This window comes from Streptomyces sp. DH10, from assembly GCF_029813805.1.
Lineage (GTDB): Bacteria > Actinomycetota > Actinomycetes > Streptomycetales > Streptomycetaceae > Streptomyces > Streptomyces coeruleofuscus.
Genome location: NZ_JARVKU010000005.1, coordinates 401,496 through 458,024, shown reverse-complemented (window position 1 = coordinate 458,024; position 56,529 = coordinate 401,496). Strand labels below are relative to the sequence as shown.

Sequence of the window (56,529 nt, the reverse complement as noted above, 5' to 3'; positions counted from 1 at the left end):
CTCTCGGCGTCCCACAGCCCGACACCCCGCAGTCCGGGCGTGTCGATCAGCACGCCCCCGCCGGGCAGCGCGAGCAGGTTGCGGGTGGTCGTGGTGTGCCGGCCCTTGCCGTCGACGTCCCGGGTGGCCTGGACGGCCATGACGTCCTCGCCGAGCAGCGCGTTGGCGAGGGTCGACTTGCCCGCGCCGGACTGCCCGAGCAGCACGGACGTACCACCGCCGACGATCGCCGCGACCACGTCGAGACCGGCCCCGTCCACAGCGCTGACCGGCACCACCGGCACGCCGGGCGCGCTGGTCTCCACGTCCTGGACGAGGTGGGCGACGGTGACGGCGTCCGGCACGAGGTCGGCCTTGGTGAGGACGACGACGGGCTGCGCCCCGGACTCCCAGGCGAGCGCGAGGAACCGTTCGACGCGGCCGAGGTCGAGCTCGACGGAGAGGGGCACGGCGACGATGGCGTGGTCGACGTTGGCCGCGAGGATCTGTCCCTCGGACCGCTTGGAGGAGGTGGAACGGACGAAGGCGGTGCGGCGCGGCAGGTACGTGCGGACGTAGCGCGGGTTCCCGCCGGGTTCGACGGCGACCCAGTCGCCGGTGCAGACGACCCGCAGGGGGTCGTGCGGGGTGACGAACGCCGTGTCGGCGCGCAGCACCCCGTCGGCGGTGACGACATCGCACTGTCCGCGGTCGACCCGGATCACGCGTCCGGGCAGCAGTCCTTCGGTGGTGTAGGGGGCGAACTCGTCCGCCCATGCGTCGTCCCAGCCGTAGGGGGCGAGGGCGGCGGAAACAGATGAGGCAGAGCTGGCAGTCAAGGGTGACCTTTCCCAGGTCGGCCCCGGCCCGACAGTCGGTCGGATCAGCCGGCGGCCGTGGAGGTGGACTTGATGGATTCCTGGATGCGGGCAGCGCCCGTCGCAATGACAGCCATCGATCAACACCTCCTCGGTCCTCGGCTCTTGGTGATCCCTCGGCTCTTGGTGGAACGCCGTCACGGTATCCCGTCACGGCCGAGTCGCGTCAACTGCTTTTCGCGCAGTCCTGGCCGTTCAGCGTGAAGTCGTACGGCGGGGAGTTCTTGCCGCGCCAGGAGGCGATGAAGCCGAAGGCCAGGTCGCCGCCCGCGGGGACCGACTTGTTGTAGTCGGCGGCGGTCGCGGTGACGCGGGAGCCGTCCTGGGAGACGGTGGCGTCCCACATCTGGCCGACGTGCTGGCCGTCGCGGAAGGACCAGGACACGCGCCAGGAGTCGAGGGACTTGCCGCTGGTGACGCTGACGGTGGCCTGGAAGCCGTCGGGCCACTGGTTGACCAGGTCGTATTCGACCCGGCAGGCGGGGCTCTCGCTCTCGTCGCCCTTCGTGGGAGAGGAGGTGCCCTGCGGTTCGGTGTGGCGGCTGCTGCTCTCCGGTTTGGAGGGCTTCTCCGACTTGCTCGTGTCCTGGGTGGTCTTGCCGGCCGGCTTCGAGGTCGCGGGAGGCAGTGTGGGGGCGGACGGCAGGGGCGGGTCGGGGTTGGGATCGGCCACCGGCTGACGGCCCACGTCGCCGCGCGCCCCGAGGTCGTCGCCGGAGCCGCCGAACGGCATCATCGAGACGCCGAGCGCGAGGACGGAGACCAGGACGGCGGCGACGAGGAGGCCGTTGCGGGCGACGCGCGCCTTCTGCTCCGCGTCCTCCGGTCCGTCGTTCGCCTTGTCCGCCGGGCCGGGGCGGCCGGCGCCGAGCCGGACCTCGGCCGCGCGGCGGCGGCGCTCCAGGTAGGCGAGGCCGCCCCAGCCGATCACCCCGCCGGCCAAGGCTCCGGGCAGTCCGCCGCCGTGCAGGCGCAGACAGGCCGCGGCCTCGGCGCACTGGACGCAGGTGGCGAGGTGCCGGGAGAGGTCACCCGGCGTGTCGGCGGCGGAGGAGCGGGTGACGGCGTCCAGCAGCCGGGCGTAGCTGCGGCACTGGGCGTCCATCGGGGTGTCGAGGTGGTTGCGGTGGCAGCGGTCCCGGAACAGGGTGCGCACCTGCTGGAGTTCGTCGGCGGCGGTGGCCGGGTCGAGACCCAGGCGGCGGGCGACCACGGACAGCGGCAGCGCCTCGACCTCGGCCAGCCACAGCAGTTCCGCGTCGGCCTGCTGGAGGTCGCGCAGGCCGCGCAGCGCGAGCGGGCGCGTCAGGGGCGGGCCGGTGTAGCGGTCGGCCTTGTCCGAGTTGAGCCACAGGCGCAGGTCGGGGTCGAGTTTGTGGCCCTGCCCCTCCTCTTCCCAGGCCGCGGCCGTGGTGCGTACGGCGGTCAGCAGCAGGGGTATCCGGGGCAGCCGGGCCGCGCGGCGGCCGGCGCTGCGCAGGCGGCCGGTTTCGGCCGCGCGGGCCTCACGCGTGCCGTGTGCGAACGCCTCGCGGCCCAGCTGTGCGGCGGCGGTGGAGCCGGAGGTGCACAGGTCGGCGTAGGCGAGGACCGCGTCCCAGCACTCGGAGAACAGCGCGGCCTCGGCGGCGTCCTGAGGGGTCGGCAGGTCGGGCATGGGTCTCCTGCATCCACAAGCGAGGTCAACTCACCGTATTGGCAATGGAGTTGGGGGGAACCTCGAAGGCAGGGCAAGAGCTTTTCACGCCACCCACACAACTGACAAGCGCCCTGTTCAGATATCACGACAGGGCGGCGTACCCCCACGGCTCCGGCGTCTGTATGCCGTACGGGCACAACCGCCCTGCGACTCAACGACGTACCGCAATGATGCACGACGTCATCGAAGCGTTATCAAACAGCGGTGGGTTCGTCCGCCGGCAGGCTGTCCATGAAGGAGCTGACCGAGAAGACCGCGCGTCCGGCGCCGGGGGGACCGTAGCCGGGGGGCGAGGAGAGCCCGAAGTCCTCCATGGTCTGCCGGTACGCCTGGAGCAGGCGGATGTGGTACTCCAGGGGCGCGCCCTGGGGGTTGGCCTTGCCGAGCGGCGTCGTGGGCTCCGGGCACCAGGTGGTGAAACGGGGCGTGATGCCGTGCGACATAAAGAACCGCAGGCCCTCGGTGGTGGAGGCGATGGCCTCGTCGACCGTGGTGAAGCCGAACGGCTCGGCCATCTCCACGCCCGCCACGAAGTTGGGGATGACGTTGCGCGCGCCGAAGATGTCCGCCGAGTCGAGGATGCGCTTGTGCCATTCGTCGCGGCCGACGTAGCGCTCCTTGCCGGGGCAGTACATCTTGAACAGGTACTCGTCCCACACCTCGTAGTTGGGGTGGTAGATCTGCACGCCGTAGTCCCTGAACCGCTGGACGTCGTCGCGCGGCAGCGCCTGGGCCACGACCTTGCCGATCCAGCGGCCGGGGAAGCGTTCCTCGATGGCCTTGGCGTAGTGGCCGTAGAAGTCGGCCTCGTCGCGTCCGGAGACCGTCTTGGTGATGGCGCCGCCGGTGAGGGTGTAGGCGGTGGAGGCCTTCGCCGTGTCGTAACGGTCGATGATCTCCAGGGCCTCCAGGACCTCCTCGACGTCCTTCACCCCGGTGTACGGGCGCCCGGCGGCCTTGTGCTGGCGCCAGTTGTGGTTGATGTCGCAGTACTGGCACTCCTCCTTGGCGCCGAAGTACTGGCAGACCCGGAAGACGGTCAGGTAGATCAGGTAGCCCCACTGGATGGTGGGGGCCACCTCCATGACCGACTTCCCGCTGGCGAGCGTGTGCCGGTAGTACTCGGGCATCGGCGGCACGCCGACGTCGGAGATCCGCTTGCCGTCGAGGTAGAGACCCAGGACGCCGTCCTCGTTCGCGGCGACGCGGTACGGCGAGGCCGGGTTGACGCGCACCGAGACCACGGTCCGGCGCAGGTCGTACGGGCCGCCGGTGAGGATGATCTCCTCGGGCGGCCGGCGCAGTGCCGCCTCGCCCAGCTCGGGCAGGGTGCCGTGGTCGAAGGAGAAGATGAAGTACGACTTCGGTTTGACCTCGCCGCCCTCGTTGTCGCTGAGCGCGGACGGGTCGAAGGCCACGCCGCCGCGGAGCAGATCCTCCTTGAAGACGGCCTCCCGCGGAACATGCGGGAATCGCTCCATCAGATCCTCGACCAGCGCGGTACGGCTGCCGCTGCCCATCCCGTCTCTCCTCCCGGCTCGGACGTACGACTCCTCACGGTATGCCCATGGGTGTGCGAGGCCGGTACCGGGTCCCCCCCGACTCGGACGTATGCCCCTCATGTCCGCACGTTGCCACCGGCCCGCGATCCGCTGCGTGACGACCTGTAGCGTGCCAGCGCGCGGCGGAGCACAGCCGCGGGCACGAAGGAGCGGGGATGCCAGGAATAGGCAGCAGGATCACACCACTGAGCAGGATGGGCGGCCTGGCCGTCGACCCGTGGAAGTCGGCGCGGCGCACGGCCGGGGTGGCGGCGTTCGGATGGGCGTCCGCGGCGGCCATCACTGGCCTCGCGTACCTGACCTTGGGCTCGAAGGCGGTCCCCATCATGGTCGGGGTGGCCCTGTGCATCACCTTCGCCTTGTTCTTGCTCCTTCTCCACCGAGCCGTGTGGCTGACCGCACTGTCCGCGGCGCCCGCGTTGTTCGTCCTCGTCGGGGCCGTCCAGTACGCGCCCGAGGCGGCCCTGGAACAGCGTGGCGTGCGCGAGAGCGTGGTGATCGTGGCCGACAGCGCGGCCGGCACGTCGAGCGAGAACCATCGCTTCACCCTCCGGGGCACGGACGGAAAGGAGCTGGAGGAGAAGCTGGGGTTCGATGGCGACGCCTGGGCCCCGGAGGTGGGTGACCGGCTCGACGTCATCCGCGACCCCGAAGGCGCCGTCCCCATGGAACAAGCGGATGACGTCGATGCCGCGGGCCGGCTGGGCGGCCTGATCGGCGGCACGGTGACGTGGACGCTGATGGCGGTGCTGGCGGGCTGGCGTGGCCATGTCCGCCGACGCCGGGGGCGCGACTCCCTGGTGTACCAGCTCCTGTGACCCGGAGCGAGCGTGAGCAGCCCGACGCCGGGACCGATGCGCTCACCGGGGGGTGTCTCCTGCTGCTCGTGCTGCTGGCGGACGCGGGGGCCGCATTTCTGGTCGTCATCCTGCTCGCGGTACGGGGGTGGCGCCGGATGGGCGCCGACGCCGGGCAGCCCCCGGCCGACCCGCCGCCCCCGGACTGGACCCCACTGCTGTCCTTCGGGGCCCTGGCCCTGGCAGTGGGAGTGACGGGCGTCCTGCTGCTGCGGGTCGGGAACCGGTTCATCGGGGCGGTCCAACTGGTGCTGTGCGTCCTCCTCGCGGTCCACGCGCTGGGGTCATGGCCCTGACCCGGGAACGAAGCAAGGCGGGCTAGGCCGCGCGCTCCAGCGCCGCCAGGTCGACCGCGTACGCCGGTTTCCCGCCTGCCCGCAGCCGTTCCGCCTCCTCGGCGACCGTCAGTCCGAGGCGGGCCAGCTCGTTGCCCTGGGAGCCCGCGAGATGGGGGGTGACGAAGGCCCCGGGCAGGTCGTAGAGGGGTGAGTCGGCGGGGAGCGGCTCGGGGTCGGTGACGTCGAGGATCGCGGTCAGGCGCCCGGCGCGCAGTTCCGACACGAGGGCGTCGTGGTCGACCAGGGCGCCGCGCGCGGTGTTGATGAGCACCGCCCCGTCGGGCATCAGGGCCAGCTCGCGGCGGCCGATCATGTGGTGGGTCTCGGGCGTCTCGGGGGCGTGGACGGTGACGATGTCGGACGTGCGCAGCAGGTCGTCCAGCGGCAGCAGCGGGACGCCGAGCGCGGCGGCCTCCTCCTCGTCGACGTACGGGTCGGTCAGGGCGGGCCGCAGATCGAAGGGGCGGAGCAGTTCGAGGACGCGGCGGCCGATGCGGGAGGCTCCGACGACGCCGACGCGGCGGCCGTAGTTGCCGATGCCGGGGAGGACGCCCCAGCCGGACGAGGTGCGGGTGGCGCGCATCCGGTCGCGGGCCACGAGGACGTCCTTCCCCGCGAGCAGGATCATGGCGAGGGTGTACTCCGCGACCGGCAGGGCGTTGGCGGCCGCGGCCGAGGAGACGGCGATGCCGCGCCGCCAGATCTCAGGGGTGGCGAAGGACTTGACCGACCCGGCCGAGTGCAGCACGGCGCGCAGCCGGGGGGCCGCGTCGAGGACCGCCTCGTCGAGCCGGGGACAGCCCCAGCCGGTCACCAGGATCTCGGTCCGGGCCAGCGCCTCGCGCACGTCCGGGTCGGTGAAGTCCCGCGCCACGAGCGCCGGATCGATGTCCACCGACTCGCGCAGCCTCGCCAGCACCTCCGGCGGGAAGACCTGCGGCACGTTCTCGGCGGTCATGGCGAACAGTGCCTGGGGGCGCTGGCTCAAGGAGGTGACCTTCCGGCTCGGTGGCGCGCCGAGGGACGGTTCAGCGAGCCACGCGTGGATGGGCGGCCCGGGACAGAAACCGCTCTCTACAACTTCTCCACGGTAGGCCGAGCCGGGCGGCCGGAGCAATGGACGGCAGGAGCGTCGGACGGCACGGCGAGATAGGTTCCGGCCGGGGGCTCTCCCGGTCCCCGCTGTCTCGGGGAAGGACGACGCGATGAACGGGACCGTGACCAACTGGGCGGGGAACATCACCTACGCGGCCAAGGAACTGCACCGGCCGGGCTCGCTCACCGCGCTGCGCACGCTCGTCGCGGACAGCGACCGCGTGCGGGTCCTGGGCAGCGGACACTCGTTCAACGAGATCGCCGAGCCGGGCGCGGAGGGCGTCCTGCTGTCGCTGGCGGACCTGCCCCCGGAGGTGGACGTCGACACGGCGGCCCGCACGGTCCGGGTCGGCGGTGGCGTGCGCTACGCGGAGCTGGCCCGCCGGGTGCACGCCGAAGGCCTGGCCCTGCCCAACATGGCGTCGCTGCCGCACATCTCGGTGGCCGGGTCGGTCGCGACCGGCACCCACGGCTCAGGCGTGCTCAACGGCCCGCTGTCGGCGGTCGTGCGCGAGGTGGAGCTGGTCACGGCGGACGGCTCGACGGTGACCATAGGCCGGGACGAGGAGCGGTTCGGCGGAGCCGTCACCTCGCTCGGGGCACTGGGCGTCGTCACCGCGCTCACGCTCGACCTGGAGCCGGCGTACGAGGTGGAGCAGCACGTTTTCACCGAACTGCCCTTCCGGGGAATGGACTCCGGCACGTTCGAGACGGTGATGGCGACGGGATACAGCGTCAGCCTGTTCACCGACTGGGGTGCGCCGGGCTTCCGGCAGGTGTGGCTCAAGCGGCGCTCCGACCAGGCGCTGCCCGCCTTCCCCTGGGCCGCTCCCGCCACCGAGAAGATGCATCCCGTGCCGGGTATGCCCGCGGTCAACTGCACCGAGCAGTTCGGTGTGCCGGGGCCGTGGCACGAGCGGCTGCCGCACTTCCGGGCGGAGTTCGTCCCGAGCAGCGGGGCGGAGTTGCAGTCGGAGTACCTGCTGCCGCGCGGGCACGCCGTCGAGATGCTGCACGCGCTCGACGCGATCCGGGAGACCATCGCCCCGGTCCTCCAGACCTGCGAGGTGCGCACGGTCGCCGGCGACGACCAGTGGCTGAGCCCCTGCTACGGGCGGGACACCGTGGCGGCGCACTTCACCTGGGTCGAGGACACGCCGGCGGTGCTGCCGGTGGTGCGGCGGGTCGAGGAGGCGCTGGCCCCGTTCGCGGCGCGTCCGCACTGGGGGAAGGTGTTCACCGTGCCCACCTCCGCCCTGCGCGGGCTGTATCCGCGGCTCGGCGATTTCCGCGCGCTGGCGCGGGAGCTGGACCCGCGGGGGACGTTCGCGAACGCCTTCGTGCGGGATGTGCTGACGCACGCGTAGCGGGCCGGCTCTCCGGCCGTCCGGCGGCGGACGGCCGGAGGGTCAGGCCGTGGCGCGCGGCCGACCGGGTCCACCGGTGGACGTGGTGCGGTCGGCCTCGTCCTCGGCGAGCAGGGAGAGCAGCGACGCCACGGTCAGACCGGCCTCGGCGGGGTGCCGCAGCACCTTGCCGGGGTCGATCCGGTACGTGTTGGTGCGGCCCTCCCGGGTGTGGGAGAGATAACCGTCCTGCTCCAGGTCGGCGATGATCTTCTGGACGGCGCGTTCGGTGAGCCGGCAGTGAGCCGCGATGTCCCGGATACGGGCGTTGTGGTTGTCGGCGATGGCTGCCAGCACGCGGGCATGGTTGGTGAGAAACGTCCATCCGGTGTGTGGCTCGGGCACTCCATCCATGCTCCCAGTCTACCGACCAGGCGTACACGTATTCAAAAACACGTACTGTGTTTCATGTATTGATTGACGGGTGTGGGGTAGAGGGGCAACGCTGGTAGGTGAAGGAACGGCGAACAGACAAGGGAGAACGGGGCCATGCCGGACCCTGTGCACTCGGTGGCGGCGATCCCGCCCTGCATGGCGACCATCGACGTCATGCCGGACGGCGACCGGATGACCGTCACCGTGTGGGGTGAACTCGACCTGGGCAGCCGGCGGCTGCTGCCGGAACTGCACGACATCCTCACGCTGTCGGGCACCGGCATCGACCTGCGTCTGGACGCGGTCGGGTTCTGCGACTGCTCCGGGCTGAACACGCTGCTCGACCTGCGGATGCGTGCCCTCGACGAGGGCAAGACGGTCACCGTCCACTCCTGCGGCCCCGCGGTCGAACGCGTTCTCGACCTGACCGGCACCCGGGAGCTGTTCGCGGCCCCGGGACCGCACCCCGACGCCGTACACCCGGCCACCGACGAGCCCGGTCCGCCCACGGGCGACGGGGACCAGGACCTCCGCGCCGAAGTCACCCAGCTGCGACGGGCCATGCAGACCCGGCCGACCATAGACCTGGCCCGCGGCATCCTGATGGCCTCCTTCGGCCTGAGCCCCGAGGGGGCCTGGAGCGTGCTGGTCAGGACCTCCCAGAACACGAACACCAAGCTGCACCATCTGGCCCGGGACCTGGTGGACACCGTGCACGGCAGTACGCTGCCCGAGCCGGTGCAGCAGCAACTCGCGGCGGCCGTCGCGAGCACGGCTCCCCGGAGCGAGGCGCCGACGTGCCCGGCGCAGGCGCCCTCACCCGAGGCATCACGGACATCGCCTGAGGCATCACGGGACATCGCCTGAGGCATCATGAGCAGAGTTCGGCCAGCCATCACCGGTCCCACCCGGCCCTCACCTGGAGTGCACTTTATAAAGCCCCTTTCCTAACCCCTTGTCGAAAGTCCCGGCAGCCCATAGCCTTGCGCCGCGCCGGTGCCGAAGTCGACCCGGCCCGAGCCGGCCTGGGAAGGGATGGGCACCCCGGTGAAGCGCACATCACGTGACATCCGCACCGCGAACCGCTACGAGGTGCTGCGCCAGATCATCGCCGAGTCACCGACCTCCCGGCAGGAGCTGGCGGCCGCCACGGGGCTCAGTCTCGCCACGGTCGCCACACTCGTCGGCGAGCTCCTCGACCTCCGCATGATCACGGAGGTCGGCTTCGAGGACTCGGCCGGCGGCCGCCCCCGGGGCCTGGTCGCGGTCAACAGCTCGGGGGGCGCGCTGATCGGCGTCGACATCGCCGAGACGTACGTCCATGTCGAGCTGTTCGATCTGGGGCTGAACGTTCTGGCCCGCGCCGAGGAGGACGTCCGCACCGGCGAGAGCCTGCCGGAGCAGGTGGTGGGCCATGTGGCCGCCGCGGTCGGCTCGGTGGTCACCCAGGCCGGCATCGAGGGCGCCCGGGTGCTCGGGGTCGGGGTGAGCGTGCCGGGGCAGGTGGACCGCGCCACCGGCACCTCGGAGTACGCGCCCAACTGGGACTGGCACGACGTACCGCTGCTCGACCTGCTCACCGAACACATCGCCTATCCCCTGTACCTGGACAACCCGCTGCGCGCCAGCGCGGTGGCCGAGCTGTGGTTCGGGGCCGCGCGCGGGCGGGGGAACGCCGTGGTGGTCAACCTCGGGACCGGGGTGGGCGCCGGGCTCGTCCTGGGCGGCGGGCTGCACCGCGGGGTCAGCAACAGCGCCGGCGAGTGGGGCCACACCACGATGGTCCTGGACGGACGCCTGTGCCGCTGCGGCAACCAAGGCTGCGTGGAGACGTACGTCGGCGCGCGCGGCATCATGCTGAACCTGCGCGAGATCGGCCCCGACAGCGCGCTGCTGCACCCGGACGACCAGACGGCGACCATCGACGCGCTGGCCCGCGGGCTCGCGGCGGACGACCCGGTGGCACGCCGGGCCGTCCATGAGACCGCGCGCTATCTGGGCGCCGGCGTCGCCGACCTGGTGAACCTGTTCAACCCCGAGATCGTCGTGCTGAGCAGCTGGGTCGCCCGCACACTGGGCGAACCGCTGCTGCACGAGGTGCGCGAGGCCGTCGCCCGGCACGCGCTGCCGCGGCCGCTGGCCGCCACCGAGATCGTCCTCTCCCCGATCCCCACCGACCCGGTGTGCCTGGGCGCGGCGACGTTCGCGCTCGAAGGGGCGCTCCAGACCGTCGGGCAGAAGAACGGCAAACGCACCGCACCCGGGAGGAACCGCACCAGCGCCCCGGCGCCGTAGCGCGGAACCAACTCCTCCACACCCCCCGCGCGTTCGAAATCGCGAACCGGGCACAACGCTTCGAACAGACTTCGTCCAACCCCTTGCCGAAGCCTTAGCCGAAGCTCTAGCGTCCCGCACCGCACCTCTCTTTGAGCCATCTGGCGCGAGGCCCCCGGGCCGTGAGCCATCAGGCAGTGAGCCGCAGAGCCGCAGCCGCACTCGAGACAAGGACGTCAGCATGTCGGCATCGAGCAACATGAACTGGGACCGCCGTAACGTACTGCGGGCCGCGATGGGCCTGGCCGCCGCCGGCGGACTGGCCGCGTGCGGCAGCAACACCGGACGGGGCGGCGGGTCCGGTTCGGGCACCAACCTGGTGCAGATGTTCCACGCGTACGGCGAGGCAGGCACCGAGCAGGCCATCAAGCGGTACGCGAAGGCGTACAAGGACGCCAACGTGACCACGCAGTGGATCACCAGCTCGGACTTCGAGAGCAAGCTGTTCTCGGCGCTGCTCACCAAGAACGCTCCGGACCTCTTCGAGTTCCACCCGCAGATCCAGATGGTCAAGAGCGGCCAGGTGGCGGACCTGACCGACATCATCGAGCCGGTCAAGGACGACTTCAACCCGGCCGACATCAAGTCGCACACGGTGGACGGGAAGATATACGGCGTCCGCATGATCGACGACCCGCAGTTCTTCTTCTACCGCAAGTCGATGCTGGAGAAGGCCAAGGTCGAGGTGCCGACCACGCTCGACGAGCTGATGGAGGCCGCCGCCAAGCTCACCACCGGCAAGGTCAAGGGCCTGTACATGGGCAACGACCTGCACAGCGTGAACGACACGTTGATCTGGTCGGCCGGCGCCCAGCACCTCGACGAGAAGAACCAGATCGCCTACCACACGGACGGCGTCGTCGAGGGCCTGAAGAAGATGCGCCAGCTGTTCACCAGCGGCGACCTTCTCCTCGGCGCTCCGACCGAGTCCTGGGACCCCTCCTCGTTCAACCAGGGCCTGTGCGCCATCCAGTTCTGCGGCATGTGGGCGATGCCGGCGATCCAGGACGCGCTCGGCGACGACTGGGGCGTCTTCCCCTTCCCGAAGGTCACGGACTCTGGGAAGCCGTCCGTCTACAACGGCGGCTGGTCGATGTTCGTCAACGCCAAGGGCAAGAACGTCGACGCGGCCAAGGAGTACGTGAAGTGGCTGTGGATCGACCAGGCGGAGTACCAGGAGGACTGGGCCACCTCCTACGGATTCCACATCCCGCCGCGCACCTCGATCGCCGCGAAGGCCGACAAGCTCAAGTCGGGGAACGCCGCTGAGGGCGTCAAGCTCTTCAACGAGTTCGGGCACTTCGACAACATCGGCTGGACCCAGGCCATGCGCACCGCTTTCGAGGACGTCTTCGCCAACTGCGTCCGCAAGAACATGGACCCGGAGAAGGCTCTCGACAGGTGCGACACGGCAGTCAACCGCGAGCTCAAGAAGCTGTTCGGATAGGTCGCGGGACGGACCACGACATGTCGACGACCACCAAGCTCGACGTCCCGGGCCCCGCCACGGCCAAGGCCTCCCCGGCCAAGCCGCGGCGGGGTCTGCGGGGCAGCCCGGCCTTCACCTTCTGGCTCTTCACCGGCCCGTTCCTGATCGGTCTGGCGATCTTCGTCTACGCGCCGATCCTCTGGAGCCTGTGGCTCAGCTTCTTCGAAGCCCGCTTCACCGTCACGCCCGACAAGTTCGTCGGCTTCGACAACTACGTCTACATGCTGACGAACGACGACTTCGTCGGCTCGCTCGGTACCTTCACCGTCTTTGCCGCGTTCATCGTGCCCACCACCTGGGCGCTCTCGCTGGGGCTGGCCCTGCTGGTGAACCGGCTGCGCTTCATGCGGGCGTTCTTCCGGTCGGTCTTCTTCCTGCCGACCGCGGTCAGCTACGTCGCCGCGTCGCTCATCTGGAAGATGTCCATCTTCAGCGGGGTCCGCTTCGGCCTGATGAACACGGTCCTCGGCTGGTTCGGGGTCGAGAACATCGCCTGGCTGATCGACCCCAACCCGCCCTGGTACTGGCTGGTCATCGTGACCGCCCGGCTGTGGCTGCAGTCCGGCTTCTACATGATCCTGTTCATCGCCGCGCTGCAGAACATCCCGGACGAGCTGTACGAGGCCGCCGCCATCGACGGCGCCAAGTCGGGCTGGCAGACCTTCTGGCACATCACCCTGCCCCAGCTGCGGGCCACGTCCACCGCGGTGATCCTGCTGCTGCTCGTCGCCGCCTACCAGGCCTTCGACGAGTTCTTCAACCTGCTGTCGAAGACCACCTGGGGCCGCCCACCCCTCATGGAGCTGTACTACAAGGCCCTCGGTGAAAGCCAGGACTACGGCGCCGGCAGCGCGGGCGCACTCATCCTGACCGTGCTGATCTGCGCCGTGACCCTGCTCCAGGGCAAGATCATGGGCTTCGGAAGGGGGGACGAGTCCAAGTGACCACCATCATCCCCAAGGTGCGCAAGTCCGCACCGAAGTCGGACACACCCAGCCGGGTCAGGCGCGGCGGCGGCGTGATGAGCTCCACCGGCCTCTACATCGCCACCGGCGTCGCCGCCCTGCTCTTCCTGATCCCGTTCTACATCCTCGTCCGCAACGCCCTCTCCACCGACGCCGAGATCACCGGAGAGACCTGGAAGTTCTTCCCCACGGACATCCAGTGGGGCAACATCAGCGAGCTCTTCGGCGACGAGACGGTCCCCTTCGCCCAGACCCTGTGGAACTCGGCGGTCGTGGCCACCCTGCACACCGTCGGCGTCCTGCTGGTGTGCTCCCTCGCGGGCTACGGTCTGGCCCGCATCCCGTACAAGCACGCCAACAAGGTGTTCTACGCCGTTCTGGGAACCCTGATGGTCCCGACCGCCGTCACCTTCGTGCCGAGCTTCGTGCTCGTCTCCTCGCTCGGCTGGGTGGACACCTACCGCGGTCTCATCATTCCGGGCCTGTTCAGTGGTTTCACCTGCTTCCTCTTCCGGCAGTACTTCCTGGGGTTCCCCAAGGAGCTGGAGGAGGCGGCGCGCATGGACGGACTGGGTTACTGGGGTGCGTACTGGCGTGTCGTCGTACCCAACTCGCTGAACTTCTTCGCGGCGATGGCGACCATCACCTTCATCGCGGGCTGGAACGCCTTCCTGTGGCCGCTGGTCATCGGGCAGGACCCGAGTTCGTGGACCGTCCAGGTGGCGCTCTCCAGCTACATGACCAACCAGACCGTCGTCTTCCACATGATCTTCATGGCCACGGCCATTTCCATCCTGCCCCTGGTGTTCGTCTTCCTCTTCCTCCAGCGCTGGCTGGTGCAGGGGATCGCCCAGACCGGTATCAAGGGCTGAGCAAGGAGACCGATGTCTTTCCGCTCCACCTCCGTCGACTACGTCGAGGACGTCTCCCCGGGCAGCGGGGCCCTGCCGCCCCGCGCCTGGTACGCGTCCTCGGACGCGCGGTCCCTGTCCCTGAACGGCAGCTGGCGCTTCCGGCTGTCCGCGACGATCGACGCCGAGGACGACTCGTTCGCCGAGGAGGGCTACGAGGCCGGGGACTGGGCCGAGGTCACGGTCCCCGGGCACTGGGTCCTCCAGGGCGACGGGGCGTTCGGGTCCCCGATCTACACCAACCACCTCTACCCCTTCCCGGTGGACCCGCCGCACGTCCCGACGGAGAACCCGACCGGTGACCATCTGCGCGTCTTCGACCTGCCCTCCGACTGGCCGTCGGACGGCGCGGTGGTGCTGCGGTTCGACGGTGTCGAGTCCTGCGCCCGGGTGTGGCTGAACGGCACGGAGCTCGGCGAGTTCAAGGGCTCCCGGCTGCCGCACGAGTTCGCCGTCGGGCACCTGCTGAAGCCGGGCGAGAACGTGCTGGCCGTGCGCGTGCACCAGTGGTCTGCCGGGTCGTACCTGGAGGACCAGGACCAGTGGTGGCTGCCGGGCATCTTCCGTGACGTGACGCTGCTGCACCGCCCGGCGGGCGGCGTGGGCGACTTCTTCGTGCACGCCTCCTACGACCACACCACCGGCGAGGGCACCCTGCGCGTCGACTCCGACGTCGACGGGCGAGTGACCGTCCCCGCCCTCGGCATCGACGTCGCCACCGGCGAGTCGGTGACGGTCGCGGTCGAGCCGTGGACGGCCGAGACGCCGAAGCTCTACGACGGCGTGCTGGCCACCGAGGGCGAGCGGGTGCCGCTGCGGATCGGCTTCCGCACGGTCGTCCTGGAGGACGGGCTCATCAAGGTCAACGGCACGGCCGTCCTCTTCAAGGGGGTCAACCGGCACGAGTGGCATCCCGAGCAGGGCCGCGCGCTCGACCTGGAGACCATGCGCGAGGACGTGCTGCTGATGAAGCGGCACAACCTCAACGCCGTGCGCACCTCGCACTACCCGCCGCACCCGGCCTTCCTCGACCTGTGCGACGAGTACGGCCTGTGGGTCATCGACGAGTGCGATCTGGAGACCCACGGCTTCACCGAGCAGGACTGGCGGGACAACCCGGTCGACGACGACCGCTGGACCCCGGCCCTGCTGGACCGTGCCGCGCGGATGGTCGAGCGGGACAAGAACCACCCGTCGATCGTGTTCTGGTCGCTGGGCAACGAGGCCGGCACCGGGCGCGGGCTCACCGCCATGGCCGAGTGGATCCACGACCGCGACCCCGAGCGCCTGGTGCACTACGAGGGCGACTGGAACTGCCGCGACACGGACGTGTACTCGCGGATGTACGCCTTCCACGACGAGGTAGACAAGATCGGGCAGCGGCTCGACGGCGGCACCCGCAAGCGCCGCGAGCTGCCGTTCATCCAGTGCGAGTACGGGCACGCGATGGGCAACGGCCCCGGCGGGCTCGCCGACTACCAGGAGCTGTTCGAGAAGCACGAGCGGCTCCAGGGCGGGTTCATCTGGGAGTGGATCGACCACGGCGTCAAGCACCCCGAGCTGGGCTACGCCTACGGCGGTGACTTCGGCGAGGAGCTGCACGACGGCAACTTCGTCTGCGACGGGCTGGTCTTCCCGGACCGGACTCCGTCGCCGGGCCTCGTCGAGTACAAGAAGGTCATCGAGCCGGTCCACATCGAGGGCGACGGCGCGAACGGCCTCGTGCGGATCACCAACAAGCAGGACTTCGCCGACCTGTCCGCGCTGGCCTTCGAGTGGTCGTGCCAGGTGGACGGCGAGACGGTCGAGTCGGGTTCGCTGTCGGTGCCGGCGCTGGCGCCGGGCGAGAGCGCCGAGGTGAAGCTGCCGGAGCCGCCCGTGGACGGCCGGGGCGGCGAACGCCAGTGGACCGTCCGGGCGCTGCTCGCCGACGACACGCTGTGGGCCGCGAAGGACCACGTCGTGGCCTGGGGGCAGTTCGCCGCGGGGGCACGGCCGCTGCCGACCTTCCCCGCGACCGACCGGCCCGTGCGCGACGGGGACCGCTTCACCCTCGGTCCGGCCGCGTTCGACGCCCGCACCGGTGCGCTGCGGTCGATCGGCGGCGTCGAGGTGAGCGCCCCGCGGCTGGACGTGTGGCGGGCGCCGACCGACAACGACGACGGCGCGGAGTGGCAGACCGACACCCGCTACGGGATGCTGTGGCGCACGCTCGGCCTGCACCGCATGCAGCACCGCCTGGTCTCGGTCGAGGCGGGCGACGACGCGCTGACGGTCCGCACCCGGGTGGCGCCCGCCGCCCGCGAGGTGGGCCTGGACACGGTGTACCGCTGGACGTCCGACGGCGAGCGGCTGCGGCTGAGCGTGTCCGTGACGCCGGAAGGCGACTGGACGCTGCCGCTGCCCCGGCTCGGCGTCCGCTTCGGGCTGTCGGAGGCCGACCGGGTCGAGTGGTTCGGCGGCGGTCCGGGCGAGGCGTACCCGGACACCCGGGCGGCGTCCATGGTGGGCCGCTGGCAGTCGACCGTGGACCGGCTCCAGACGCCGTACGTCCGCCCGCAGGAGAACGGCGCCCGCGCCGACGTCCGCTGGGTGGAGCTCGGCGGTCTGCGGATCGAGGGCGACCCGGAGTTCTGGTTCACCGCGCGGCGCTGGACCACCGAGGAGCTGGACGCGGCCCGGCACCGCACCGACCTCACACCCGGCGACACGGTGTGGGTCAACCTCGACCACGGGCAGCACGGCATCGGCTCGCAGTCCTGCGGCCCGGGTCCGCTGCCGCAGTACTTCCTGAAGGCCGAGCCCGCGGAGTTCGCGTTCGTGTTCTCGAGCGCCAGGTAAGAAATCGATGTAAGAACTCGATTAATCGATTGACCCATTGATCGACATTCCGACAGGGTCGGGACGTCGTCCGCGGCCGGTCGGCCCTCGAAGCCGACCGGCCGCACCTGCGTTCCCCGCAAGGAAGTTGGTGAGCCGGTTGAGTGCCGCCATCGAGGTCCGGGGGCTGTCCCGCACCTTCCACACCACCGTCCGCCGTCCCGGTTTCCTGGGCGCCGTCAGATCACTGGTCAATCCCGAGCGGGTGGCCAAGCACGCCGTCTCCGACATCACCTTCGACGTGTCCCCGGGCGAACTCCTCGCCCTGCTCGGCCCGAACGGCGCCGGCAAGTCCACCACCATCAAGATGCTGACCGGCATCCTCACGCCCACGTCCGGCGAGGCCCGGGTCGCGGGCGTGGTGCCGTACGGGGAGCGGGAGCGCAACGCCCGTAACGTCGGCGCGGTGTTCGGGCAGCGCACCCAGCTGTGGTGGGACCTGCCGGTGCGCGAGTCGTTCGCGATCCTGCGGGACATCTACGAGGTGCCGAAGGCCGAACACGCCGCCCGGCTCAAGGAGTTCGACGACATCCTGGACCTGTCCTCGTTCTGGGACACCCGGGTCCGCCACCTCTCCCTCGGCCAGCGGGTGCGCAGCGACCTGGCCGCCGCCCTGCTGCACGACCCGCCGGTGGTGTTCCTGGACGAGCCGACGATCGGCATGGACGTGGTGGTCAAGGAGCAGGTGCGGGAGTTCCTGCGCCACCAGGTCGAACAGCGCGGCCGTACGGTGCTGCTGACCACGCACGACATGACGGAGGTCGAGCGGCTCGCCGAGCGGGTGGTGCTGGTCAACCACGGCCGGCTGGTCCTGGACGGCACCCTCGGCGAGATCCGCCGCAAGTTCGGCTCGACCTGGCAGGTGCGGGCCACGCTCGCCGACGCGCACACCGAGGTCGTACCGCCGCCCGGCATCACGCTGCTGCGGCACAGCGGCGCGCAGGTCGTCTTCGGCCCCGACGGGGCGGACGCGCCCACCGTCCACCAGGCGCTGAAGGCCGTGATCGAGCGGTTCGAGGTGACGGACATCGCCCTGGACGAGGCGGATTTGGAAGACGTGATGCGGGCCGCGTACGTGCACGCCGGGGAGGTGTGACGTGGCCGTGCCGCACGCCTGGCGCGCCGCCCGCGTCACCCCGCTCGGCGAGCTGAACGCGCCGCCCCGGATGACCGCCGTCGCGCTCCGGCTGGCCGTTCAGGTGGTGCTGGTCTGGTCGCTGTGGCGCGGCCTGTACGCGCAGACCGGCACGACCGCCGGCCTGAGCCGCGACCAGGCGGTCACGTACGCCGTGCTGGCCGTACTGGCGTCCCGGCTGCGGGAGCTGGACCAGTACGCGGGCCGGGACACGGTCCTCCAGCACATGCACTTCGGCACCATCGTCTACTGGTACCTGCGCCCGCTGCCGCCGCAGCGCTACTACGCCCTGCGGGCCGCCGGGGAGCAGCTGTACGGGCTCGCGTGGGCGCTGACGGGGTACGTGATCTGCCTGGGTGCGGTGGTCGTCGAGCCGCCCGGTTCGGCCTCGGTGGCCGGGGTGTTCGTGCTGAGCATGCTGCTGGGCCAGTGGGTCCTGTACTACGTCATGCTCGTGCTCGACCAGCTGTGCTTCTGGACGGTCCGCAACACCGCCGCGATGCTCATCCTGCTGTTCGCGCAGAACCTGCTGTCCGGGGTGTACGCGCCGCTGTGGTTCTTCCCGGACTGGTTCGTGACGATGAGCGCCTTCCTGCCCTTCCAGGCGACGCTGAGCGTGCCGCTGTCGCTGTACGTGGGGCGGATCCCCCTGTCCGACGCGGCCTTCCAGCTCTCCGTTCAGGCCGCGTGGGTCGTGGTGCTGGCGCTGTTCACCCGGCTGCTGTGGCGGCGGGCCGCCCGGCGCGTGATCTCGCAGGGAGGCTGAGATGTCGGTGAAGGCTCTGCGGATCGTGTGGCGCGTCACGGCGCTCAACTTCCGCGCGCAGATGGAGTACCGCACGGAGTTCCTGCTGATGATCGCGATCGGGGCGATCTGGCAGGTGTCGGTGATCGTGTTCGCCACGGTGCTGCTGTCCCGGTTCGCCGGGATGGGCGGCTGGGACAGCTCGGACGTGCTGCTGATCCCGGCGACCCGCATGCTGGCGCACGGTCTGTTCGTGCTGTTCCTGGGGCGGATGCACTGGGCCGGCCGGCAGATCCAGGAAGGCCGGGTCGACATCTACCTGATGCGCCCGATGCCGGTCCACCGGCAGATGCAGCTGGCCTTCTTCCCCACCAACGCCATCGGGGACCTCACGGTCGCGGCCGGTCTGATGGTGGGGGCGCTGTCCCGCAGCGAGCTGGACTGGACGGCGGGCCGCATCACGTATCTGATCGCGGCCGTGCTCGGCGGCATGCTCCTGGAGGCGGCCCTGTTCACGGTCGTGGCCAGCGCTGCCCTGCGCTTCCCGGCCGCCGACCAATGGGGCCGCTGGCTGGAGGAACTCCTCGGCACGTTCGGCAGCTACCCGCTGAACGTCCTCCCCAAGGCGGTGGGCGGCCTCCTGACCTACGGGCTGCCGCTCGCGTTCGTCGCCTACTTCCCGGCGGCGGTCCTGACCGGCCACGGCCACACCACCGGCGTGCCGTACTGGCTGGCGGCGGCGTCACCGCTGCTCGGGCTGCTGGGGTACGTGGGATCCCGGCTGCTGTGGCGGTGGAGTCTGCGGCACTACAGCGGGGTCAACGGCTGAGGTTCCGGTCCGGTCCGCGGGGTCGACGGGCAGATCGCGGCCCGACCCGCGGATCGGGGTGAACAGGGCGGTCACGGCGAGCAGGACGCAGGTGGCTCCGGCGGCCAGGGCCACCGGGGTCGTTCCCTGTTCCTCGGCGGCCCAGGTCAGCACGGCCGCGCCGATCGGTGCCGCCGCGTACTGAAGCGTCCAGAAGGCGGAGGTGACGCGGCCCAGGAGGTGCTCGGGGGTGACCTCCTGGCGCAGCGACATCGAGCAGGTGCCCGCCATGCCGGCGCAGGCGAGGAACGCGGCGCTCAGGGCCGCGACGACCGGCACGTCACGGGCCCAGCCGAGACCCGCGAAGGCCAGCCCGCACACCGCGACCGAGCCGGTCCACGTCGGGCCGAAGCCGAGGCGGCGACGGAACCGGGCCACGAGCAGGGCACCGGTGATGGTGCCGAGCGCGCCGACCGCCATGACGGTGCCGACCGTGCCGTCGTCATGGCCGAGATCGTGCTTGAGGTGGTAGATGACCAGGTCGTTCAGGCCGAGGGTGAGGAAGCTGAAAACGAACAGCAGGGCGGTGAGCGAGCGCAGCACGGGGTGGCCGTAGAGGAAGGCGACGCCGGTGCGCAGGTCCTGCCACAGGCCGGTGCGCTCGCCCTTGCGCTGCCCCGGCCCCTCGTCCGGTGCGCGCCTGCGGAACCGTACGAAGAACAGGCACGCGGCCGACACACCGAAGCTGGCCGCGTCCACTCCGACCGCCGCGGCCGGGCCGGACCAGGCGGCGACCACTCCCGCGCACAGCGGCCCGAGGACGCCCGCGGCGGCGGCCGTCGCGTTCAACCGGCCGTTGGCCTCGGTGAGTTGCCCGGTGCCGACCAGGCCCCGCACGACCGTGACGTAGCCGACCGCGAACAGCATGCCGACGGCCTCGCACAACGGCAGCACCACGTACAGCAGCCAGATCTGCGGGCCGAACAGCCACACCAGCGGGACCACCCCGTACAGCCCCATGCGTACGAGGTCGCAGGCGATGAGCAGCCGGCGCCGGTCCACCCGGTCCACCACGGCCCCGGCGAACACCGCCGCCACGACCGAGGCCGCCCCGCCCACCGCCGTCAGCAGACCCATCCGCGCGACCGAACCCGTGGCCTCCAGCACCAGCAGCGGCAGGGCGATCAGCGCGAAGGAGTCGCCGAGCACGGAGAGGGTCTGCGCGGCCCAGAAGATGCCGAAGTCACGCTGCCGCCACAGCGGGCGGGTGCCGGGTAAGCCCTCGTCGGCGACGTCCTCGCGCCGCGCCGCCCCGTGCGTCATGCCGTGCCCCTCCCGTGTCCCCGCTCCCCTGCCCCCGGCACCTTACGGCTCCCCGCGGCGACCGAGGAATACCGCACCCACCCGCATCCCGATGCCCGCGAACGCGCGCGAAAACCGATACCGGTGGGCGGTGCGGACGGAGTAGCGTCCGGACCGTGAGCTGATCTCTCCCGCGGTGTCCCGGACACCGCAGACGCGAACCCGACCCGTACCCCTGACGTTCCGCGGGGAGAGATCATCATGCACATCACCTTGGGCGACACTCCTGACGACACCCTGGCCGCCTTCATTCCACGGGCCGCCGCCGATCCCGGCGTCGCCGGGCTGGTGCTCAGCGGTTCCCGGGTCCACGAGGGCATGCCGACGGTCCACTCCGACTACGACCTGCACGTGATCCTCATAGACCAGCAGTCATCACCGCTCGCCGAGCTGGACTGGTTCCGCTCCGCCCATCTGGACCTCGTGGTCATTGCGCTGGCGGAGTTCCGCACGCGCGGCATGCCCGGCCGCCCGGACAGCTTCGCGCGCTACTCCTACGTCCACGCCGAGGTGCTGCTCGACCGGCTCGACGGGACCATCGCCCGGATCCTCGACGAGAAGCGGACGCTGGGCGAAACCGAGGCCCGGGCCGCCGTCGACGGCTGGCTCGACGCGTACGTCAACCAGACCTACCGCTCCCTGAAGAGCTACCGCGACGGCCGCCCCGCCATGGGCCATCTGGATGCCGCCGAGTCCGTCCCCTACGCCCTGGAGGTGCTCTTCGCCCTGCACCGCCGCGTCCGGCCCTACAACAAGTACCTCCGGTGGGAGCTGGAGCGGCAGCCGCTGGGCGAGCCCCGGTGGGAGGCGGGCCGGCTCCTGCCGGTCCTCCGCCGCATTCTGGCCGACGGCGACCCGCCCACCCAGCGCGCCCTCTTCACGGACATCGAGGAAGGGGCGCGCCGTGCCGGTCACGACCGGGTCCTCGACTCCTGAGGCGAGGACCTGAGGCTGCTGCGCCGGACCTGACCGGGCGTCAGTGGTCCGCGCAGCACGGGGTCGGGTCGGGGACCTCGAAGGGGACGAGGGTGCCGCCCGCGGCGGGCATGGCGGTCAGGACGAGTGCGCCGTCCTGCCACTGCGGGCGCACGTGGTCCCGTGTCGTCAGCGGCGTGCCGGGGCCGGGCGGGTCCGGAGTGCCGAGGACGGTCACGCGGTCGATCGCCGACCTGGCCAGCACGTCCGCGACCGTCAGGGTGCCGGTGAGCGAGGTGACGCCCGGGTAGAGCACCGCCCGCCCCCCCCGGGTCCGGTACGCCGGGCAGCACCTCGTGGCCCAGGCCCGTGAGCCGCTCCAGGGCGGTGCGCCGGAGCGGCTCGGAGGGCAGGGCGAGCGACAGGACCACGCGGGGGCGTTCGCCGCGCACCAGGTGGGTGCAGCCGAACACGTCCTCGGGGAGGGTGAGTTCGGCCGCCAGGGCGTGCAGCAGGTGGTCGGCCGCGCGCAACTCCCTGACTCCCGCGTCGACGGTGAGGGTGTACGGCGTCACGAGGGCAGGACCCACACGGGGTTGGAGTAGAACCACAGGTCGCGCCACGGGTCCGCGTCGCCGACGACGTCGAGGGCCGGGCCGGCCGGGTCGACGGCCGCGCCCATCGCGCCGACGGCGGACCGGTTGCCGTCGGTGCCGCGCAGCCGGAGGTACACGGGCCGTTCCACGCGGCCGAGTTCGAAGGTGAGGCGGATGACGCCGGTGGCCTTGCCGACGTCGTAGGCCTTGACGACCTTCGCGGTCGGGGCGGTGAAGGTGTCCCGGTCGGCGACCGGGCCCGTCACATCGCCCTGGATGACATCGACGCGGGCCAGCTCGGGGACGAATCCGGCCCAGTTGGGGCCGCCGGCCGGGGCGACGTCGACGGTCAGCGTGACCTTCGTGCCCTTCTTGACGTGGAGTGCGCCGCCGAGCGTGGCCCAGCGGCCGCCGCCCGTCACGCGCACGTCGAGGGCGCTGACGAGCTGCCCGTGGTCGACCCAGATGCGGCCGGCGCGGATGCCGTCCATGACGGCGGCGTACGAGAAGCCGTCGGCGCCCACGTGGGTACGGCTGTACTGGCCGGGCCAGTAGTCGCCCTGGGTGAGGTCGATCTTCCCGCCGTAGACCGGGTCGGTGTGCTTGCCGCCCGCCGCGTAGTCGCTGTCGGGGCCGCCGCGCACGGCGGTGTCGGCGTAGACCTGGTGGGAGTCGGAGTTGGCGGTGATCCACCAGGGCTTGCCCTCGGCGAGGAGGCTGTCCCACAGGCCGCCGACGGTGGCGGTCATCCAGTCGAACCCGCCCCAGGTGCGGTAGCTCTCCGGCGGGTAGCCGGGGAAGGAGTTGGCGCTGGGGTTGTTGTCGTAGATGCCGCGGGCGCGGGCCATGCCGAGCGGCGCGGGCAGGCCGGCGGCCTGGTGGCCGGGGGCGCCCTCGAAGCCGACGGCGATCCGGCGCCGGGTGCCGGTCGCGTCGCGCCAGGCGCGGATCTCGTGCGGGGAGTCGACGCCGCGCCGCGCCGGGTGGTTGGCGAGCATCAGCGCGTCCTTGACCTTGCGCCTCCTGACCTGGTCGGCGAGGAAGTTCAGGCCGGCGACGGCGAGTGCCTCGTTGGCGGGCGTGGAGTCGGAGGCGCCCTTGACGCTGCCGTCGTAGTCGGTCTCGAACTGCTTGAGGACGGCGACCTCGTTCCTGCCGGGGTGCACGAAGACCGTGCCGTGCTCGGCGGCCGGGATGTTCCACTCCAGGCCCTGGAAGACGAGGGTGTCCCCGTGGGCGTCGCGGGCCTCGCGGATGTCGGGGTTGACCTTCTCGACGCCGATCCTCGCGTGCGTGGCGTTGCCGTGGTCGGTGATGACCAGCCAGTCCATGCCGTGCCTGGCGCCCTGGCGGACCTGGTCGACGACGCGGTACTTGCCGTCGTTGCTGTACTGGGTGTGGATGTGGTGGTCGCCGGCGAGCCAGAGGAAGCCGTCCCTGCGGCGGCCGGTGGACGAGGCGGCGGCGGAAGAGGCCGCGGCGGGCGTCGCCGGAGCGAGGACGCTCCCGGCCGCCAGGCCCGCGCCGAGCAGACCGGCGCGGCGCAGCAGCGAGCGGCGCGAGCGCTGCTCGGGGGTGAGGGCCTCTTCGGGTACGGAGGTGTCGAAGGCGGCGGGCAGGTCCGGCGCGGCCTCGTGCGCGTGGTCGTGGCCGTGGTGGTGATGGCCGTGTGCGTGCCCGTGTCCCATGAAGCGCCTCCTGTGTGCCGCCGGCTTCCGCGGCTGCCTTCCGCGGCGCGTGACCGGCCGCGTGTGGAGGATCGGGGCACAATGTGAACGTTGAACGACCGAGGGATGATCGGCGGGCGACCCCGGAGCGGCGGATCACCTCGTCTTTCACTGTTTCCCCAACTGACCTTGTCAGCCACACTGGTTGCCACCAAATCTGAGCACCGTTCATGTTCCGCTCCGCCTCCCCCCTGACCGGAGACACCCCCACCATGAGACGACTCCTCGGCGCCCTCGCCGCTGCCGCCCTGACCCTCACCGGACTGACCGCGACCTCCGCGACGCCCGCCGCCGCCGCGGAATCCGGCACCTTCAACGTGCTGACGTACAACATCGCGGGCCTCCCCCTCGGGCTCGGCGACAGCGACCCCGAGGCCAACACCCCGCTGATCGGGCAGCGCCTCGGCCCGTACGACATCGTGAACGTCCAGGAGGACTTCAACTACCACGCCTCGCTGTACGCCAACGACAAGCACCCCCACCGCACGGCGACCAGTGGCGGCGCGGCCTTCGGTGACGGCCTCAACACCCTCTCGGACCACCCCTTCGAGGACTTCCAGCGGGTCAGGTGGAACAGCTGCACCGGCACCAACTGTCTGACTCCCAAGGGTTTTTCGCTGGCACGGGTGAGGGTCGCGGAGGGCGCCTTCGTGGACCTGTACAACGTCCACACCAACGCCGACTCGACCGACGACGCGCTGGCCGCACGCCGGGCCAACGTCGAGCAGCTCTCCGACTTCATCCAGGCCAACTCGGCGGGCAACGCGGTGATCGTCATGGGGGACACGAACACGCGGTACACCCGCACCGGCGACAACATCCGCACCCTGCTGTCCGAGAACGGCCTGACGGACGCGTGGGTGAAGCTCGTGAAGGGCGGTACGCCCCCGGCCCAGGGCAGCGACGCGCTGGTCTGTGACCAAGCGGCGCCGACGAACGACTGCGAGGTCGTCGACAAGGTCCTGTACCGGGGCAGCGAGCTGCTGACGCTCACCGCGACCCGCTACGCCAACGACTGGAAAGCCTTCCTCCGCTCGGACGGCAAGCACCTCTCCGACCACTTCCCGCACGCGGTCGACTTCTCCTACACGCTCAACTCGTCCCTGCGCGCGAGCGACTTCTTCGGCGGCCCGCACGGCACGGCCTTCAACGACGCGGACGACCTGCCGGCGACCCCCGCTCCCCGCACCCTCACCCTGCGCGGCGCCAACCGCCTGGACGCGGTGTCCCTGACCCACGACGGCGGTACGACTCTGACCCACGGCGGCACGGGCGGCACGGCGACCTCGCTGACACTGGCCTCGGGCGAGCACCTGACCTCGGTGAAGCTGACGCAGGGCCAGAAGGACGGCCGCACCCGGATCTTCTCGGTGTCCTTCACCACGGACAGGAACCGCACCCTGTCCGCCGGCACGGCCACGTCCGCCGCGAAGACCTTCACGGCTCCGTCAGGCTGGCAGATCGTGGGCTTCACGGGTCGCGCGGGCGGGGAGATCGACAAGCTGGGGGTGATTTACGGGCCGATCCGCTGACCCCGTACTACGCTCTTCCCTCATGCCCAGAGCCGGCCTCACCCCCGACCGCCTCGTCGCCGCCGCGGCCGACCTCGCCGACGAGGCCGGCCTGGACCACGTCACCCTCTCCGCCCTGGCCCGCCGCTTCGGGGTGAAGGACGCGAGCCTGTACACCCACGTCCGCAACCTCAGGGACCTGCGCACGCGGATGGCCCTCCTCGCGGGCGGCGAGATGATCGACCGGATCGCGGCGGCGGTCGAAGGGCGGGAGGCCGGCCGGGACACGCTCGGGGCCTTCGCCGGCGCCTACCGGGCCTACGCCCTGGAGCACCCCGGCCGGTACGCGGCGACACAGATCCGGATCGACCAGGACCTGGTCGCGGACTCCCCCGCGATGCGCCGCACGGCCGACGTCACCTACGGCATGCTCCGCGCCTACGGCCTGGAGGAACCCGACCTCACGGACGCCGTGCGCCTGCTGCGCAGCACCTTCCACGGCTACTGCGCCCTGGAGTCCACCGGCGCCTTCGGCGCGCCCCGTGACGTGCAGGCGTCCTGGGACAGGGCGATCGACGCCCTGCACGTACTGCTGGAGAGCTGGCCCCGCGAACAGAGGACGACCGATGCGTGACACAGCAGACTCCATAGCGCGGACCTACGCCCTCGGCACCGGGCCCTGGACCATGACACCGGTCACCCGGGGCGCACTGGGCCAGATCTGGAAGCTCACCGGAAACGGGTCCTCGTGGGCCGTGAAGGAGCTCCTCTTCGGCTGCGACGAGGCCCAGGTCCGCCGCGAGGCCGCGCTCCGGGACTCCGCAGCGGACCTGGGCATCGCCTCGCCCCGTCTCCACCCCGACCGCAGGGGCGCGCACGTCTCCCGCCCCGGCTCCCCGGCCGGGTCCTGGGTGAAGCTGTACGACTGGATCGACGGCACCCGGGCGGACGCGTCCGATCCGGACGTCCTGGACTGGTTCGGCCGGACCATGGCGCTGCTGCACCAGGCCGGCGAGGGCGCCGCCGAGACGCCGGACGACTGGTACGAGCGGTGTCCTGACGAGGCCGGCTGGGAGGACGTCCTCAAGAAGGTGCGGGACGCCGGTCTGCCGTGGGCGGACGAGCTGGGCCGGTTCGTCACCATGTCCGCGCCCCGGCTGGCGCACTGGGTGACACCGTCGGCCCCCGACGACCTGGTGACCTCGCACCTGGACCTCCAGCCCCAGAACGTCCTGATCGGCGCGGACGGGCCGGTCCTCCTCGACTGGGACAACGCCGGGCCGGTCTCGGCGGAACGGGAGTTCGCGCGGGCCGTGTACGTGTGGTCGGGCCGCAACGAGGTGGACATCGCGTCCGCCCGGCGTCTGGCCCGGGCCTACCGGGATGCCGGGGGCCGGGCCGTGGTCACGGGCCCGGAGTCGTTCTCGATGCTCTTCGCCACGGACCTGAACTACATCCATGTGCAGGCGGAGACGGCCGTCGATCCCGCCGTGACCGCCGCGCAGCGCGAGTTCGCGGGCGAGCAGGTCCTCACCTGCCTGCGCGCCCTGCCGGACCTCGCTGCCGTGTCGCTGCTGGTCGCCGCGCTCGACACCTAGCCGCCCTCGACACCTGACGGAACGACCTGCGGAAGGATCTGCGGAGCGACAACCTGCGGGGCGATCTACGGAGCGACCTGACGGGCCACTTCCTCGTACGACGGAGTCGGCCCCGCCGGCGTCCGGCCGGCCCGGATCTCCGCCGCCGCCTCCAGGGCCGCGCCCAGCGCCCGCCGGTACAGCAGCGAGCCGAGGCTGATCCGGCGTGCGCCGGCCTCGGCGAGGCGGGGGACGGAGGGGCCGTCCGGCGAGTAGAGGACGTTGAGGGGGGCGTGGAGGCGGCGCACCAGGGTGGCGATCTGCCGCAGGTCGGTGAGGCCGGGGACGAACAGGCCGTCCGCGCCCGCCTGTCGGTAGGCGTCGAGCCGTGCGAACGTGTCGGTGACGTCGCCGTCACCGAGCCAGTGGGTATCGGTGCGGGCGTTGACGAAGAGGCCGGGGACGGCCTCCTTGACCGCGGTGATCTTCGCCGCATGCAGGCCGGCGGGCCCGAGTCCGTCCTCCAGGTTGATGCCGACGACTCCCACGGCGTACAGCTCGCGCGCGAACTCCGCCACCTCGTCCGGGTCCTCGCTGAAGCCGCCCTCGGCGTCGACGGACACCAGGAACGGCTCCGAGCCGAGGGCGATGGCCAGCCGGAGCGTCTCCTCCCGGGTCGCGGCCTCGCCGTCGGGCAGTCCCGCGGCCGCGGCGACGCCCAGGCTCGTCGTCGCGACCGCCCGGAACCCCTGCCCCGCGAGGGCCCGGGCGGACGCGCAGTCCCAGGCGTTGGGCAGCAGGAGCGGCTCGTCGGCGTGGTGAAGGCCGGCGAAGGCGGTGGCCGCCCCGGCGTGCCGTGGCTGCTTCGGGTGAGCGGTCATGGGGCCACGCTAGGCGCGGATCACTTCGGCGCCGACCGAACCACGGCCGACGGGAGACCGTCTCGGCGCCCCACCCGCCTCAAGCCGTGAGCGGCGCCACCTCGACTCCCGAACCGTCCACCAGGACCCGGGCCCCGTCCCCGTCGCGCCAGCGGACCTCGACCGCCCCTGTCCCGTCCACCCGCACGGAGACCAGCTCCGCCAGCGGGACCGGGTCCGGCTCGCCCGTCAGCCGGGCCAGGGCGACGAACAGCGTGGCGCCGTCCCCGGTGACGCCGGTGAGTGCGTCGTCGAGGCCGGCCGCGGGCAGGAGTTCGGCCCGCAGGCCCTCCCCCGCCGGCCAGCCGGTGACCCGTACCGGCGTCCCGGGCTCCGCGCCCGTCACCAGGTGCGCCCGTACCTCCGCCGCCCCGTGCGCCAGCACCACGCTCGTCACCCGGGCTCCTGCGCCCGCCGTGTGCCGCGAGGCCACCCATCCCTCGCCGACGCCCAGCGGTTCGATCCCGGTGCGGCTCGGGTCGTTGCCGACGAGCACGCTGTTGTCGCAGGAGGGCGACGGGGCCGTCACGGTCGAGTAGGCCAGGCGCGTGTAGTACGGGTCGTAGCGGACGTCCTCGCTGCCGTGGTTGTGGAGGCGGACCACACCGTCGGAACGGGTGGACTGGAGCAGCCAGTTGGGAGGACCGACGGGGGTGACGGCGTTCGCCCGCTCGACCGGGGCGGGTTCCTCCGCCGCCGTCCACACCTCGTGGCCGGGCGGCAGGAGCAGGCCGAGGAAGCCCTTGCTCGCCCAGTACGGGGAGGCCGGGCCCGAGTAGCCCTGGAGGACGGACTCGTCGGGGCCGTGCCAGCCCAGGGACAGCAGGCCCCGGTCGTCCACCGCGCCCCGGTCGAGGAAGTAGCGCAGGGCACCGGAGGCCAGGCGCCGGGTCTCGCCCGGGGAGAGCGGCGTACGGCCGGTCAGGGCGCCCAGCCACAGCGGTGCCGTCGTCGCGAAGCGGTAGGTGAGGGAACGGCCTTGGTGCATGGGGGCGCCGTCGCCGCCGAACAGGCGGGCGTAGTCGGAGAGATGGCGTTCCAGACGTGTCCCGTACAGCTCCAGCAGGCGCTCGTCCCGTTCCAGCCAGGCGTGCAGCACCGGGTAGAGGTGCATGGCCCAGCCGTTGTAGTAGTCGAACTTGCGGCCGTCGCCGTCGGTGTACCAGCCGTCGCCCAGGTACCACTGCTCGATGCGCTCCAGTCCGCGGTCGATCGCCGCGCGGGACGCGTCCGGCTCGTGGCCTATCTCGGCGAGGAAGCCGCCCACCGTGACCGGGAACAGCTCCCAGTTGCAGGGCCAGGCCTCGGCGGTGAGCGCGTCGCCGAGCCAGGCGGCCGCCCGCTGCCGTACGCCGTCGTCCAGCCGGTCCCACAGCAGCTCCCGCGTCAGGCGCAGGGCGAGTGCGATCGACGCTGCCTCCACCAGGGGCTGGCTGCGGTCCTCGATGCGGGGCCAGACGCCCGAGACTCCGGCGGCCAGCCCGTCGGCGTAGCGCTCCAGGGCCTTCTCGTCGCGGCGGAAGGCGGCCAGCAGAAGGGTGCGGGCGTAGCCCTCCAGGCCGTCGGAGAGGCGGCCCGACCAGCTGGTCCGCTCGCCGGGCAGGTGGTACAGAGCGCGGTCCTCGGTCGCGTAGGGCTCGACGGCGGTGAGCAGGGCGTCGGCCGCCGTCTCCCAGTGGGCGCGGGTGTAGCCGGTGTAAGCGGAGGCCGTGCGGTCGGCGGGCGGAAGCTGCATCGTGTCTCTTTCGTGCTGGGACAGGTCGGAAACAGTTGAACCTGGAGCGCCCCGGTTCCGGTCGGGGCGCCCCAGGGGTTCATCCCACCCGCACCTTGCCCTTCGGCACCAGATGCCGGGTGACGAGTTCGTCGCGGACCAGGCCCGCGTAGGCCGTGGCACCGCGCACGGAGGTGTGCGTGTTGTCCCGCGCCTCGTTGGAGAGGTACAGGGCCTTGGAACCCTCCACGCCCAGGGACTCGACGAGCGCCTTCGTCTTCGCCGTGAGGTCGATCAGCGGGACGTCCCGCTCGGCCGCGACGGAGCGTGTGACCGCCGGGTGGTCGACGCCCAGGCCGTTGACCAGGAGCGCGGTTCCGTTGTTCAGCGTGCCGTCGGGGTTGAACCAGCGCCGCACGATGGGAGTGACAAGGACCGGCTGTCCGCCCCGCTCCCGGACTCCCGCCACCAGGGTCTCCAGGTTGGCCCGGTAGGTGGTCTCGTCCGTGGTCTTGTCGTTGTGGGCGAGCTGGACGAGGACCAGGTCACCGGGGCGGATCAGGGGCCGTACGGTGGCCCACAGCCGCGGGTTCCCCAGAAACGTGACCGTACTCTCGCCCGAATCGGCGTAGTTGGCGACGGACAGGCCCTTGCCGAGGTACTGGGGCAACTGCTGGCCCCAGCCGGAGTACGGGTCGCCGGGCTGGTCGCAGACGGTGGAGTCGCCGATCAGGAAGATCTGGCGCGCGTGCCGGGCCGGGGTGACCTTGATGCCGGCCAGCGCGGGGGCGGAGCCGCCGATCCGCAGGTCGAGGCCGGGGGTTCCGTCGGGGCCGGTGGGCTCGCCCTCGGGGGTGCGGACGTTCACGGTGAAGCTGCGGGTGACGCGCTCGCCCGCCGGTGCGGCCGTCTCCGGCAGCAGGGACCGGCGAGTCTCACCGCTGACGCTCGTGGCGGACGCGGTCTTCCCGCCGAGCACGACCCGCACGTCGTACGTGCCGGGCGGGACGTCGAAGTGGCAGGCGTCGGCGGTGCACTGCGCCAGGCCCGGTCGTCCGCCGGCCTCGCCCGCGTGGGCGGGTACGGCGGACAGGGCGGTGCTCAGCGTCACAGCCGCCAGCACGGCCATGTTGAAACGTCTCACTCGCAGCTCCTCCGTCACGGCGACAGACCTGGCGGCTGAACGTATCGCCTCCGGCAAGCGCTTTCTAGCCCTCGGCTCGATTTGGCAAAGATGCTCCCTCCAAGCGGGTGAAAGCCCTTTCGCGAAATCGATTCAACTGCCACTGTCACTCTCGCTCTTCCCACCACCCCCACTCCCCCCACCACCTCCCGAAGGAGGCCCCATGCCCGGATTCGCGAACAGACCGGTCCGCCGCCGCGCCTTCGTCCTCGGCGCCACCGCCGCCGCCGGTGCGGCCCTCACCGGCAGGGCGCACGCAGCCGGCTTCGGCTGGCGCGACGACGGCTCCACCTACGTCGTCGACACCGGCGCCCAACTGGTCTTCAAGGTGAGCAAGTCCACCGGCGACCTGACGTCCCTGGTCTACCGGGGCACGGAGTACCAGGGCTACGGCGGCATGAACTCGCACATCGAGTCCGGCCTCGGCGCGTCCACCGTGAGCATCAGGCAGTCCGGCTCGACGATCCTCGTCTCCGTCACGCACGGCACGCTCAGGCACTACTACGCGGCCCGCAGCGGCGAGAACAACGTCTACCTGTGGACGTACAAGGCCGACACCTCCGTCTCCGCCACCCGGTACATCGTGCGCGTGAAGAAGGGCGCCTTCCTCAACGACGAGCCCGACTCGTACACGTACGCGCCCACCGCCATCGAGGCCTCGGACGTGTTCCGGAAGTCCGACGGGCAGACGCGCTCCAAGCACTACTCCAAGCGGCGCGTCATGGACTACGACCACATCGGCTGGTCCGCGGGCGGCGTCGGTCTGTGGATGGTGCGCAGCAACCACGAGAAGGCCTCCGGCGGCCCGTTCTACCGCTCCCTGCTGCGCCACCAGAGCGCGGACGGCGGCGGCCTGTACGAGATCCTGTACTACGGCCAGAACCAGACCGAGGACCAGCGGTTCGGTCTCCAGGGCCCGTACGTCATCGCCTTCACGGACGGCGGGGCGCCCTCCTCCGCGCTGTTCCCGGGCACGCTGACCACGCCGTGGGCCGACTCGCTCGGCATCCCCGGGTACGTGCCGGCGAGCGGCCGGGGCAAGGTCGCGGGCGTCGGGATGTCCGGGCGGAACACGGCGTACCCGTACACGGTCGGGCTGGCCAACGCGGCGGCGCAGTACTGGGGTTCGGCGCGTTCCTCGGACGGCTACTTCTCCGTCCCGGGTGTGCTGCCGGGCACGTACACTCTGACCGTCTTCAAGGGCGAACTGGCGGTGTACACCACGTCGGTGAGCGTGTCGGCGGGCGGCACGACCACCCTCAACACGATCGCGATCCCGTCTTCCAACGACCCGTCCAACGCGAGCGCGATCTGGCGGATCGGCGACTGGAACGGCACGCCGGGCGGGTTCAAGAACGCGGACCTGATGACGTACGCGCATCCGTCCGACGCGCGGGCCGCGTCCTGGACCGGGAACGTCGTCATCGGAAACGGCGAGACATCGGCCTTCCCCTGCTACCTCTGGAAGGACGTCAACAGCGGGATCCTGGTCTACTTCCGGCTGACGGCGGCCCAGGCGGCCGCCGCGCACACCCTGCGGATCGGGGTGACGACGGCGTACGCCAACGGCCGCCCGCAGGTGACGGTCAACGACGCCTGGACGTCCGCCGTCCCCTCCCCGCCCACCCAGCCGAACACCCGGTCGCTGACCAACGGTTCGTACCGCGGCAACAACCACACGTTCTCGTACAGCGTCCCGGCGTCCGCCTGGAAGACGGACCCGAGCCAGTACAACGTGCTCAGGATCGACGTGGTGAGCGGGTCGGGGGCGACCGGCTTCCTCAGTGCGGGGACGGCGATCGACGCGATCGACCTGCTGACGTAGCGGCTGTCACGCGGTTGTCAGGTCCCGCGCGTCCACTGCTGGTTGGTGCCTGAGTTGCACGTGTACGTGATGAGCGCGGCGCCGTTGGCGGTGGACGCGCCGTTCACGTCCAGGCACTCGCCGGTCGCGCGGGACTTGACGTTCACGTACGAGCCGGTGGTGGTCAGCGACCACTGCTGGCTCGTCGCGGAGGCGTTGCAGTTCTCCTGCGTCACCGTGCTCGCGTTCTCCTGCACGCACAGCGAGCTGTTCCTGACCATCAGCTGGTAGGAGCCGCCGCCGACGGACTTGAACCAGTACTTCTGGTTGGCGCCGCCGTTGCAGTCGTACTGCTTGAGCTGCGCGCCCGCCCACAGCGACTGGCTGGTCACGTCCGCGCACTTGGAAGAGTGACGGGCGATCAGGGTGTTGTACGTGGCGCTCGTGCCGGAGACGGTCCCGGCGGCCGTGTCGACGGTGACCTCCGGCGACCAGGACATGGACATCGTGGTGGAGTTGGAGAAGGTCAGCGGCAGCCAGACGTACCGCGAGTCGTTGACGGTCCCACCGAAGGAGTTGCCCCAGCGGTCGCCCAGGTAGAGGTACGAGGTGCCGGAACCGCCCTGTACCGGAAGGACGTAGGCGGTCTGCGAGCCGAACGTCGTCGAGTCGCCGATGTTCTTCATGGCCGACCAGGGCCCGCCGATGCTGGTGGCCGTGGCGTACTGCTGCTGGTTGGGGTTCCAGCCCGTGGCGCCCGAGGTCAGCATGAAGTACACGCCGTTGCGCTTGAACAGCGCCGGTGCCTCGCGGTGGCCGCCGGGCCAGGGGTTGGCGACCAGGCTCGCGATGCCGGTGTAGTCGGTGGTGAGGCGGTAGATCTGGAGGTCGTAGTTCTCGCGGGCGGCGGAGATCATGTACCCGGCGCCGTCGGTGTCGACGAAGACCGTGATGTCACGGGACATGTGCTGGCCGAGCGGGCGGAAGCTGCCCTTCCAGGTGTAGTTGCCGTCCACGGTGTCGGAGACGGCGACAGCGGCGCGGGCCTCGCTGTAATCCGTGCCGTTCTCCTTGTGCATCCACATCACGAACTTGCCGGTGGACGCGTTGTACATGACCTTCGGCCGCTCGATGTTGGCGGTCGCCAGCTCCGGGTCGCTGGCCTCGGTCAGGACGTGGTTGCGGAACTCCCAGTTCTTCAGGTCGGTCGAGCGGTAGGCGTCGACGTACCGGAAGGTGTTGTCGGCGTTGCGGTGCTCGCCGAACCAGTAGTAGTACGAGCCGACCTTGAGGACCCCGCCGCCGTGCGCGTGGACCGGGTTGCCGGAGGTGTCCTTGAACTGGGTGCCGTTGGTGATGGTCTGGGGCGCGGCCTGGGCGGGGCCGGCGGTGGCGAGGGCGCCGGCCAGCGCCAGGCACAGGGCGAGGAGGAGCGCGTACGCACGTCTCATCTCAGCCACCCGTCTTCACGGTGTCGGCGACCGGGATGCCGAAGTCCGGGGTGCCGTCCGGCTTCCAGCCGAGCTTCTGGATGCGGGTGTGGCGGTTGGGGTCGTTCAGCGGGTCGCCGTTGATCTCCTTGTACTGGCGGGCGTGGTAGACGAGCACGTCGGTGCGGCCGTCCTCGGCGACGGTGAAGCAGTTGTGGCCGGGGCCGTACTGCTTGGTGGTGTCGTTGCTGGTGAAGACCGGCGTCGGCGACTTGGTCCAGCTGATGGGGTCCAGCAGGTGGCTGTCGGCGTCCGCGGTCAGCAGGCCCATGCAGTAGTTGAAGTCGGTGGCGCTGGCCGAGTACGTCATGAAGAGGCGGCCGTTGCGCTTGATGACGTACGGGCCCTCGTTGACCTTGAAGCCGATGCACTCCCAGTCGTATTCGGGGGTGGAGAGCCGCACCTGCGGGCCCTTCAAGGTCCAGGGGTTCGCCATCTCGGACAGGAAGATGCCGGTGTTGTTGTCCAGTCCGGGCTCGTGCTGCGCCCAGGCGAGGTAGCGCTTGCCGCGGTGGGTGAAGGTGGTCGCGTCCAGGGAGAAGGTCTCCCAGGCCGTCTTCACCTGGCCCTTCTCCACCCAGGTGCCCTTGAACGGGTTGGGATGGGCGTTCTCCAGCACCCATATGCGGATCGCCCACACGTCCTCGGCGGGCGCAGAGGCGAAGTAGATGTACCACTTGCCGCCGATGCGGTGCAGTTCCGGCGCCCAGATGTGGGCGCCCATGTCGCCCGTGGGATGCGCGCGCCAGATCACGGACTCGTCGGCCGTGCCCAGGCCGTTCAGGGTGCGGGAGCGGCGCAGGATGATGCGGTCGTACTCGGGTGCGGTGGCGGTGAAGTAGTAGAAGCCGTCCTTGTGCCGGTTGATGTGCGGGTCGGCCCGGTTGCGGACGAGCGGGTTCACGAAGGGAGCCGGCTTCGGGGGCCTGGCCGGGGCGGCGGCCTGGGCCACACCCGGGACGGCGGGGACGGCGGCCAGGGCACCGGCGGCTGCGGCGCCCTTCAGCAGCAGTCTGCGGCTGGGGGGTTCGGGCAGAGCGTGGTCGCGGTCGCGGCTCATGCGGTGGGGCCTGCCTCTCACTGGGGACACACGGCGTTGTCTGATGCGCTGTCTGATACTCGCCTGATACGTCGTCTGATATTTCGAACGCCATTTGTAATTACGAACGCCGAAAAGGTAAGGGTGCGCCACGAGGAGGTCAACGGGTCTGACGGGACGAAGAGAACCGGGTGCGGGAAGAGGGGCAACCTTTCCGGCCCCGGCGGCGACTGGTGGGTCGAAAGCGTGCATCCCCTTGAACCACGTAAGGACGCAACCGTGGCATCCCATTCCCGCCGCCGCCCCCTCCGCGAGCGGCGCACGGCCCTCGTCCTCGCCGTCGCCGTGGCGGCGGTGGGGGTCCTGCTGTCCCTGGTGATGGCGCTCCGCCCCGACGACGAGCCGAACGCCGTGCGAGCCGCTGCCGGGCCCGCCGCCGGCAACCAGTCGAGTGCCCCGGCCGCGACACCGGGACAGAAGGCCAAACCGAGCCCGAAGCAGAAGCCGAAGCCGAAGCCGAAGCCGTCCAAGGCATCCCCGACACCGACCGCGACCGCCCCGTCGGCGCGCCCCTCGCCCACCGGCGCCCCGAGGCCCGCACCGCGGCCGGCGTCCGGCACGGCATCGCTGGCGGGCCGTATCCAGCCCCAGGTCACCTACAAGGGGGTCGCCACCCACTACGACGCCGCGGACGGCAACGGCGCCTGCCTGTACGGCCCGAGCCCCGACCTCATGGTCGCGGCGATGAACCACACCGACTACGAGACGTCCAAGGCGTGCGGTGCGCACATCCTCGTCCGCGCGGCGAACGGCGCCTCCGTCACGGTCCGGATCACCAACGAATGCCCGCTGCCCTGCGCCCCCGGACAGATCGACCTCAGCAAAGAGGCCTTCGCCAAGCTCGCCGGCCTCTCCGCCGGCCGGATCCCGATCACCTGGAGCCTGCTGAGCCCCAGCACCTCCGACACCGTCTCGATCCGCTACAAGACCGGCTCCAGCCGCCACTGGTGCGGCATCCAGGCACTCGGCCACCGCAACCCGCTGGCCCGGCTGGAGGTGAAGACCGGCAGCGGATGGAGCCGGCTGACCCGTACCGAGTACAACTACTTCCTCTCCCCCGACGGCACGGGCTGCGGCGGCGCCCTGAGGCTCACCGACATCTACGGCGAACAGCTCACCGTCGACGGCATCACGATCCGCCCGGACGCCGTACAGCCGACGCGTGTGCAGTTCGCCCGGCACTGAGCGGTGGAACGGCAACCGGTGATTTTCTGTTATCGGCCGCCCACCCGCCGCGTCTCCTCTCCCGTGCGCAGTCTCACCCACACCACAGCAGCGGCCGCCGGTGTCCTCGCGGCGGTCGCCTCCCTGCTCGCCGCTCCCCCGGCGGTGGCCGCCGGTCCCCGGGACGTCACCGCCGACGTGCTGGCCGACCGGGACGTGACGCTCGGCGGTGACACGGTCGTCACCGTGCCGCCCGGGACGACGACATACGACGGCGTGTTCCGCGGCGAGGGCACGCTCACGGTGCGCGGCAGCGGGACCCTGGTCCTCACCAAGGACAGCGACTTCACGCTCCCGGAGTCCCAGCGGCGGCAGCGGGTGCGGACGCTGGGCGGGAACCACCCGTACGTCACCGTCGCCGACCCCGACCCGCCGGCGGTCACGGTGGAACGCGGCGCCACGCTCCAGTACGGCGACGGCGGCACGACGGGACTGATCGGCCGCTTCCCGTACGACACCCCGGCGTTCCGCCTCAACCAGGACAACATCCGGGTCGACGGCACCCTGCGGCTGTCGCTGACGAGCGCGTACAACCTGGGCACCATCAGCGGCTCCGGGCTGATCACCCAGCCGAGGTTCCTGTGGGGCACCTGGGACGTGTCGGGCACCCACTCCTTCTCCGGAGTGATCGACAACGGTACCCAGCTGAACGCGGGCCGCCCGGAGTACGCGACCTCGCTCCCCAACGTCCGCAAGGTCCTCAACCAGGGCACCTGGACCGTCGACACGCCGCTCGGCCGGACCGTCACGATGGGCATGGACTTCTACCAGCGCGAGTACGGCAGCGACATCAACGTCCAGTCGCGGCCCGGCAGCAAGGTGATCCTCACCGGCCAGTACAGCTGGTCGGACCAGGGCGGCGACAGGGACCCGTCGCTCAGCGACCCGGCCCTCAACTGGACGCCCGCCCGCAAGAACGTCAACAAGCGCGGCACCAACATCAAGGGCGCGAACGTCCAGTGGGGCGACGGCACCACGAACCGGATCTTCATGCCGGGCACCGCCGAGACGGTCTACATCAACCTCCTGGCCGCCCGCTCCCGTTCCCGCCTCACCTTCGACTACGACGGCCCGGTGACGCTCGGCGCCCCCATCGGCGGCGGCGTGTTCCACGACACCCTCGCGGCCCCCGGCGCCGGCGACATCGTCATCGCCGGAACCCCCGGCAACGACGTGACCTTCGCGGCCGTCCAGTACTACGACGGCTCGACGACGGTGGAGAAGGGGGCGGTGCTGCGCCTGGGCAGCGGGAAGCGCGGCGGGGACGGCGGGCTGTTCACGGCAGGCGCCCGCTACCGGGTCGTCAACGACGGCTCACTCGTCCTGCGCAACACCAAGCGGCCTCTCACCCTCTCCCGCATCGGCGGCAGCGGCTCGCTCACCCAGTCGGGAGTCGCCACGACGACACTGACGGGTCCCTCCGTCACGTACACCGGGACGACCACCGTCTCCAAGGGCACGCTGGCCCTGCGAAAGGGCGCCACGCTCACTCGCAGCAAGGCCATACGGCTCACGGCGGCCGGGGCGCGGCTGGACACGGGCCCGGCGGGTCTGCGCGTCGCGACCACGCTCACCGGCAAGGGCACGGTCGCGGGAGCGGTGACGAACGACGGTGCCGTGACGACCGGCCTCACCGTGAACGGCGCCTACACGCAGAGCTCCAAGGGCACCCTGATCCTGCGCGGCAAGCCGCTGAAGGTGACGGGGACGGTACGCCTGGCCGGGGACCTCGACGTCTCGGCCCTCGGGGACCGGGGCCGGCCGGTTCGCGAGGTCACCGTCCTCGACCACAAGGGCGACGGCAGGATCTCGGGAACGTTCAAGGGGCTGCGGCAAGGCGCCCGCCTGAAGCTCGGCGACACCACCTACCGCATCGACTACCGGGCGGGAGACGGGAACGACGTCGCCCTGACCGCGAAGACCGCCCCGAGTCCCTCCCCGACCGCGCCCGAGGCGTCCGCGTCCGGCGCCGTGGCGCCCCGGAGCGCCGGCGCGGCGGAGGACGTCGGCTTCGGCTGGTGGCCGTACGCCCTCGGGCTGGCCCTCGTCGTCAGCCTCGCCGTACCGATGGCGGCGCGACGCGGCCGGGGCCGGGGCCGGCGACGCGGCGGCCGGCACGCGGGCCGCGCGCGGCAGTGAGGGCAGGCCGGTTCCCGTTCAGGTCGTCAGGCGGTGAGGATCTTCATCAGGTGTGTGTCGGTCACCGCTTGCCTGGTGGGGGCTGCTTATTGGGTCGCGTGGGTGAGCCAGCGGTGCAGTGCCGTGTGGACATGGTCGGGCAGGGTGCTGAGGTGGTCGATGGCCTCGCGGTCGCCGGGCATGGGGGCGACGCCGGCGGTGGTCAGTGCCGCGTGGAGTTCCAGACGGTGCACATCCCGCGCGGGGAGGGTGAGGTTGACGCGCTGGGCGGGGTTGGGCGGCGGCAGCAGGAAGTCGTCGTGTGCCCAGGACGGCCGGCCAGGCGTGGCGGTGGTGGTGTGGGCCATGGACAGGCTCCTCTCAACGCTTGGGTTGTCTTGTGGAGGGGGACTTCGCGTGAGGGGAAGCCGGTTGCGGCCGGCGTGAGGATCCACCCGGATGCAGCAGAGCGGCTTGGAATGCTGCTATGACCTGGTGAACTGCTGGCCGACGGGCGGCGGCTCGCTGCGGCTCACAGCTCGGACGCGCCCCACGCCGTGACGACCGCTTCGTCGCCGACGGACACCGTGCCGGGCCGCAGCACGGCGAACTTCGCGCCGAAGGCGACGCCGCCCTCGGACGCCCGCCGGTAGCCGGCGAGGGTGCGCAGCGGTTCCGGGCCCGTCCTGGCCCCGGATTCCTGCTCGACCAGGGTGACGGCGCAGCGGATGGCGAGCTTGGCGTAGCCCAGTTCGGTGTCGCCGATGCGGATGCGGCGGGCGCGGTCCTCGGCGTGCGGTCCGGCCCAGCCGTCGCGTTCATGTCCGTCCCAGCCGTCGATGACGATGTTGGGGCGGAAGCGGTTCATGGGCAGCGAATCTGTGCCGTGTTCGGTCAGTTTCCGGTTGAGGAGTTCGAGGGTGGCGCGCGAGACGACCTGCAGGGCGCAGCTGTCGGCGTAGCCGGAGGTGCCCGGCGTCATGCCGTCGGTCACCCGGTCGTGTTCCGGCGGTACGCGCACGAGCCGGCTCCGGGCGCGGAGCACCTCCGAGAGCCAGTCGGCTGCCGTGTCGCCCTGGTCGATGCCCTGGTAGGGCGTTCCGAACAGGTCGACCTTCCGCCGGGCGCCGGTGGTGTCCACGTGCAGGTGCAGGGCCTCGGTCCGCGGCGCGGTGAGCGTGAGGCGCTCGCCGTCGGCGGTGATGGCCGGCCGGATGACGGCCAGCCGGGGATCCCGGCGCTGGGTCCGGTACACGCCTTCGTCGCTGACGACCATGAAGCTGCGGTCGTGCGCCAGTCCGGCGGGTGTCAGGGGCGCCTGGGTCGCCGAGGTCCCGGCGCAGCCCTTGACCGGGTAGTACGACAACTCGACGACGCGGGCCATGCTCTTCCCTTCTCCCGGCGGTGAGCCTCGCGCGTCCGCGTCAGCGGCCGCTCGGCGCCTCCGGGAAACCGAGCTGGGGAGCCAGCAGCCGGGCCTCGGCCGCCCAGTCGGCGAGGAAGGCGAGGGTCAGGCCGCGTTCGCGGTAGCGGAGTCCGGCGTGGACGGCACCCTGGCCGCCGTAGGTCGGCTGCTCGTCGTCCGCCCGGGCGAGCATCAGCGCGGTGAGCCAGTCGTACTTCACGGCGGAGGCGCACACTCCGAGCCGTACGAGCCGTTCGTCGCCGCGCCAGCCGCTCTCGCGCAGGCCCTGCACGTACGCGTCGTACGCCGCCTTCGCCAGACCGGGGAGGTCGGCGGCCGGGACGAACAGGTCGAAGACGGAGTCGGGGAGGTAGTTGCCGAGGTCCTCGCCGAGCGCGCCGTCCCCGGCGAACGCCCAGTCGAACAGGACACTGTCGCGGCCGTCGGAGCGGACGTTGGCCGGCCACTGGTCGAGATGGCAGAAGGCCCGCGGCAGGGACTCCATGACCGTGAGGAACCACTCGCGGTCGTGGTGGAGGCGGACCATGTCCTCGCGCAGGCCCGCCGGGAAGTGCTCCCGGACCAAGGGGTGTCGCCATGCCTCGTCGTCGTCGAGCAGCTCCTGGCCCGTCGTCTTGCATGCTGTGTAGTCGCGCAGGAAGCGCTGCGACAGCCACGGCCGGTCCTCCCCCGCACCCACCGCGCCCTGCGCGGCCCCCAGCCGGTGCGCGTGCTCGACGTGCCGGGAGAGCGGCCAGGCCGTCGCCGGTTCGCCCGGCACGTCCTCCAGCCACAACGCCACGTCACCGTCGGCGCGTTCGACGCAGGCCAGCAGCCGGGGCGCGCGGATGCCGTGCCGCTGCCAGGCCTGGGCGAGCCCCGACTGGTAGACGTACGCCTCCCGGCGCCAGAAGTTCCAGTGCCGGGGGTCGTTGGAGGCGGCCCACGTGGCGCTGGTCTCCTTCGTCCGCGTCAGCACCTTCAGGACGGCCGACCGGCCGCCGCCCGTGACGCGCCACACGCCCGCGGTGACGCCGTTCAACGGGTTGTGCGTGAGAGGTACGAGGGTCGTCCCTCCGGGGGCTGCGGAATCGAAGATCTCGCGAAACTCGGCTTCCGCCACAGCGACTTCAGGCATCCCGCAAGCTTACGGCGAGGTCCGTCCCGGACCGGCAGGAGGACACATGGAGCCCGCTCCGCTCGGCGAGTCGGACGACAGCTCGTTCCTGCTGTGGGACTAGGGCCTGTCGTTTGGATCACACCGCAGACGCGGGGTCTGGCACGCGCATCTGCCGCGTTGTCGTCGGTTGCCGACTCCCCCACGCTCGGCTTCGCTCGCGCGGGTGGTGCCCCCATCGCGTCGACGCCCTCCTCCGCCTTGCAGCTGCACGCACCAGACCCCGCTCACCGGCGCTGAACAGCACCGTCGATTTCCTGCGGCCTGATCCAAACGACAGACCCTAGGCGGACGCCTCCCGCCGCCCCCGGAGCCACACGTACACCGGGATCCCGGCGAACAGGAACAGCACGCCCTGGTAGACGGCGGCGTATCCGGCGCCCGCGATCAGCCAGAACGAGAAGCCGAAGGAGAGGGCGGCGACGATCAGGTCTCGGACCAGGCCCGCGGGGCGGACGCGTTCGCGGGTGCCGCGGGCCAGCCAGTACAGCTGGGCGGCGGCCGACAGCAGGTACGGCACGCAGCCGGTGAACGTGGTGATCAGGACGAGGACGCGGAAGGTGGTGTCCGGGCCCGCCGTGTAGTTGAGGGCGATGAGGAGCGTGCCGAGGACCGCGCAGGCCCAGACGCCGAAGCCGGGGACGCCGCCCTTGCCGACCCGGGCGAAGGGCGCGGGGAAGAGACCGTCGCGGGCGGCGGCGTACGGCATCTGCGCGGCCATGAGGATCCAGCCGTTGAGGCAGCCGGTGATCGAGACGACGGCGACCAGGGCGATCGCGGTGCCGCCCCAGGAACTGCCGGTGAGGGCGTTCACCGCGTCGGCGAACGGGGCGCCAGAGTCCACGAGTTCGCTGTGCGGGACGAGGCCGAAGACGGCGACCGTGCCGAGGATGTAGACCAGGGCCGAGGCCAGCGTGCCGAGGACGCTCGCCCGGGCGACCGTGCGCCCGGGGTCGCGGACCTCGCCCGCGCTGACCGCGGCCGACTCCACCCCGAGGAAGCTGTACAGCAGCAGCGCGGCGGAGGCGGCCAGTGCGCCGGAGACGCTCTGGCCGGAGGCGTTGAACGGGCCGAAGTTGTCCGTGTCGACGAAGAACAGGCCGATGGTCGCCAGCAGGAGCAGGGGTACGAACTTCAGGACCGTGGAGACGACCTGCACGGTGCCCACCCACCGCGTGCCCGCGAAGTTCGCCGCGGCGGGCAGCCAGAGAGCGGCCATGGCGACGGCCGCCTGGAGGGCGTGGTTGCCGTGCAGGGGTATCAGGACGTCGACGTAGCCGACGACCGCGACGGCCAGGGCGGCGATGCTGACCCAGCACATCGTCCAGTACGACCAGGCCGACAGGAACCCGGCGAACTCGCCGAAGGCGTCCCGCGGGTAGATGTACAGCCCGCCCGTGACCGGGCTGCGCCGCGCCAGCCTGCCGAAGAGCAGGGCGAGGGCGACCGCGCCGACCGAGAGCACGACGAAGGCGAGCAGGCTGATCGTGCCGTAGGGGGCGACGGTGGCGGGCAGGGCGAAGATGCCGCCGCCGATGATGTTGCCCATGACGAGGGCCGTGGCGGCGGCGAGGCCGAAGGTGCGGCGGGGAGCGGGCGCCGGGGCCGGCTCGACCGGTTCGGCGGCCTCGGCGGGGCTGGGGACGGTCATGGGGGTTCCTGACGAGCGGAGAGGGGGAGGCCGTGATCGTAACCCCTCGTCCCACATGTTGGGCGACCTGTTCATGTACTGGACACATTCGGCTGGGGTCCGCCGCCATGTCTCGACTACGGTCGTTCCCATGACCAGCACCCTCACCCTCGCCGAAGCCCTCGCCGCCGGGACGGTCGTCCTCGACGGCGGCATGTCCAACCAGCTCGAGTCGGCCGGGCACGACCTGAGCGACGAGCTGTGGTCGGCGCGGCTGCTCGCGCAGCAGCCGGAGGCGATCACCGAGGCGCACCTCGCCTACTTCCGGGCGGGCGCGGACGTGGCGATCACGGCCAGCTACCAGGCCACGTTCGAGGGCTTCGCCAAGCGCGGGATCGACCACGACCGGGCGGCCGGACTCATGGCCCTCAGCGTCGAGTTGGCCCGGGACGCGGCACGGCTCGCGCACGTCTCCCGCCCCCTGTGGGTGGCGGCCTCGGCCGGCCCGTACGGGGCGATGCTCGCGGACGGTTCCGAGTACCGGGGACGCTACGGCCTCACGGTCGACGAACTGGAGCGCTTCCACCGCCCCCGCCTGGAGGCGCTGGCCGCGGCCCGCCCCGACGTCCTCGCCCTGGAGACGGTCCCCGACGCCGACGAGGCCACCGCCCTGCTGCGCGCGGTGCGCGGGCTCGGGGTGCCGGCCTGGCTGACGTACTCCGTCGCCGGCGGCCGCACGCGCGCCGGGCAGCCGCTGGAGGAGGCCTTCGCCCTGGCCGCCGACGCGGACGAGGTGATCGCGGTCGGCGTGAACTGCTGCGCGCCCGAGGACGCGGACACCGCCGCCGCGATCGCGGCCCGGGTCACCGGCAAGCCGGTCGTCGTCTACCCCAACAGCGGCGAGACCTGGGACGCCGACGCCCGCGCCTGGACCGGCCGCTCCACCTTCACCGCCGACCAGGTGAAGGGCTGGCAGCAGTCCGGCGCCCGCCTGATCGGCGGCTGCTGCCGGGTGGGCCCGGAGGCGATCTCGGACATCGCCGGGTTCAGCGGCTGACGCGGGTTCAGGCGGGTTCGGCGAGAAGGGCGATCACGGCGTTGAGGACCATTCCGATGCCGATCCCGCCGACGGTCCAGCCGAGCGCCTTGGCGCTGTTGCGGGTGAACCAGTCGTTGATCCGCTGGAGCACTGGCTCAGCCCGGTCGTGCGCGGCGATCCGGACGGTACCGAGGAGTACCGCCGGGAGGATCATCACGATGCAGTAGCCGGCCAGCGCCCCGCCGATGGCCTGCCAGGTCAGATCGGCGTTCGCGAGTAAGCCCACGGCCGCCAGGTAGGGCACCATCGTGACGATCTCCAGCGCCGTGGCCACCAACGCGAGGCTCATCAGGCCGCGCACGCCTCCGCCCCGCACGTCCCGGCCGTCCGGACCTTCACTGTCCGGCACGGCACCCGACATCGCCGCCGTCCGCCAGCGTTGAAGCCGGCCCGGTTTGCCTGCCCGGCTGCGGGCGCGGGCCTCCAGCCGGTAGCTCAAGGCGATGACGATCAGACCGAGGACGAGCTGCCCGATCCGCAGGTGCGTCGGGGCGACGTCGGCGAAGGCCGCCCGGACGGCCTCCAGCACCGCATCGGCCCCGACCACCAGGAGAACGCCGACGCAGAGGTAGAACGTCGCGACCGTAGCCAGGTAGACGGCGATCCGGCCGGCGCGTACCCGCCCCGGGGTGAGCAACAGCCAGATCGGGATCAGCAGGGTGCCGAAGCTGGTGCTGTCCAGCAGCCCCAGCCCGGCCAGCGCCAGCGCCAGCGTCGCGCTCATCAGCCGAACAGCCGCTCGATGTAGGCGTCCAGCGCGGCGCTGATGCGGGACGCGCCGAACCCGTCTCCGGTCGCCGCGTGGTGCAGGCACAGCCCGTCCACGAAGGCGACCAGTGCCGCCGCCTCGGCCTCGGTGTCGACGTCGGCGGCGAGTTCGCCGGCCCGTTGCGCGCCCCGCAGCGCCTCCTCGACGCCCCGCAGGAGCCGCACGGTAGCGTCGCGGTGGGTCGCAGCCATGTCGGCGTCGGTCAGCGACGCCTGGACGAAGCTGAGCCAGACCCGGAGTTCGGCGCGCCGCTCGGCCGTCAGCGGCAGGAACGTCTCCATCAGCCGCACGACGAACTCACGGACCGGCGGCTCGACCGGGATGGCGGCGATGCGCTCCTCGGCGCGCCGGTAGACATACTCGATGCCGAACCTCAGGAGCTCGTCCTTCGAGCGGAAATAGCGCTGGACGAGTCCCACGGACACGCCCGCCGTCCGAGCCACGTCAGCGAGCGTGGTCCGCGCCAGTCCCTGTTCGGCGACCACGCTCATCAGCGCGGAGGCGACCTGGCCGCGTCTCGTGTCAGCGTCGGCATGTTGAGGCATAGAAAAATAATACCGCACTATTATTTGTCCCGCCGCGACTACCGGACCCAAACGCCGAGGGGCCTCTCAGCGCAGTCGGCGCACCCGCAGCACCAGGTCGTCGGTGTGGTGCGCGCCGGCCCCACCGTCGGGTGCCACGCGTGGCCGTTGTTCGTTCACCTCTACCTCCCAGTCGTCGTCGAGTGCGTCGACGACCATCGAGGGCCAGACGTAGTCAGCCGGATCAAAGCCGCTCTCGTCCGGCTGCCGGGTGTCCACCCCCGCGTGGTGTACGACCAGCAGCACGCCGCCGGGCGCGACGGCCGCGAGCAGCGCTCGCTCGGCCGCGGCGTCGGGGGTGCGCAGCAAGGCCGGGTACTGCGCGGAGACCAGGTCGAAGGAGGCCGGCGGGAGCGCCGCCTCGGTGAGTGCGGCGTGTACCCAGTGAACGGCGACGCCGGCGTCCCGCGCGTGCCCGGCCGCCCGCTCCAGGGCCACGCCCGAGACCTCGAGCGCGGTCACGTCCCAGCCGCGGCGCGCGAGCCAGACGGCATCCGCGCCCTCGCCGCAGCCGACGTCGAGTACCCGCCCGGGTGTGAGCCCGGCGACCTCTGCCACGAGCGCACCGTTGGGCCGGCCGCTCCACAACTGTTGTCGGTCGGCGTACCGGTTGTCCCACTCCGCCCGCACCGCGGGGTCTCCCACGTATCCGTCGGCGGACGAGGGGCTTTGGGACGCGGGCGATCCCGCTGCGATGTCGTCGGTCATGTGCCCACCGTCGCCCCGCCGGATCCGGGTCCGCCACTCCTGTTGCCGGTCCGGCAAACCGGCCCCCGCCCACGGCCCACTTCCAGGAACGGCTCGGCACCCGACTCCGACACCGGTCCGCGCACACCACTCCTCCCCCTCCCCTCCCCACTGCTAGCCTCCGTCCAGGGAACCGGTTGCCATGGCGTTGCCGCAGTTCCCGAGGGGTGGGTGCGGACCGGCGCCCGGAGAGACGAGGCAGTCATGACGAGGAAGAGCGGGGACGCGAGCCGCAGCACCATCCGGGACGTGGCGGCCCGCGCGGGGGTCTCGGCGTCGACGGTGTCCCGGGTGCTCGGCGGCGTGTACCCGGTGAGCGCGGCGACGCGCGGGCGTGTGATGCGGGCGGTCCGTGAGCTGGACTACGTGGCGGACGCGCGGGCGAAGGCGGTCGCGGGCGTCGGCACGCCCACGCTCGCGTTCGTGCTGGAGGACATCACGGGCCCGTCGTTCGCGCACATGGCACACGGCGTCGAGCGCGAGGCGACCCGCCTCGGCCACCTCTGCCTGGTGTGCAGCACGGAGGGCGACGTCCGGCACGAGCTGGAGTTCGTCGAGATGATGCGCGCCCAGCGCGCCGCCGCCGTGATCCTGGTCGGAGGCACCGCCGACACCCCTGAGTACCGCGAACGCACCCACCGCATGGCCGACTCCCTCGCCTCGGCCGGTTCCCGCCTGGTCCTGTGCGGCAGGCCGCCGCTGGACCCCGGCGCCCCGGTGGCCGTCATCGAGTACGACAACGAGGGCGGCGCCTACACCCTGGTCGCCCACGTCCTCGCCCAGGGCCACCGCCGGGTGCTGTTCCTCGGCGGCCGGACGGACCACACCACGGCCCTGGGCCGCGAACGCGGCTATCTCGCCGCCCACCGGGCCCGGGGCCTGACCCCCGACCCGGCCCTCCTCCTGCACGGCGACTTCACCCGGGACGCGGGCCATCGCTTGATGCAGCAAGCCCTCAAGGACGGCCTCGACTTCACGGCCGTCGTGGCCGCCACCGACATGGTCGCGGCGGGCGCCCTCACCGCCCTGCACGAGGCGGGCCTGACCGTCCCCGGCGACGTCTCCCTCGCCGGCTACGACGACATCCCCTTCGCCCGCGACCTGCACCCCGCCCTGACGACGGTCCACGTCCCCTACGAGGAACTCGGCCGCCTCGCCGTCCGCACGGCCCTCGAACACACGCCGGGTGCTCCGGACGAACACCTGCTGCTGGGCACGCACGTGGTGGTGCGGGACTCGGTGGGGCCGCCCCCGGCCCGCTAGTGATCTCAGGGGCGAGCGACCGGCTCCTGCAGCTCGGTCACCGAGTGATCACCGCAGTTGGGGCAGGAGAGCGTCACCTCGCGGGCGGGGCCGACCGACGTGTAGCCATGGGCGTCGATCCAGCGGGCGAGCGCCTGCACGCTGGGGATGACCTGCTCCATCGGGCCGTCATGTACCAGCGTCGCGACCTCCGCCGCCGGCAGGTCGACCACCGCGAAGTCCTGCGAAGGATCTGGTACGGCGTCGACAGGGATGGCCGCGTGCACCGTCACCGGTTGAGCAGCATGCGCACTGGCGGCGGTGGCGTAAGAGTGCGCCCGGTTTCGCGGAGCAGTGCCGTCAGCTGACCGAGGCCCGGCAGGCAAACGAGTGGCTGGGCTCGGGGAACGCGGACGTGCAGCAGCAGGCACTGAAGGACTTCGCCAAGGCCAAGAACGCCAGGTTCACGTCCGGGTTCGGTGAGCCGACCTGGCACAGGAAGTACCGGCACGAGGGCTTTAGGGTCATCGGCGCCGGCCGCGTGCCGGAGTACAACGCTGACGGGTCGCCGAAGCTGAACGCGAAGACCGGCAAGCAGGTCATGGGCCGGTCGGTCGTCGTGCACAGGCTCAACCGGCGGTGGGCTCAGGTCAAAGTGCCCGGCTGCGGCTGGGTCCGGTTCCGTCTCAGCGCCAAGGGCAAGGGTGCGAAGCTGCCCGAGGCGAAGACGTTCCGGGTCACCTTCCGCAACGGGCAGTGGCACATCGCGTTCGCAGTCGTCCCTGAGCCGACCCCGGCGCCCGGCACGGGCGAGGTGATCGGCATCGACCGGGTGTCACGATCACCGCTGCCCTCTCGGACGGCCGGAAGCTGAACTGCCCACAGCTCACCGTCAAGGAACGCGCCCAGGTCCGAAAGCATGAGCGGCGGGCGGCCAGAGCGAGGAAGGACAGCCCCCAGAAGGCGGCCGAGTACGCGAAGGCCGCCAGGCTCAGGGCGCGGGAGGCGAACCGGCGCAAGGACTGGTGCGAGAAGACCAGCACCATGCTCGCTCGCTCTTATGGCCTTGTCCGGTTCGAGAAGCTGAACATCCAGAACATGACCCGCTCCGCGAAGGGAACCGTGGAGCAGCCCGGCACGAACGTGGCGCAGAAGTCCGGCCTGAACCGGTCGATCCTCGCCCAGGGCTGGGGCCTGCTCCGGCAGCGCACCGAGCACAAAGCCCCCGGCCGGGTCGAAGACGTTCCCGCCCCCTACACCAGCCTGCGGTGCAGCGCCTGCGGATGGATCGAGAAGAAGTCACGCAAGAGCCAAGCTGACTTCGAGTGCGTATCCTGCGGCTTCACCTGCAACGCGGACAACAACGCAGCAACCAACGTCGCGGCAGGACAGGGCGGGATCCCCCGCCCCCGGTGCTCAGCCGGTGCCGGAGGGGCGACAGCGGCCACCAGCCGTTCGAGCGCCCGTGAACCTCAACCCAACTGGGTTGGAATCCCCCTCTTTTAGGAGGGGGAGGATGTCAACTTACCATCACCCCCGCCACCTGGACCGCCTTCCTGTCGGCACTGGCTCCTCAAGAGTGACGGCGGCGGCGTCGGTCGCCCAAAGGGCGAGTTCGCGGTCCCGGGGCCCGCACGCCGTGTAGGCCACGCCGTTCTCGGCGTCCGGTGCGCGGTCTCCGAAGACCCGCACCGGGTGGGCCGCGTCCCAGCGTTGCCAGCCCGGGTCGCCGTCCCTGGCGAAGCGCACCCAGGCGCCGTGCATCGCGTCGGCCAGTTCCTGCGGGGCGCCTTCCCCGGCCAGTTTGCGGGACTCCGGGACCTCCCCCGTGTCGAAGACGAAGCCGAGCTCCAGCGCGTGGCAGGAGCCCAGGTCGGGGAGGTTCGAGGGCCAGGCGAACTCGTAGACGTACGAGGGTTCCGTACGGGCGTCGGCCAGGTGGTGCAGAGGGACGCGGAGGAGATGGTCGGTGACCATCTGGCCGACGATGTCCGCCGTGCGCGCCTCGGGGTGCAGGGCGCGGTAGCCGCGCGGGACCTCGCTGCCGCAGTGACAGCGGGCCATGGCTCCCGCGAAGGCGACGGCTCCGAGGCGGTCGACGCGGTCCAGGAGGCCGCCCGGGACCAGCCACAGCCGGTACTCGTCGCGGGTCCAGCCCATCATCAGCTCGACGCCGGGGGCGGCGCCGCCCTCGGTGAGGGCCTCCAGGGGGTCGCGCGGGACGGTGTCGCCGTCGATGACGAGGCCGAAGGCGGGGCCGCCGACCACCGGACTGCTGAGCTTGCCCACCTCGGCCTGGGTGTGCAGGAGCAGTTCGCGGTCGACGGCGGCGAAGGCCTCGGCGGTGGCGGGGATCTTCAGCCGGGTGGCCATACGGCGCACCATCCGCCGTACCTTGGCCCGCTCGGACGCCTCGGGCGGCCCGCTCTGGAGGACCGCCCGCCGGACCAGCCCCTGTGTCTGCGGGGCGGCGATGAGGGCGCCGGCGCTGATCGCCCCGGCGGACTGGCCGCAGAGGGTGATGCGGCCGGGGTCGCCGCCGAAGGCCTCGATGGCCTCGTGCACCCAGGTCAGGGCGGCGATCTGGTCGCGCAGGCCCGGGTTCGGGGGCGTGTCCGGGAACAGGCCGTAGCCCTCCACGCCCAGTCGGTAGTTGATCGAGACGCACACCACGCCGTCGCGGGCGAAGGCATGGCCGTCGTAGACGGGGACCGCGGACGAGCCCCTGGTCAAGGCGCCGCCGTGCAGCCAGACGAGGACGGGGAGCCGGGCTCCGGGGTCCGGCTGCGGGGTCCAGATGTTGAGGTTGAGGCAGTCGTCGCCCGGCACGACCGGGTCGGACAGGTAGTGCGCGAAGGCCTCGGAGTACGGGGGTTTCGGCGGGGTGGGGCCGAAGGCGCCGGCGTCGTGGACGCCGTCCCAGGGCGGGAGGGGCACGGGCGGGCGGAAGCGGCGGGGTCCGAACGGGGGCGCCGCGTACGGGATGCCGCGGAAGACCGCGACTCCCCGCTCGTATCTGCCGCGTACGGCCCCGTACGGGCTCCTGACCACGGGATCCGTCTGGTCTGCCGTCATCTGCCCACCAGCCCTTCGCCGCGCTCGTGCACCGGTGCTACCAGAGCACCACATGGTCCACCGGTATTCCGGTGCACGAATCGGCTTGACGGCTATTTGGCGTACATCAGCGTGCCGAACCCGAGCTGGTCGAAGCCGCCGCTGGTGGTGCCGTAGTCACCTCCCCCGCCCTCGGGGGCGACGGAGAAGCACATCTGGGCGATGTACTTGTCGTCGAGGAGCAGGCGCCGGCCGTAGTGGTAGTGGAGCATCGCCCACACCGGGCGGACCTGGCCGCGGGATCCGGAGCCGATCACGGTCTGTGACTGCTGGGCGCAGTTCTGACCGCTGCCCCAGGTGTAGGTGGTGTAGGGCACGTTCATGTTCAGGTTGTACTTGGCGACGTACTGGGCGGCCTTCATGAAGCGGCGGCCGTCGTAGGAGTACAGGTCTTCGCCCTGGTTCCAGGCCATCTCGCAGAGGGCGCCCATCTGGCCCATGCCCATGACGGTGTGGCCTTGGTCGCGGCCGGACTCCTGCCACTGGCCGAGGTCGTAGCCCTCGACGCCCGGGTAGAGGAACGGCACCGCGCGCCGGATCTGGCCGTTGCCACCGCCGTTCTTGAAGTAGTTCACGGCCTGGTCGTACTTGGCGCCGTCGTCGCACAGGATCCCGATGGCCATGATCGAGGCCATGTTGCACAGGTCCCAGTTGGCCCAGTAGTTGGTGATGCAGGCGTCGTTGTGGCCGGTGAGGAACTGGTTGTTGAGCGGGTAGAAGACGTTGAGCATCATCGTCTTGAACCGGTTGAGGTCGAACCCGGCGTATCCGCGCATGAGTTCGGCGACGTTCGCGAACTGCCAGCCGTAGAGGCCGGCGGCCAGGAACCGGTCGGCGTTTCCGGTGATGCTGGTGAGTGTGGACGACCAGGCGTTGAGGGTGCGCACGGCGCAGTCGGCGTTCGCGGCGGTGCCGCCGACGTGCCAGCGCAGCGCGTTCTGGTAGGCGGCGTGGATGTCGTTGTAGAGCTGGGGGTAGTTCTGGCCGTCGCCGCCGCGGATGATCGTGGCGGTGGGGCGGGGCGTCCAGGTGGACGCCGAGTGGGAGTTGGCGGTCAGTCTGCGCCAGCCGGAGGCCCAGGGGTCGTCGCCCGCGGCGACCCTGACCTTGGCGCGGTTGATGTCGCCGGCGTTGTGCAGCATGCCGGGGTGGGTGAAGGTCGCCGAGGCCGCGTCCGCCGTGGTGGCGGTGGCGGTGGCGGTGGCGCCGAGGGCGAGGGCCGCGGTGAGGCCGCCGGCGGTCTTGAGCAGACCGCGGCGGCTCACCTGGCCGCCCTCGTCGTGCGTGTGGGGGGACGTGCGGCTCATGTGGGGTTCTCCGATCCGTGGAGGACTACATGGGGGTGATGCTCACCTCGTCGAACTCGGTGGTGCTGTGGGTCAGAGGGCTGCGGGAGCAGACCACGAGGCCCACGTAGTAGGGGGCGTCACCGAAGCCGGGGATGTCTCCCTCGGCGAGGGGGGTCCAGGTGGCGCCGTCGTCGGACGAGACGGATGCGGTGAAGTGCGTCCCGGTGCGCTTCAGCCGCAGCAGGCAGGGGGCGGTGACCGCCGCGTTGCCCGTGAAGGTGGATCGCGCGGCGACGGTCGTGCGCAGCATCAGCTGGGCGCTCGTGCCGCCGGTGACGATCGTCCCGGCCGCCTGGTCGAACGGCGACAGGGACTTGGCCATGAGCAGGCCGACCCGATCGCCGGTGGCTCCGGCGCGGGAGTGCAGGCGGGCGGTGACCTCGCAGTCGCCGGTGACGGGCCGTCGTACGAACTGGCCGGTCATGCCCTGGTTGTTGACCGTGAGGTCGGTCCCGGCGCCCCGCACCACGAAGGTCCCGTCCTGGTGGGCGGTGCTGCCGGGGGTGCGGACGGCGACCACGCCGAGGGTGCCGTAGGCACGGTCGTCGAGGACGACATCGCCCAGGTCGCCGTAGGTCCAGGGCGCGGGCTGCGGGGTGCCGACCGTGAGGGTGAGGGTGCCGGTGGCGTCTCCGGCCGCGTTGCCCGCCGTGGTGGTGACCTCGAACTCGCCCGTCCGCGTGGGTGTTCCGGAGATCAGGCCGGTGCGCCGGTCGACGCGCAGGCCGTCGGGCAGTCCGTCCGCGGAGAACCTGATCGGTTCGTGCGAGGCGCGCAGGACGTGCTTGAAGGGCACGCCCTTGTTGGCGAACGCCGTGGTGGAGGAAGTGAGTTGCGGTGTGGAGGGAGTCGGCATCGTCGACGTTGCCGACTCCGACAGGGGGCCGCGTCCGGCGCTGTTGGTCTTGGCGACGGCGTAGTGGTACGTCGTGCCGGGTGTGCCGGTGGCGTCGGCGTACCGGATCCGGGTGCCGAAGCCGACCGCGCCGACGCCGGTGGCGATCGTCTCGTAGGGGCCGTCGGCCGCGGCGGCGCGCAGCACCTTGTAGCGGGCGGAGAGGTCCGGGTCGGTCCAGGCCAGCTCGACCGCGTCGGCGCCCGCGGTGGCCCGCAGGTCGCCGGCGGCGGTGGCCGGGCGGGGCACGGACCAGACCTCGCCGGCGGTCCGGGAGACGACGCTGACGTTGTCGAAGGCTCCGGTGCCGGTCTCGGCGTACGACTCGTCGACGCCGAGGCAGGACGTGAGGGTGAGACCGACGTACGCGGTGCCGCCCAACTCGACGTCGCTGGACCCGACTTCGGTCCAGCGGATGCCGTCCGGGGAGATGGCGCCGGTGCAGCGGTCGCCCCGGCGGGTCACGCGGACCCAGTACGGCATGCGCATCCGGTAGCCGTCGCCCGCGCCCTCGACGTACGGAGCCTGAAGCGGGGTCGCCGACTCGGGCAGCGTGCCGAAGGAGGAGATCGGGAAGCCGGCGCTCGTGGTGATCGCCTGCTGCTGGGACGGTGGCACGGGTGTGCTGCCCGTGCCCTTGATCCCGGCCCCCGCCTCGGGCCGTACGGACCACACGCCGCTCCAGGTGTGCAGCGGCAGGCCCTGGATCAGCATGGCGGCGTGCGCCGCGTCCGCGTCCAGGCCGGCCCGTACGGTGACGCCGATCTTGGAGTACTGCGAGCTGAGCGGATACACGATCCGTGCGGTGATCGTGCCGTCGCCGCGCAGCGGCAGGTATGCCAGGCGGTGGGTGTCGGCGGTGCCGGACGCCTCCAGCACGAACCGCTCGCCGTCGAAGACGGCCGAGCCGGGGATCCTGACGTCCCCGACGTCCCGCGTCTCCCAGGGGTCGGGCAGCCCGGGGACGGCCGCCGCCCAGACCGAATGGACGCTGGCGCCCCGGGAGTTGGTGGCGGTGATCCGGTAGTAGGAGGGCTTGCCCGCGCGGGGGTCACGGTCGGTGTAGGCGGGCTTGTCGAGGCCGGTCGCGATCGTCTCGTACGGTCCGTCGGCACTGGTGGCGCGCAGGACCGTGTACGACTCGGCCCACACCGACGGCACCCAGGTCACGGTGACGGACTTGTCGCCGCCCACCGCCGTGACACCGGCCGGAGCCGTGGGCCCGGCCGGGGACGGGGCCTTCGTCCCCGCGAAGGTGAGGGTGCCCCAGCTCGGCAGGTCGTCGTTGCTGCCCTCGACGACGCGGGCACCGCCCGTGCCGCGGAAGACGGCCGCCTTGGTGTAGGGGGTGTCGAGGCCCCGGACTCCGGCGTAGTGGGCGTAGGCCATCTCGTAGATGGGGGGCAGGTTTCCGCGCCCGACGGCGGAGACGGACTTCTTGACGTACTTGCCGGTGCGGTCCAGGTCGGGGACGAAGGGCACGTCGCCGCCGAGGTTGTAGCGGGCGGCGTACTCGACGTTCTTCAGCAGCCGGTTGTCGTCGAAGGCGTACAGGTCGACGCCTTGGTTCCAGGCGACCTGCGCGGCGTCCGCGAGCAGGCCGACGGCGAGCTGCTCGTGGCCCTGGTCGCGGCCGGACTCCTGGCCCTGTCCCGCGTCCGTGACGATGCGGTGCGGGACACTGCCGTTGCCCGCGCCGGCGGCGGCGAAGCGCAGCGCGTCCTCGAAGAGGGCGGGCTCCTCGCAGAACACGCCGATGGCCAGGATCGACTGGACGGACGTCAGGTCCCAGTTGCCGTTGGCGTAGAGCATGTAACCGGAGATCGCCGGATACCAGACGCGCAGGAAGGACTCCTCGCAGCGCGCGATGTCCTCCTTCGCCCAGCCGTCGTAGCCGCTGTGCCGCAGCAGTTCGGCGGCGTTGACGAACTTGAAGACCTGGAGCCCGGCGCCGAGCGGGCCGTCGGCGCCGGTGACGGCCGTCAGGGACGCCGACCAGGCGTTGAGGATGTCGCGGGACTTGTCGGCGTAGGCACGCTCGCCCGTGACGCACCACATCAGCGCGGTCTGGTAGGCGGCGGCCGAGTCGGCGACGGCCTGGTTCTGGAAGTTGGTGGGGCCGCGGCCCCAGGAGGTGATCTGGCCGGTGTTCTGGATGGCGTAGGTGGCCTTCGAGCGCGCGTGGGCCGCGAGCGCGAGATAGCCGTCGTAGACAGGGGATTCCTTGGCGGCGACCGCGGCCTTCATACGGGCCAGGTCGTCGGCGCTGTGCAGCAGCCCGGGGTGCGTGAAGGCGCGGAGCCCGGTGGTGCCGTCCTGGGCGGCGGCCCGGGCGGTGCCGGACGCGAGCAGACCGCTCGCGCCCGAGACCAGCAGCAGGGCGGCCGCGCCGCCGAGGAAGCCCCGGCGGCTCGGTGCGGGGGTGCTCATGGGAGTGCTTCTCACGGGGACGGTGCTCATGACGCGGCGGCCGCCGCGGCCTCGGCGGTGGTGAGGAACTTCAGGTTGGTCACGTGCTCGTTGACGAACATGGGCACGCCGTCCGAGGCCAGATACCACTTCGGCTTGCCCGTGCTGTCGGCGATCACCCTGCCGTTGACGCGGAGGTTCTCGAAGGTGACGTCCTTGATCGCGTGCTCCGCGTCGAGGCCGGCGATGATCGAGAGGTCGGCGTTCTTGCCGTTGTAGCTGAGGTCCTTGATGTAGACGGACTCGATGCCGCGGCCTGCCGACGTGTTGTACTTCGGGTTGTACTCGACCCGCATGTGGATGAGCTGGCCCCAGCGGAAGTCCTCCACGCGGATGTCGTCGAACTTGACGTCCCTGACGATGTTGCTGTCACCGACCATGAAGGCGATGGCGCCCTGGTAGGTCACCTGCGGCTCGCGGTGGTCGAGGATGTCGATGTTCTCGTAGCGCAGGTTCTCCAGCACCTCCGGGGTGTCGGAATTGCCGTGCACGCCGATGTTGATCGGGTGGGCGACGTCGGCCCAGAGGGAGCAGTTCTTGACGGTGATGTTGCGGGTGTCGCCGTAGAAGTCCCAGCGGTGGGTGTAGAGGGCGACGCAGTCGTCGGAGGTGCGCAGGAAGCAGCCGTCGATCGTGACGTTCTCGGAGCAGTAGAGCTGGATGCCGTCACCCCAGCCCTGGTGGCTGAAGGCGCGCAGATTCCTGATGGTGAGGTTCTTGGACTCGGCGACCCTGATGTTCTCGTACCGGGGGTTGAGGATCGTGACGCCGTCGATCGTGACGTTCTCGCACTTGCGGACGAAGACCGCGCCGCCGGTCGTGTCGTAGACCACGCCGCGGCCGATCAGCCGGGAGTTCTCCACGCCCTCGAAGATCACGGCGGAGGTGAGGACGGCGCCCGGGGCCAGGTAGACGGTGGTGCCGGTGGGCACCTTCAGGGTTCGGTCGGGGTGGGTGTGCAGACCGGGCCCGAAGTACATGACCTTCTTGTCGCCCTCGGCGGGCACGTCCTGCTCGATCGGGTTCGCGAACAGGTGCAGGCAGTCGAAGATCTTGTCGTCGATCTGGACGACGAGGTTGCGGGGCCGGTCCAGGGTGAAGCGCGCGGTGCTGCCGAGCACCTCGGGCTTGATGCCGTACGAGTCCGGGCGGATGCGGACCTTCTCGCCGCCGCCCGGGTTGTACGTGACCTCGACCTCGACCGTGCCGGAGAAGTCGAAGGCGGCCCAGGAGGAGCTCTGGGCTCTGTTGCTGCCGGTGTTCGCGTCGATCAGTGCGAGCTTGGCGAGGTAGACGCCGAGCTTCTGCCAGGTGCCGCCGAGCGGCCGGACCTTGACGGTGAAGGAGTTGTTG

At 71.3% G+C, this 56,529-nt stretch carries 49 protein-coding genes (2 of these 49 running past the window's edge); 24 read left to right on the top strand and 25 right to left on the bottom strand.

Annotated elements, in window-relative coordinates:
• The 3 genes from rsgA to QC385_RS13820 form a co-directional block, all read right to left on the bottom strand.
• Positions 1–818, bottom strand: the 5' portion of a protein-coding gene (gene rsgA / locus QC385_RS13830) for a ribosome small subunit-dependent GTPase A (RefSeq protein WP_279541598.1). The gene continues 289 nt to the left of window position 1, outside the view; only the first 818 of its 1,107 coding nucleotides appear in the window; its start codon is at positions 816–818; its stop codon lies beyond the left edge, outside the window.
• Positions 819–1,023: 205 nt separating this feature from the next.
• Complete coding sequence (locus QC385_RS13825; protein WP_279541597.1) at positions 1,024–2,514, bottom strand: cellulose-binding domain-containing protein; 1,491 nt, start codon at positions 2,512–2,514, stop codon at positions 1,024–1,026.
• A 236-nt stretch (positions 2,515–2,750) separates the two neighbouring features.
• Entirely contained in the window at positions 2,751–4,076 is a 1,326-nt protein-coding gene (locus QC385_RS13820) for a radical SAM protein (protein ID WP_279541596.1), read from the bottom strand.
• Between the two features lie 197 nt (positions 4,077–4,273).
• Between QC385_RS13820 and QC385_RS13815 the strand changes: the two genes are divergently transcribed.
• Positions 4,274–4,936: a hypothetical protein gene (locus QC385_RS13815; RefSeq protein WP_279541595.1), complete on the top strand. Its 663-nt coding sequence runs from the start codon at positions 4,274–4,276 to the stop codon at positions 4,934–4,936.
• On the top strand, positions 4,933–5,271 hold the full coding sequence (locus QC385_RS13810) for an inner-membrane translocator (protein ID WP_279541594.1): 339 nt from the start codon (positions 4,933–4,935) through the stop codon (positions 5,269–5,271). Before QC385_RS13815 ends, QC385_RS13810 begins: the two co-directional genes overlap by 4 nt.
• Positions 5,272–5,293: 22 nt before the next feature.
• On the opposite strand, the gene QC385_RS13805 is transcribed toward QC385_RS13810, so the two are convergent.
• Positions 5,294–6,301: a hydroxyacid dehydrogenase gene (locus tag QC385_RS13805; RefSeq protein ID WP_279541593.1), complete on the bottom strand. Its 1,008-nt coding sequence runs from the start codon at positions 6,299–6,301 to the stop codon at positions 5,294–5,296.
• 217 nt (positions 6,302–6,518) lie between these two features.
• On the opposite strand from QC385_RS13805, the gene QC385_RS13800 reads away from it, so the two are divergent.
• Complete coding sequence (locus QC385_RS13800) at positions 6,519–7,775, top strand: FAD-binding protein (RefSeq protein WP_279541592.1); 1,257 nt, start codon at positions 6,519–6,521, stop codon at positions 7,773–7,775.
• A 42-nt stretch (positions 7,776–7,817) separates the two neighbouring features.
• Here the strand turns inward: QC385_RS13800 and QC385_RS13795 are convergent, their stop codons facing one another.
• The gene (locus tag QC385_RS13795; RefSeq protein ID WP_279541591.1) at positions 7,818–8,168 is read right to left on the bottom strand and encodes a helix-turn-helix transcriptional regulator; all 351 of its coding nucleotides are present in this window, start codon (positions 8,166–8,168) and stop codon (positions 7,818–7,820) included.
• Positions 8,169–8,303: 135 nt separating this feature from the next.
• On the opposite strand from QC385_RS13795, the gene QC385_RS13790 reads away from it, so the two are divergent.
• The 9 genes from QC385_RS13790 (at position 8,304) to QC385_RS13750 (ending at position 19,477) form a co-directional block, all read left to right on the top strand.
• Positions 8,304–9,056, top strand: a complete 753-nt coding sequence (locus QC385_RS13790; protein ID WP_279541590.1) for an ANTAR domain-containing protein — start codon at positions 8,304–8,306, stop codon at positions 9,054–9,056.
• Positions 9,057–9,224: 168 nt separating this feature from the next.
• Complete coding sequence (locus tag QC385_RS13785; protein ID WP_443032900.1) at positions 9,225–10,484, top strand: ROK family transcriptional regulator; 1,260 nt, start codon at positions 9,225–9,227, stop codon at positions 10,482–10,484.
• 220 nt (positions 10,485–10,704) lie between these two features.
• Positions 10,705–11,970, top strand: coding sequence for an ABC transporter substrate-binding protein (locus QC385_RS13780; RefSeq protein ID WP_279541588.1), 1,266 nt, complete (start codon positions 10,705–10,707; stop codon positions 11,968–11,970).
• Between the two features lie 20 nt (positions 11,971–11,990).
• A complete protein-coding gene (locus tag QC385_RS13775) occupies positions 11,991–12,956 on the top strand; it encodes a carbohydrate ABC transporter permease (RefSeq protein ID WP_279541587.1) in 966 nt (321 codons plus the stop codon).
• Positions 12,953–13,849, top strand: coding sequence for a carbohydrate ABC transporter permease (locus tag QC385_RS13770; protein ID WP_279541586.1), 897 nt, complete (start codon positions 12,953–12,955; stop codon positions 13,847–13,849). The genes QC385_RS13775 and QC385_RS13770 overlap by 4 nt, the downstream gene beginning before the upstream one ends.
• A gap of 12 nt (positions 13,850–13,861) precedes the next feature.
• Positions 13,862–16,729, top strand: a complete 2,868-nt coding sequence (locus tag QC385_RS13765; protein WP_279541585.1) for a glycoside hydrolase family 2 TIM barrel-domain containing protein — start codon at positions 13,862–13,864, stop codon at positions 16,727–16,729.
• A gap of 139 nt (positions 16,730–16,868) precedes the next feature.
• Positions 16,869–17,864 carry an ABC transporter ATP-binding protein gene (locus QC385_RS13760; RefSeq protein ID WP_279541653.1) on the top strand — a complete coding sequence of 332 codons (996 nt, stop codon included), beginning with the start codon at positions 16,869–16,871 and terminating at the stop codon, positions 17,862–17,864.
• Position 17,865: 1 nt separating this feature from the next.
• Positions 17,866–18,669 carry an ABC-2 family transporter protein gene (locus QC385_RS13755; RefSeq protein ID WP_279541584.1) on the top strand — a complete coding sequence of 268 codons (804 nt, stop codon included), beginning with the start codon at positions 17,866–17,868 and terminating at the stop codon, positions 18,667–18,669.
• 1 nt (position 18,670) lies between these two features.
• A complete protein-coding gene (locus tag QC385_RS13750) occupies positions 18,671–19,477 on the top strand; it encodes an ABC transporter permease (protein ID WP_279541583.1) in 807 nt (268 codons plus the stop codon).
• On the opposite strand, the gene QC385_RS13745 is transcribed toward QC385_RS13750, so the two are convergent.
• Positions 19,391–20,779 carry an MFS transporter gene (locus QC385_RS13745; RefSeq protein WP_279541582.1) on the bottom strand — a complete coding sequence of 463 codons (1,389 nt, stop codon included), beginning with the start codon at positions 20,777–20,779 and terminating at the stop codon, positions 19,391–19,393. The genes QC385_RS13750 and QC385_RS13745 overlap by 87 nt on opposite strands.
• A 240-nt stretch (positions 20,780–21,019) precedes the next feature.
• Between QC385_RS13745 and QC385_RS13740 the strand changes: the two genes are divergently transcribed.
• Entirely contained in the window at positions 21,020–21,754 is a 735-nt protein-coding gene (locus QC385_RS13740) for a hypothetical protein (RefSeq protein WP_279541581.1), read from the top strand.
• 40 nt (positions 21,755–21,794) lie between these two features.
• Here the strand turns inward: QC385_RS13740 and QC385_RS13735 are convergent, their stop codons facing one another.
• Positions 21,795–22,049 (bottom strand): hypothetical protein, encoded by a 255-nt coding sequence (locus tag QC385_RS13735; protein ID WP_279541580.1) that lies wholly within the window; start codon positions 22,047–22,049, stop codon positions 21,795–21,797.
• Positions 22,050–22,089: 40 nt separating this feature from the next.
• Here QC385_RS13735 and QC385_RS13730 point away from each other — a divergent pair, with 40 nt between their 5' ends.
• The gene (locus tag QC385_RS13730; RefSeq protein ID WP_279541579.1) at positions 22,090–22,338 is read left to right on the top strand and encodes a hypothetical protein; all 249 of its coding nucleotides are present in this window, start codon (positions 22,090–22,092) and stop codon (positions 22,336–22,338) included.
• On the opposite strand, the gene QC385_RS13725 is transcribed toward QC385_RS13730, so the two are convergent.
• On the bottom strand, positions 22,305–24,017 hold the full coding sequence (locus QC385_RS13725; RefSeq protein ID WP_279541578.1) for a PHP domain-containing protein: 1,713 nt from the start codon (positions 24,015–24,017) through the stop codon (positions 22,305–22,307). The genes QC385_RS13730 and QC385_RS13725 overlap by 34 nt on opposite strands.
• A 251-nt stretch (positions 24,018–24,268) precedes the next feature.
• On the opposite strand from QC385_RS13725, the gene QC385_RS13720 reads away from it, so the two are divergent.
• From QC385_RS13720 to QC385_RS13710, 3 genes are read left to right on the top strand one after another with little or no spacing between them, the layout of a single operon-like run.
• Positions 24,269–25,588: a jacalin-like lectin gene (locus tag QC385_RS13720; RefSeq protein ID WP_279541577.1), complete on the top strand. Its 1,320-nt coding sequence runs from the start codon at positions 24,269–24,271 to the stop codon at positions 25,586–25,588.
• 22 nt (positions 25,589–25,610) lie between these two features.
• Entirely contained in the window at positions 25,611–26,201 is a 591-nt protein-coding gene (locus tag QC385_RS13715) for a TetR/AcrR family transcriptional regulator (RefSeq protein ID WP_279541576.1), read from the top strand.
• Positions 26,194–27,165, top strand: coding sequence for an aminoglycoside phosphotransferase family protein (locus QC385_RS13710; protein WP_279541575.1), 972 nt, complete (start codon positions 26,194–26,196; stop codon positions 27,163–27,165). The genes QC385_RS13715 and QC385_RS13710 overlap by 8 nt, the downstream gene beginning before the upstream one ends.
• Positions 27,166–27,230: 65 nt before the next feature.
• Here the strand turns inward: QC385_RS13710 and QC385_RS13705 are convergent, their stop codons facing one another.
• From QC385_RS13705 to QC385_RS13695, 3 genes are all read right to left on the bottom strand, one after another.
• A complete protein-coding gene (locus QC385_RS13705; RefSeq protein WP_279541574.1) occupies positions 27,231–28,025 on the bottom strand; it encodes an isocitrate lyase/PEP mutase family protein in 795 nt (264 codons plus the stop codon).
• 79 nt (positions 28,026–28,104) lie between these two features.
• On the bottom strand, positions 28,105–29,799 hold the full coding sequence (locus QC385_RS13700; protein ID WP_279541573.1) for a DUF2264 domain-containing protein: 1,695 nt from the start codon (positions 29,797–29,799) through the stop codon (positions 28,105–28,107).
• Between the two features lie 79 nt (positions 29,800–29,878).
• Positions 29,879–30,922, bottom strand: a complete 1,044-nt coding sequence (locus QC385_RS13695; protein ID WP_279541572.1) for a rhamnogalacturonan acetylesterase — start codon at positions 30,920–30,922, stop codon at positions 29,879–29,881.
• A gap of 202 nt (positions 30,923–31,124) precedes the next feature.
• Here QC385_RS13695 and QC385_RS13690 point away from each other — a divergent pair, with 202 nt between their 5' ends.
• The gene (locus tag QC385_RS13690; protein WP_279541571.1) at positions 31,125–32,786 is read left to right on the top strand and encodes a rhamnogalacturonan lyase B N-terminal domain-containing protein; all 1,662 of its coding nucleotides are present in this window, start codon (positions 31,125–31,127) and stop codon (positions 32,784–32,786) included.
• Positions 32,787–32,803: 17 nt separating this feature from the next.
• Here QC385_RS13690 and QC385_RS13685 read toward each other — a convergent pair whose 3' ends face one another.
• Positions 32,804–34,216: an RICIN domain-containing protein gene (locus QC385_RS13685; protein WP_279541570.1), complete on the bottom strand. Its 1,413-nt coding sequence runs from the start codon at positions 34,214–34,216 to the stop codon at positions 32,804–32,806.
• A 1-nt stretch (position 34,217) separates the two neighbouring features.
• Positions 34,218–35,315, bottom strand: coding sequence for a glycoside hydrolase family 43 protein (locus tag QC385_RS13680; protein WP_279541569.1), 1,098 nt, complete (start codon positions 35,313–35,315; stop codon positions 34,218–34,220).
• Between the two features lie 258 nt (positions 35,316–35,573).
• Between QC385_RS13680 and QC385_RS13675 the strand changes: the two genes are divergently transcribed.
• Both QC385_RS13675 and QC385_RS13670 read left to right on the top strand, forming a co-directional pair.
• Positions 35,574–36,539 (top strand): expansin EXLX1 family cellulose-binding protein, encoded by a 966-nt coding sequence (locus QC385_RS13675; RefSeq protein WP_279541568.1) that lies wholly within the window; start codon positions 35,574–35,576, stop codon positions 36,537–36,539.
• A gap of 63 nt (positions 36,540–36,602) precedes the next feature.
• Positions 36,603–38,717: an autotransporter gene (locus tag QC385_RS13670; RefSeq protein WP_279541567.1), complete on the top strand. Its 2,115-nt coding sequence runs from the start codon at positions 36,603–36,605 to the stop codon at positions 38,715–38,717.
• Between the two features lie 86 nt (positions 38,718–38,803).
• Here QC385_RS13670 and QC385_RS13665 read toward each other — a convergent pair whose 3' ends face one another.
• The 4 genes from QC385_RS13665 to QC385_RS13650 form a co-directional block, all read right to left on the bottom strand.
• Entirely contained in the window at positions 38,804–39,064 is a 261-nt protein-coding gene (locus QC385_RS13665) for a hypothetical protein (protein WP_279541566.1), read from the bottom strand.
• A gap of 164 nt (positions 39,065–39,228) precedes the next feature.
• On the bottom strand, positions 39,229–40,080 hold the full coding sequence (locus QC385_RS13660) for an MOSC domain-containing protein (protein ID WP_279541565.1): 852 nt from the start codon (positions 40,078–40,080) through the stop codon (positions 39,229–39,231).
• 40 nt (positions 40,081–40,120) lie between these two features.
• Positions 40,121–41,239 carry an aminoglycoside phosphotransferase gene (locus QC385_RS13655; protein WP_279541564.1) on the bottom strand — a complete coding sequence of 373 codons (1,119 nt, stop codon included), beginning with the start codon at positions 41,237–41,239 and terminating at the stop codon, positions 40,121–40,123.
• Positions 41,240–41,561: 322 nt separating this feature from the next.
• On the bottom strand, positions 41,562–42,929 hold the full coding sequence (locus QC385_RS13650) for an amino acid permease (RefSeq protein ID WP_279541563.1): 1,368 nt from the start codon (positions 42,927–42,929) through the stop codon (positions 41,562–41,564).
• Between the two features lie 130 nt (positions 42,930–43,059).
• Here QC385_RS13650 and mmuM point away from each other — a divergent pair, with 130 nt between their 5' ends.
• Positions 43,060–43,965 carry a homocysteine S-methyltransferase gene (mmuM, locus tag QC385_RS13645; RefSeq protein WP_279541562.1) on the top strand — a complete coding sequence of 302 codons (906 nt, stop codon included), beginning with the start codon at positions 43,060–43,062 and terminating at the stop codon, positions 43,963–43,965.
• Between the two features lie 7 nt (positions 43,966–43,972).
• On the opposite strand, the gene QC385_RS13640 is transcribed toward mmuM, so the two are convergent.
• The 3 genes from QC385_RS13640 to QC385_RS13630 all read right to left on the bottom strand — a co-directional run bounded on the left by QC385_RS13640 (position 43,973) and on the right by QC385_RS13630 (position 46,068).
• Positions 43,973–44,731 (bottom strand): GAP family protein, encoded by a 759-nt coding sequence (locus QC385_RS13640; protein ID WP_279541561.1) that lies wholly within the window; start codon positions 44,729–44,731, stop codon positions 43,973–43,975.
• Positions 44,731–45,321, bottom strand: a complete 591-nt coding sequence (locus QC385_RS13635) for a TetR/AcrR family transcriptional regulator (RefSeq protein ID WP_279541560.1) — start codon at positions 45,319–45,321, stop codon at positions 44,731–44,733. Before QC385_RS13635 ends, QC385_RS13640 begins: the two co-directional genes overlap by 1 nt.
• A gap of 66 nt (positions 45,322–45,387) precedes the next feature.
• Positions 45,388–46,068 (bottom strand): class I SAM-dependent methyltransferase, encoded by a 681-nt coding sequence (locus QC385_RS13630; protein ID WP_279541559.1) that lies wholly within the window; start codon positions 46,066–46,068, stop codon positions 45,388–45,390.
• 243 nt (positions 46,069–46,311) lie between these two features.
• Here QC385_RS13630 and QC385_RS13625 point away from each other — a divergent pair, with 243 nt between their 5' ends.
• Entirely contained in the window at positions 46,312–47,370 is a 1,059-nt protein-coding gene (locus QC385_RS13625) for a LacI family DNA-binding transcriptional regulator (protein WP_279541558.1), read from the top strand.
• Between the two features lie 5 nt (positions 47,371–47,375).
• Here QC385_RS13625 and QC385_RS13620 read toward each other — a convergent pair whose 3' ends face one another.
• Entirely contained in the window at positions 47,376–47,642 is a 267-nt protein-coding gene (locus QC385_RS13620; protein WP_279541557.1) for a GyrI-like domain-containing protein, read from the bottom strand.
• A 122-nt stretch (positions 47,643–47,764) separates the two neighbouring features.
• Between QC385_RS13620 and QC385_RS13615 the strand changes: the two genes are divergently transcribed.
• Complete coding sequence (locus QC385_RS13615) at positions 47,765–48,223, top strand: hypothetical protein (protein ID WP_279541556.1); 459 nt, start codon at positions 47,765–47,767, stop codon at positions 48,221–48,223.
• The gene (locus QC385_RS13610) at positions 48,190–48,855 is read left to right on the top strand and encodes an RNA-guided endonuclease InsQ/TnpB family protein (RefSeq protein WP_336621285.1); all 666 of its coding nucleotides are present in this window, start codon (positions 48,190–48,192) and stop codon (positions 48,853–48,855) included. Before QC385_RS13615 ends, QC385_RS13610 begins: the two co-directional genes overlap by 34 nt.
• A 24-nt stretch (positions 48,856–48,879) precedes the next feature.
• Here QC385_RS13610 and QC385_RS13605 read toward each other — a convergent pair whose 3' ends face one another.
• The 4 genes from QC385_RS13605 to QC385_RS13590 all read right to left on the bottom strand — a co-directional run.
• Positions 48,880–50,424: a carboxylesterase/lipase family protein gene (locus QC385_RS13605; protein WP_279541555.1), complete on the bottom strand. Its 1,545-nt coding sequence runs from the start codon at positions 50,422–50,424 to the stop codon at positions 48,880–48,882.
• Positions 50,425–50,516: 92 nt separating this feature from the next.
• A complete protein-coding gene (locus QC385_RS13600) occupies positions 50,517–51,770 on the bottom strand; it encodes an alginate lyase family protein (RefSeq protein ID WP_279541554.1) in 1,254 nt (417 codons plus the stop codon).
• A 25-nt stretch (positions 51,771–51,795) separates the two neighbouring features.
• Positions 51,796–55,137: an alginate lyase family protein gene (locus QC385_RS13595; RefSeq protein WP_279541553.1), complete on the bottom strand. Its 3,342-nt coding sequence runs from the start codon at positions 55,135–55,137 to the stop codon at positions 51,796–51,798.
• A 26-nt stretch (positions 55,138–55,163) separates the two neighbouring features.
• A protein-coding gene (locus tag QC385_RS13590; protein ID WP_279541552.1) for a glycosyl hydrolase family 28 protein crosses the window boundary here: on the bottom strand, positions 55,164–56,529 show its 3' portion. It continues 167 nt past the right edge of the window; only the last 1,366 of its 1,533 coding nucleotides appear in the window; the start codon falls outside the window, past its right edge; the stop codon is at positions 55,164–55,166.

What these genes read in the sequence shown, in the direction of transcription:
- QC385_RS13825 (WP_279541597.1), bottom strand. Translation starts at nt 2,514, where the DNA reads ATGCCCGACCTGCCGACCCCTCAGGACGCCGCCGAGGCCGCGCTGTTC.
- QC385_RS13820 (WP_279541596.1), bottom strand. Translation starts at nt 4,076, where the DNA reads ATGGGCAGCGGCAGCCGTACCGCGCTGGTCGAGGATCTGATGGAGCGA.
- QC385_RS13815 (WP_279541595.1), top strand. Translation starts at nt 4,274, where the DNA reads ATGCCAGGAATAGGCAGCAGGATCACACCACTGAGCAGGATGGGCGGC.
- QC385_RS13800 (WP_279541592.1), top strand. Translation starts at nt 6,519, where the DNA reads ATGAACGGGACCGTGACCAACTGGGCGGGGAACATCACCTACGCGGCC.
- QC385_RS13795 (WP_279541591.1), bottom strand. Translation starts at nt 8,168, where the DNA reads ATGGATGGAGTGCCCGAGCCACACACCGGATGGACGTTTCTCACCAAC.
- QC385_RS13790 (WP_279541590.1), top strand. Translation starts at nt 8,304, where the DNA reads ATGCCGGACCCTGTGCACTCGGTGGCGGCGATCCCGCCCTGCATGGCG.
- QC385_RS13785 (WP_443032900.1), top strand. Translation starts at nt 9,225, where the DNA reads ATGGGCACCCCGGTGAAGCGCACATCACGTGACATCCGCACCGCGAAC.
- QC385_RS13780 (WP_279541588.1), top strand. Translation starts at nt 10,705, where the DNA reads ATGTCGGCATCGAGCAACATGAACTGGGACCGCCGTAACGTACTGCGG.
- QC385_RS13775 (WP_279541587.1), top strand. Translation starts at nt 11,991, where the DNA reads ATGTCGACGACCACCAAGCTCGACGTCCCGGGCCCCGCCACGGCCAAG.
- QC385_RS13765 (WP_279541585.1), top strand. Translation starts at nt 13,862, where the DNA reads ATGTCTTTCCGCTCCACCTCCGTCGACTACGTCGAGGACGTCTCCCCG.
- QC385_RS13750 (WP_279541583.1), top strand. Translation starts at nt 18,671, where the DNA reads ATGTCGGTGAAGGCTCTGCGGATCGTGTGGCGCGTCACGGCGCTCAAC.
- QC385_RS13745 (WP_279541582.1), bottom strand. Translation starts at nt 20,779, where the DNA reads ATGACGCACGGGGCGGCGCGGCGCGAGGACGTCGCCGACGAGGGCTTA.
- QC385_RS13740 (WP_279541581.1), top strand. Translation starts at nt 21,020, where the DNA reads ATGCACATCACCTTGGGCGACACTCCTGACGACACCCTGGCCGCCTTC.
- QC385_RS13725 (WP_279541578.1), bottom strand. Translation starts at nt 24,017, where the DNA reads ATGGGACACGGGCACGCACACGGCCATCACCACCACGGCCACGACCAC.
- QC385_RS13720 (WP_279541577.1), top strand. Translation starts at nt 24,269, where the DNA reads ATGAGACGACTCCTCGGCGCCCTCGCCGCTGCCGCCCTGACCCTCACC.
- QC385_RS13715 (WP_279541576.1), top strand. Translation starts at nt 25,611, where the DNA reads ATGCCCAGAGCCGGCCTCACCCCCGACCGCCTCGTCGCCGCCGCGGCC.
- QC385_RS13710 (WP_279541575.1), top strand. Translation starts at nt 26,194, where the DNA reads ATGCGTGACACAGCAGACTCCATAGCGCGGACCTACGCCCTCGGCACC.
- QC385_RS13705 (WP_279541574.1), bottom strand. Translation starts at nt 28,025, where the DNA reads ATGACCGCTCACCCGAAGCAGCCACGGCACGCCGGGGCGGCCACCGCC.
- QC385_RS13700 (WP_279541573.1), bottom strand. Translation starts at nt 29,799, where the DNA reads ATGCAGCTTCCGCCCGCCGACCGCACGGCCTCCGCTTACACCGGCTAC.
- QC385_RS13690 (WP_279541571.1), top strand. Translation starts at nt 31,125, where the DNA reads ATGCCCGGATTCGCGAACAGACCGGTCCGCCGCCGCGCCTTCGTCCTC.
- QC385_RS13685 (WP_279541570.1), bottom strand. Translation starts at nt 34,216, where the DNA reads ATGAGACGTGCGTACGCGCTCCTCCTCGCCCTGTGCCTGGCGCTGGCC.
- QC385_RS13680 (WP_279541569.1), bottom strand. Translation starts at nt 35,315, where the DNA reads ATGAGCCGCGACCGCGACCACGCTCTGCCCGAACCCCCCAGCCGCAGA.
- QC385_RS13665 (WP_279541566.1), bottom strand. Translation starts at nt 39,064, where the DNA reads ATGGCCCACACCACCACCGCCACGCCTGGCCGGCCGTCCTGGGCACAC.
- QC385_RS13660 (WP_279541565.1), bottom strand. Translation starts at nt 40,080, where the DNA reads ATGGCCCGCGTCGTCGAGTTGTCGTACTACCCGGTCAAGGGCTGCGCC.
- QC385_RS13655 (WP_279541564.1), bottom strand. Translation starts at nt 41,239, where the DNA reads ATGCCTGAAGTCGCTGTGGCGGAAGCCGAGTTTCGCGAGATCTTCGAT.
- QC385_RS13650 (WP_279541563.1), bottom strand. Translation starts at nt 42,929, where the DNA reads ATGACCGTCCCCAGCCCCGCCGAGGCCGCCGAACCGGTCGAGCCGGCC.
- mmuM (WP_279541562.1), top strand. Translation starts at nt 43,060, where the DNA reads ATGACCAGCACCCTCACCCTCGCCGAAGCCCTCGCCGCCGGGACGGTC.
- QC385_RS13640 (WP_279541561.1), bottom strand. Translation starts at nt 44,731, where the DNA reads ATGAGCGCGACGCTGGCGCTGGCGCTGGCCGGGCTGGGGCTGCTGGAC.
- QC385_RS13635 (WP_279541560.1), bottom strand. Translation starts at nt 45,321, where the DNA reads ATGCCTCAACATGCCGACGCTGACACGAGACGCGGCCAGGTCGCCTCC.
- QC385_RS13630 (WP_279541559.1), bottom strand. Translation starts at nt 46,068, where the DNA reads ATGACCGACGACATCGCAGCGGGATCGCCCGCGTCCCAAAGCCCCTCG.
- QC385_RS13625 (WP_279541558.1), top strand. Translation starts at nt 46,312, where the DNA reads ATGACGAGGAAGAGCGGGGACGCGAGCCGCAGCACCATCCGGGACGTG.
- QC385_RS13605 (WP_279541555.1), bottom strand. Translation starts at nt 50,424, where the DNA reads ATGACGGCAGACCAGACGGATCCCGTGGTCAGGAGCCCGTACGGGGCC.
- QC385_RS13600 (WP_279541554.1), bottom strand. Translation starts at nt 51,770, where the DNA reads ATGAGCCGCACGTCCCCCCACACGCACGACGAGGGCGGCCAGGTGAGC.
- QC385_RS13595 (WP_279541553.1), bottom strand. Translation starts at nt 55,137, where the DNA reads ATGAGCACCCCCGCACCGAGCCGCCGGGGCTTCCTCGGCGGCGCGGCC.